This is a genomic window from Klebsiella sp. RIT-PI-d (assembly GCF_001187865.1).
Classification (GTDB): domain Bacteria; phylum Pseudomonadota; class Gammaproteobacteria; order Enterobacterales; family Enterobacteriaceae; genus Superficieibacter.
This window is the reverse complement of record NZ_LGIT01000009.1, coordinates 576,716-634,386: the sequence shown is the minus strand read 5'-3', so window position 1 is coordinate 634,386 and position 57,671 is coordinate 576,716. Positions and strand designations below refer to the sequence as shown.

Annotated in this window: 45 protein-coding genes and 1 pseudogene (2 of these 46 running past the window's edge); 20 read left to right on the top strand and 26 right to left on the bottom strand. The window is 53.0% G+C overall.

Annotation, left to right across the window (positions count from 1 at the left end):
- The 8 genes from msbA to AC791_RS09525 all read right to left on the bottom strand — a co-directional run.
- Positions 1-991: the 5' portion of a lipid A ABC transporter ATP-binding protein/permease MsbA gene (gene msbA / locus AC791_RS09560; RefSeq protein ID WP_049840222.1), read on the bottom strand. Its footprint begins 758 nt before the window's first position; only the first 991 of its 1,749 coding nucleotides appear in the window; the start codon lies at positions 989-991; its stop codon lies off the left edge, out of view.
- 36 nt (positions 992-1,027) lie between these two features.
- Positions 1,028-3,292: a ComEC family protein gene (locus tag AC791_RS09555; RefSeq protein ID WP_049840221.1), complete on the bottom strand. Its 2,265-nt coding sequence runs from the start codon at positions 3,290-3,292 to the stop codon at positions 1,028-1,030.
- A gap of 222 nt (positions 3,293-3,514) precedes the next feature.
- Entirely contained in the window at positions 3,515-3,805 is a 291-nt protein-coding gene (gene ihfB / locus AC791_RS09550) for an integration host factor subunit beta (RefSeq protein WP_049840220.1), read from the bottom strand.
- Between the two features lie 139 nt (positions 3,806-3,944).
- A complete protein-coding gene (gene rpsA, locus AC791_RS09545) occupies positions 3,945-5,618 on the bottom strand; it encodes a 30S ribosomal protein S1 (RefSeq protein ID WP_049840219.1) in 1,674 nt (557 codons plus the stop codon).
- Positions 5,619-5,730: 112 nt separating this feature from the next.
- Complete coding sequence (cmk, locus tag AC791_RS09540; protein ID WP_049840218.1) at positions 5,731-6,414, bottom strand: (d)CMP kinase; 684 nt, start codon at positions 6,412-6,414, stop codon at positions 5,731-5,733.
- Positions 6,415-6,650: 236 nt separating this feature from the next.
- Positions 6,651-7,934: a 3-phosphoshikimate 1-carboxyvinyltransferase gene (gene aroA, locus AC791_RS09535; RefSeq protein WP_049840217.1), complete on the bottom strand. Its 1,284-nt coding sequence runs from the start codon at positions 7,932-7,934 to the stop codon at positions 6,651-6,653.
- Between the two features lie 66 nt (positions 7,935-8,000).
- Positions 8,001-9,089 carry a 3-phosphoserine/phosphohydroxythreonine transaminase gene (gene serC, locus AC791_RS09530; RefSeq protein WP_049840216.1) on the bottom strand — a complete coding sequence of 363 codons (1,089 nt, stop codon included), beginning with the start codon at positions 9,087-9,089 and terminating at the stop codon, positions 8,001-8,003.
- A 182-nt stretch (positions 9,090-9,271) separates the two neighbouring features.
- On the bottom strand, positions 9,272-9,961 hold the full coding sequence (locus AC791_RS09525) for a DUF421 domain-containing protein (protein ID WP_049841581.1): 690 nt from the start codon (positions 9,959-9,961) through the stop codon (positions 9,272-9,274).
- A gap of 139 nt (positions 9,962-10,100) precedes the next feature.
- On the opposite strand from AC791_RS09525, the gene ycaO reads away from it, so the two are divergent.
- From ycaO to pflA, 4 genes are all read left to right on the top strand, one after another.
- Entirely contained in the window at positions 10,101-11,861 is a 1,761-nt protein-coding gene (gene ycaO / locus AC791_RS09520; protein WP_049840215.1) for a 30S ribosomal protein S12 methylthiotransferase accessory factor YcaO, read from the top strand.
- A gap of 405 nt (positions 11,862-12,266) precedes the next feature.
- Complete coding sequence (focA, locus tag AC791_RS09515; RefSeq protein WP_049840214.1) at positions 12,267-13,124, top strand: formate transporter FocA; 858 nt, start codon at positions 12,267-12,269, stop codon at positions 13,122-13,124.
- Positions 13,125-13,179: 55 nt separating this feature from the next.
- Positions 13,180-15,462 (top strand): formate C-acetyltransferase, encoded by a 2,283-nt coding sequence (gene pflB / locus AC791_RS09510; protein WP_049840213.1) that lies wholly within the window; start codon positions 13,180-13,182, stop codon positions 15,460-15,462.
- A gap of 191 nt (positions 15,463-15,653) precedes the next feature.
- Positions 15,654-16,394: a pyruvate formate lyase 1-activating protein gene (gene pflA / locus AC791_RS09505; protein ID WP_049840212.1), complete on the top strand. Its 741-nt coding sequence runs from the start codon at positions 15,654-15,656 to the stop codon at positions 16,392-16,394.
- Between the two features lie 37 nt (positions 16,395-16,431).
- On the opposite strand, the gene AC791_RS09500 is transcribed toward pflA, so the two are convergent.
- From AC791_RS09500 to lrp, 9 genes are all read right to left on the bottom strand, one after another.
- Positions 16,432-17,580: an MFS transporter gene (locus tag AC791_RS09500; protein ID WP_049840211.1), complete on the bottom strand. Its 1,149-nt coding sequence runs from the start codon at positions 17,578-17,580 to the stop codon at positions 16,432-16,434.
- A gap of 274 nt (positions 17,581-17,854) precedes the next feature.
- The gene (locus AC791_RS09495; RefSeq protein ID WP_049840210.1) at positions 17,855-18,718 is read right to left on the bottom strand and encodes a dimethyl sulfoxide reductase anchor subunit family protein; all 864 of its coding nucleotides are present in this window, start codon (positions 18,716-18,718) and stop codon (positions 17,855-17,857) included.
- 1 nt (position 18,719) lies between these two features.
- On the bottom strand, positions 18,720-19,337 hold the full coding sequence (locus AC791_RS09490) for a DMSO/selenate family reductase complex B subunit (protein ID WP_049840209.1): 618 nt from the start codon (positions 19,335-19,337) through the stop codon (positions 18,720-18,722).
- A gap of 10 nt (positions 19,338-19,347) precedes the next feature.
- Positions 19,348-21,792: a dimethylsulfoxide reductase subunit A gene (dmsA, locus tag AC791_RS09485; protein ID WP_049840208.1), complete on the bottom strand. Its 2,445-nt coding sequence runs from the start codon at positions 21,790-21,792 to the stop codon at positions 19,348-19,350.
- 203 nt (positions 21,793-21,995) lie between these two features.
- On the bottom strand, positions 21,996-23,288 hold the full coding sequence (gene serS, locus AC791_RS09480) for a serine--tRNA ligase (RefSeq protein WP_049840207.1): 1,293 nt from the start codon (positions 23,286-23,288) through the stop codon (positions 21,996-21,998).
- Between the two features lie 93 nt (positions 23,289-23,381).
- Positions 23,382-24,725, bottom strand: coding sequence for a replication-associated recombination protein A (locus AC791_RS09475; protein ID WP_049840206.1), 1,344 nt, complete (start codon positions 24,723-24,725; stop codon positions 23,382-23,384).
- A gap of 8 nt (positions 24,726-24,733) precedes the next feature.
- Positions 24,734-25,348, bottom strand: a complete 615-nt coding sequence (lolA, locus tag AC791_RS09470) for an outer membrane lipoprotein chaperone LolA (protein WP_049840205.1) — start codon at positions 25,346-25,348, stop codon at positions 24,734-24,736.
- A gap of 124 nt (positions 25,349-25,472) precedes the next feature.
- Positions 25,473-29,528: a DNA translocase FtsK gene (gene ftsK / locus AC791_RS09465; RefSeq protein ID WP_049840204.1), complete on the bottom strand. Its 4,056-nt coding sequence runs from the start codon at positions 29,526-29,528 to the stop codon at positions 25,473-25,475.
- 119 nt (positions 29,529-29,647) lie between these two features.
- Entirely contained in the window at positions 29,648-30,142 is a 495-nt protein-coding gene (lrp, locus tag AC791_RS09460) for a leucine-responsive transcriptional regulator Lrp (protein WP_000228473.1), read from the bottom strand.
- A gap of 547 nt (positions 30,143-30,689) precedes the next feature.
- On the opposite strand from lrp, the gene trxB reads away from it, so the two are divergent.
- The 5 genes from trxB (at position 30,690) to infA (ending at position 36,496) form a co-directional block, all read left to right on the top strand.
- Entirely contained in the window at positions 30,690-31,655 is a 966-nt protein-coding gene (gene trxB / locus AC791_RS09455; protein WP_049840203.1) for a thioredoxin-disulfide reductase, read from the top strand.
- A gap of 113 nt (positions 31,656-31,768) precedes the next feature.
- The gene (gene cydD, locus AC791_RS09450) at positions 31,769-33,535 is read left to right on the top strand and encodes a heme ABC transporter permease/ATP-binding protein CydD (RefSeq protein ID WP_049840202.1); all 1,767 of its coding nucleotides are present in this window, start codon (positions 31,769-31,771) and stop codon (positions 33,533-33,535) included.
- Positions 33,536-35,257, top strand: coding sequence for a heme ABC transporter ATP-binding protein/permease CydC (gene cydC, locus AC791_RS09445; protein WP_049840201.1), 1,722 nt, complete (start codon positions 33,536-33,538; stop codon positions 35,255-35,257).
- A 42-nt stretch (positions 35,258-35,299) separates the two neighbouring features.
- Positions 35,300-36,004 carry a leucyl/phenylalanyl-tRNA--protein transferase gene (gene aat, locus AC791_RS09440; RefSeq protein WP_049840200.1) on the top strand — a complete coding sequence of 235 codons (705 nt, stop codon included), beginning with the start codon at positions 35,300-35,302 and terminating at the stop codon, positions 36,002-36,004.
- Between the two features lie 273 nt (positions 36,005-36,277).
- Positions 36,278-36,496, top strand: a complete 219-nt coding sequence (gene infA / locus AC791_RS09435) for a translation initiation factor IF-1 (protein WP_001040187.1) — start codon at positions 36,278-36,280, stop codon at positions 36,494-36,496.
- A 211-nt stretch (positions 36,497-36,707) separates the two neighbouring features.
- Here the strand turns inward: infA and clpA are convergent, their stop codons facing one another.
- From clpA to AC791_RS20770, 3 genes and pseudogenes are all read right to left on the bottom strand, one after another.
- Positions 36,708-38,984, bottom strand: coding sequence for an ATP-dependent Clp protease ATP-binding subunit ClpA (gene clpA / locus AC791_RS09430; protein WP_049840199.1), 2,277 nt, complete (start codon positions 38,982-38,984; stop codon positions 36,708-36,710).
- A gap of 28 nt (positions 38,985-39,012) precedes the next feature.
- Complete coding sequence (clpS, locus tag AC791_RS09425; protein WP_049840198.1) at positions 39,013-39,333, bottom strand: ATP-dependent Clp protease adapter ClpS; 321 nt, start codon at positions 39,331-39,333, stop codon at positions 39,013-39,015.
- Between the two features lie 99 nt (positions 39,334-39,432).
- A pseudogene (locus tag AC791_RS20770) lies at positions 39,433-39,478 on the bottom strand (hypothetical protein).
- A gap of 179 nt (positions 39,479-39,657) precedes the next feature.
- Here AC791_RS20770 and cspD point away from each other — a divergent pair.
- Positions 39,658-39,879: a cold shock-like protein CspD gene (gene cspD, locus AC791_RS09420; RefSeq protein ID WP_049840197.1), complete on the top strand. Its 222-nt coding sequence runs from the start codon at positions 39,658-39,660 to the stop codon at positions 39,877-39,879.
- 68 nt (positions 39,880-39,947) lie between these two features.
- Here cspD and macB read toward each other — a convergent pair whose 3' ends face one another.
- The 3 genes from macB to AC791_RS09405 form a co-directional block, all read right to left on the bottom strand.
- On the bottom strand, positions 39,948-41,891 hold the full coding sequence (gene macB, locus AC791_RS09415) for a macrolide ABC transporter ATP-binding protein/permease MacB (protein ID WP_049840196.1): 1,944 nt from the start codon (positions 41,889-41,891) through the stop codon (positions 39,948-39,950).
- Positions 41,888-43,003: a macrolide transporter subunit MacA gene (macA, locus tag AC791_RS09410; RefSeq protein ID WP_049840195.1), complete on the bottom strand. Its 1,116-nt coding sequence runs from the start codon at positions 43,001-43,003 to the stop codon at positions 41,888-41,890. Before macA ends, macB begins: the two co-directional genes overlap by 4 nt.
- Positions 43,004-43,093: 90 nt before the next feature.
- Complete coding sequence (locus tag AC791_RS09405) at positions 43,094-44,752, bottom strand: ATP-dependent endonuclease (protein ID WP_049840194.1); 1,659 nt, start codon at positions 44,750-44,752, stop codon at positions 43,094-43,096.
- Between the two features lie 203 nt (positions 44,753-44,955).
- Between AC791_RS09405 and AC791_RS09400 the strand changes: the two genes are divergently transcribed.
- From AC791_RS09400 to hcr, 3 genes are all read left to right on the top strand, one after another.
- Positions 44,956-45,855: a lysine exporter LysO family protein gene (locus AC791_RS09400; RefSeq protein ID WP_049840193.1), complete on the top strand. Its 900-nt coding sequence runs from the start codon at positions 44,956-44,958 to the stop codon at positions 45,853-45,855.
- Between the two features lie 144 nt (positions 45,856-45,999).
- The gene (gene hcp, locus AC791_RS09395; protein ID WP_049840192.1) at positions 46,000-47,652 is read left to right on the top strand and encodes a hydroxylamine reductase; all 1,653 of its coding nucleotides are present in this window, start codon (positions 46,000-46,002) and stop codon (positions 47,650-47,652) included.
- Positions 47,653-47,662: 10 nt separating this feature from the next.
- Complete coding sequence (gene hcr / locus AC791_RS09390) at positions 47,663-48,631, top strand: NADH oxidoreductase (RefSeq protein WP_049840191.1); 969 nt, start codon at positions 47,663-47,665, stop codon at positions 48,629-48,631.
- 111 nt (positions 48,632-48,742) lie between these two features.
- Here the strand turns inward: hcr and AC791_RS09385 are convergent, their stop codons facing one another.
- Complete coding sequence (locus tag AC791_RS09385; protein ID WP_049840190.1) at positions 48,743-49,177, bottom strand: DoxX family protein; 435 nt, start codon at positions 49,175-49,177, stop codon at positions 48,743-48,745.
- Positions 49,178-49,326: 149 nt separating this feature from the next.
- Here AC791_RS09385 and poxB point away from each other — a divergent pair, with 149 nt between their 5' ends.
- The 4 genes from poxB (at position 49,327) to AC791_RS09365 (ending at position 54,674) form a co-directional block, all read left to right on the top strand.
- Positions 49,327-51,045 (top strand): ubiquinone-dependent pyruvate dehydrogenase, encoded by a 1,719-nt coding sequence (gene poxB, locus AC791_RS09380; RefSeq protein ID WP_049840189.1) that lies wholly within the window; start codon positions 49,327-49,329, stop codon positions 51,043-51,045.
- A 37-nt stretch (positions 51,046-51,082) separates the two neighbouring features.
- The gene (gene ltaE, locus AC791_RS09375; RefSeq protein ID WP_049840188.1) at positions 51,083-52,084 is read left to right on the top strand and encodes a low-specificity L-threonine aldolase; all 1,002 of its coding nucleotides are present in this window, start codon (positions 51,083-51,085) and stop codon (positions 52,082-52,084) included.
- A 10-nt stretch (positions 52,085-52,094) separates the two neighbouring features.
- Positions 52,095-53,534: an SDR family oxidoreductase gene (locus AC791_RS09370; RefSeq protein WP_049840187.1), complete on the top strand. Its 1,440-nt coding sequence runs from the start codon at positions 52,095-52,097 to the stop codon at positions 53,532-53,534.
- Between the two features lie 126 nt (positions 53,535-53,660).
- Positions 53,661-54,674: an NAD-dependent epimerase/dehydratase family protein gene (locus AC791_RS09365; protein WP_148677817.1), complete on the top strand. Its 1,014-nt coding sequence runs from the start codon at positions 53,661-53,663 to the stop codon at positions 54,672-54,674.
- A gap of 45 nt (positions 54,675-54,719) precedes the next feature.
- Here the strand turns inward: AC791_RS09365 and AC791_RS09360 are convergent, their stop codons facing one another.
- Together AC791_RS09360 and AC791_RS09355 are read right to left on the bottom strand one after the other, a co-directional pair.
- On the bottom strand, positions 54,720-55,550 hold the full coding sequence (locus tag AC791_RS09360; protein WP_049840185.1) for an N-acetylmuramoyl-L-alanine amidase: 831 nt from the start codon (positions 55,548-55,550) through the stop codon (positions 54,720-54,722).
- Complete coding sequence (locus AC791_RS09355) at positions 55,550-55,870, bottom strand: heavy metal-binding domain-containing protein (protein WP_049840184.1); 321 nt, start codon at positions 55,868-55,870, stop codon at positions 55,550-55,552. Before AC791_RS09355 ends, AC791_RS09360 begins: the two co-directional genes overlap by 1 nt.
- Before the next feature lie 123 nt (positions 55,871-55,993).
- Between AC791_RS09355 and AC791_RS09350 the strand changes: the two genes are divergently transcribed.
- From AC791_RS09350 to artI, 3 genes are all read left to right on the top strand, one after another.
- A complete protein-coding gene (locus tag AC791_RS09350) occupies positions 55,994-56,509 on the top strand; it encodes a lipoprotein (protein ID WP_049840183.1) in 516 nt (171 codons plus the stop codon).
- Between the two features lie 197 nt (positions 56,510-56,706).
- Positions 56,707-57,435 (top strand): arginine ABC transporter ATP-binding protein ArtP, encoded by a 729-nt coding sequence (gene artP / locus AC791_RS09345; protein WP_049840182.1) that lies wholly within the window; start codon positions 56,707-56,709, stop codon positions 57,433-57,435.
- A gap of 17 nt (positions 57,436-57,452) precedes the next feature.
- Positions 57,453-57,671: the beginning of an arginine ABC transporter substrate-binding protein ArtI gene (gene artI / locus AC791_RS09340; protein ID WP_049840181.1), read on the top strand. 513 nt of this gene lie beyond the right edge of the window; 219 of the gene's 732 nt are visible here — the first part of the coding sequence; the start codon lies at positions 57,453-57,455; the stop codon falls past the right edge of the window.

Below are 57,671 nucleotides of genomic sequence, written 5' to 3'. Positions count from 1 at the left end.
CCTGATCTTTTTCCTGTTCAGAATCAAGAATGGTAAACAGCGTCTGACAGGCCGCCATCCCACGCTGAAACTGGGCATTCACGTTGGTCAGTGACTTCAAAGGACGCATCAGCGCAATCATTGATGAGAAAACGACGGTAATCGTCCCTGCGGTTAACGTTTCCATTACGCTCGGGAAACTGGCAGCGTAAAGAACGAAGGCCAGTGCCAGTGAGGCAATCAGCTGAATGATGGGATCGGAAATAGACGAGGCAGACACCATCTTCATTCCCTGCAGGCGCATTTTATTGCTGACCTTATCAAAACGTTTTGTTTCGACGTCCTGTCCACCAAAAATCAGTACTTCTTTATGCCCTTTTAGCATCTGTTCAGCACTGGTTGTCACCTGCCCCATCGTGTTCTGCATATTCTTACTGATGCTGCGAAAACGCTTAGAGACCAGACGAATGGCAAAGGAGACAATAGGTGCAAGGACGATCAGGATGACGGACAATTGCCAGCTGTAATAAAACATCATAATAAACAGGCCGATAATCGATGCCCCTTCACGTACAACGGTGATTAACGCGTTAGATGAAGAGGAAGCAACCTGTTCTGAATCATAGGTAATACGTGACAGTAACGTTCCGGTGGACTGTTTGTCGAAAAAAGAGACCGGCATACCCATCATATGGCTAAAAAGACGACGACGCATGGTCATCACCACTTTTCCGGAAACCCAGGAGATACAATAGCTGGAGACGTAGCTGGTTATACCTCGCACAATCATCAGACCGATCACCACCAGCGGCATCCATATCAACACCGAGCGATCCGTTTTACCAAACCCATCATCCAGTAGTGGTTTAAGAAGCGATAGCATGAAGGTATCGCTGGCCGCGTTGAGGATTAACGCAATAGCCGCCACGATCAAACCCGGCTTGAAAGGCGCAATAATCGGCCAGAGTCGGCGGAAGGTCTGCCACGTAGAGAGATCTTTATCGTTATGCATTCAAAAAACCAGCATTTGTTGAAATAGCCGCATATTCTACCCGTTATCTGCTGACACGCCAAACCACTGATGATACCAGCGAGGGGAAATTTGTTTGCGCAGGCTTATGATTTGCCATCCCTCTCGCGTAAAAGCGACGCTAATTTGCCCTTCATGAGGCGTGTCTAACCATTGATATCCCTGTTTCTGATAACGTTTTACCACTTTTGCCGACGGAAAATGCCACGCATTATAGCGTGACGCCGACGCCAGGGCAGCCTGTCCATTCACCCGCTGTATAAAGGCCATTCCCGATGAAGTATTACTGCCATGATGCGGTACCTGAATGAGCGTGGAAGCCAGATGCTGCCAGTAATGGCTGAGCATGGCCAGCTCTGCCGACGCTTCAATATCACCCGTTAATAAAATACTGTGCTGACCATCGTCAATCCTGACGACACAAGAGCGGTTATTACCCTGATCAGGCGTATTTCTTAGCGGCCAGTGTGCGTTAAAGGTTAGTCCCTGCCACTGCCAACGTTCACCGCGAAAACAGGGCTGGTGGCCTTTCCAGGGGAGCGGGCTGCGGACCCAGGCGTTGGGCCAGGCATGCTGTACGGCGTTGAGTCCGCCGCGATGATCGAGATGCTCATGGCTGAGAATAATGCCTTCCGGCTGCAAATGGTGCCAGCGCAGCCAGGGAATGATCAACTGTTGTCCGGAGTCACCCCCCGGCCAGCCCAGACCGGTATCATATAAAATGGCTTTGCCGTGGCGTTCAATTATCATTCCCAGCCCCTGCCCGACATCAAGCATGTGCACGGCCCAGACATCCTGCCGGGTTTGCCGCCACAGAGGAAAGGTTAGTAACATAAATACGACCAGCGGGGTCGCTTTCATGACGCGCCACGCCTGAAAACGCCATAGCATCAGTGCTATCCACGGCATGACCATAACGCCCTGCCAGCGTTTATCAACATCGAGCCAGCCATCGGGCAGCTGGCGCAGAAGATAAAACAGCAGTGCCAGCAGGCGATCGGCCAGATACCACATCCCATGTTCTGCCACTATCGGACCGGTGAGATGCAGCAGCATGGCGGCCAGAATCAGCGGCACGACAATGAACGTCACCAGCGGCACAGCAAAAAGATTGGCGACCAATGATGTGGTACTGATGCCGTGAAATAACAGCACCTGAAGCGGCAATAGCAGTACCATTATTCCCAGTTGCAGATGAAATAATCCAGCAAGCTGCCGCAGCGGTACAGGCATCTTCCACGCCGGCAGCGGCAACCATTGATACCAGAAAATAAGGGCGGCAACGGCAAAGACCGAGAGCCACAAACTTTGTGACAGTATCGCCAGCGGATCGAAGAACAGGATTGCGCCGAGACAACAAAGCCAGATATCCCATGGCGACCACTGACGCCCGCTCAGGCGCAGCCCGTACCAGATACCCAGCGCGACGATAGTACGTAATGCGGGAGGTTGTAAGCCGGTCAGCCATGCGTAAAACGCCGCGCACAGAAATGCAAAGATGAGTGGAATGCGCCAGCTAATCAGGCGGCACGGCAGAAAAAATTGCAGGCCCCGGATCAACAGCCAGCCCAGCGATGCGCCGAGCGCAATATGCAGGCCGGATATTGCCATCAGATGCGAGGTGCCAGTCTGCTGCATAAGCGTTTTGACATCAGCAGCTACCGCCAGTCGCTCTCCCATACCCAGACCGATAATAACGCCTTGCCAGGGATACTGCATAAGTGTAGTCGTGAGCGAGTTAAGATAACGTGCACGCCAACTACAGTGAGCATCAAGCACCTGCGCCCGGATAAAACGCCCCGTAAGAGGCTTATGTTGTGCAAAAGCATTACGTTGAGTATCAAAACCGCCGTCGTTCAACTCACCGTACACCGCACGTGCGCGAATGGTCATTGCCCAGCGCTGACCCGCGCAACCCGACTGTGGTAAGTAGTTACCGTAAAGCACGATCCCCGGCGCGGGAAAAAGCCTTTCTCCTTTATAACGAGTGATCACGCCCTGATGCGTCATCGCGCCATCGGTCGCGGTAAGAGTAATTTCGACCTGCTGATTTTTGCCCGGGAGATGTTGAGCAGGCCACAAGAGATGATGTGCGGCCAGCACGCCCCAGCAGAAAAAAAGTGCGGTTAATCCCCCAACCTGAGCAGCCCGCGAGCCATAAAATGCCAGTCCGGCTGCAACGATAATTATCAGGCCGATCCATGCAACTCCCGGCAAAACGGGTAGCCAGATAAGCGGAGCAATACCCGCGATAGTACACAGTGCAAGCTGTGGTAAACGCATAAACACCTCCCTGTTACAGGCAGTGTGGCGCGAGATTATGGCATTGTCGGCTGGAAATGATCGGGTTTGCGGCGGGCTGCGTAAAAATTCGATAATGTTGCTGGGGTGGGCAAGCGATACTGCGAGGACGATTCCAGTTCTTCACGAGGGGCAGATGTGAAAAAAGCACCCTCAGGTGCTTTTTTCGTGCTCAAGTTTTATCGTCTGCTTGACGGTAATAACTCAATCACCTTCATAAATATTGGCGCGGTCGCGTAATTCTTTACCCGGTTTAAAGTGCGGAACATATTTCCCTTCCAGATCCACTTTATCACCTGTTTTTGGGTTACGCCCGGTGCGGGGTGCGCGATAGTGCAAAGAGAAGCTGCCGAAACCGCGAATTTCAATGCGCTCACCAACGGCAAGAGTAGAGGCCATATGTTCCAGCATCTCTTTCACGGCATCTTCAACCGCTTTTGCCGGGATATGCGATTGCTGGCTTGCAAGTCTTTCGATTAACTCTGACTTGGTCATAATTCCTCCGGTTTCCTTAATGGCTATATTCGCTAACAGCTTGAACAAGGGCGGCCGAGGCCGCCCTTTGTGCTTGATTACAGAACGAAAACTGTAATCTGTCAAGTTACTCCTCATCCTTCTTCAAGGATTGAGAGAATTACTCGCCTTTAGCTGCTTTGAATGCTTCAGCCATTGCGTTGGAGAAGTTGCTTTCTTCCTGTTTGTTGTTAACAGTAGCGATTGCATCTTTCTCGTCAGCTTCGTCTTTCGCACGGACAGACAGGCTAACAACACGGTTTTTGCGATCAACGCCGGTGAATTTAGCTTCAACGTCGTCGCCTACGCTCAGAACCAGAGTTGCATCTTCAACGCGGTCACGTGATGCTTCAGAAGCACGCAGGTAACCTTCAACGCCGTCAGCCAGTTCTACGGTTGCGCCTTTAGCGTCAACTGCAGTCACTTTACCGTTTACGATAGCGCCTTTCTTGTTCACAGCAACGTAGTTGTTGAACGGATCTTCTGCCAGCTGTTTAACACCCAGGGAGATACGTTCGCGCTCTGCGTCAACCTGCAGAACAACGGCAGCGATTTCGTCGCCTTTCTTGTATTCACGTACAGCTTCTTCGCCTGTAACGTTCCAGGAGATATCAGACAGGTGAACCAGACCGTCGATGCCACCGTCCAGGCCGATGAAGATACCGAAGTCAGTGATTGACTTGATTTTACCTTCAACACGATCGCCCTTGTTGTGGGTTTCAGCAAACAGCTGCCATGGGTTAGATTTGCACTGCTTCAGACCCAGGGAGATACGACGACGTTCTTCGTCGATATCCAGAACCATAACTTCCACAACGTCACCAACGTTAACAACTTTGGACGGGTGGATGTTTTTGTTGGTCCAATCCATTTCGGAAACGTGAACCAGGCCTTCAACGCCTTCTTCGATTTCCACGAAGCAGCCGTAGTCGGTCAGATTGGTTACGCGACCAGTCAGTTTGGTACCTTCCGGATAACGCTTCGCGATAGCAACCCACGGATCTTCGCCCAGCTGTTTCAGACCCAGAGATACACGAGTACGCTCACGGTCAAACTTCAGGACTTTAACGTTGATTTCATCACCAACGTTTACGATTTCGCTCGGATGCTTAACGCGTTTCCATGCCATATCGGTGATGTGCAGCAGGCCGTCAACGCCACCCAGATCAACGAATGCACCGTAGTCAGTGAGGTTCTTAACGATACCTTTAACTTCCATGCCTTCCTGCAGGTTTTCCAGCAGCTGATCGCGCTCTGCGCTGTTTTCGGATTCGATAACGGCACGACGTGATACCACCACGTTGTTACGTTTCTGGTCCAGCTTGATCACTTTAAATTCAAGCTCTTTGCCTTCCAGGTGCAGAGTGTCGCGAACCGGACGAACGTCTACCAGTGAACCTGGCAGGAACGCGCGAATACCGTTCAGCTCAACAGTGAAGCCGCCTTTGACTTTGCCGTTGATAACACCAGTGACAGTTTCAGCTTCTTCGTAAGCTTTTTCCAGCGTGATCCAGGCTTCGTGACGTTTAGCTTTCTCACGGGACAGCAGGGTTTCACCGAAGCCGTCTTCTACTGCATCCAGAGCAACGTCAACTTCGTCACCAACCTGGATTTCCAGTTCGCCCTGGGCGTTTTTGAACTGCTCAGCCGGAATGGCGGACTCAGATTTCAGACCGGCGTCAACCAGTACTACGTCTTTGTCGATAGCAACAACAACACCACGAACGATGGAACCCGGGCGGGTTTCGATTGTTTTCAGGGATTCTTCAAATAGTTGAGCAAAAGATTCAGTCATGTTTAATCTTCAGGTTTCATATTAACGTCCACCTGGCTCCGTGCCGGATGGGGTTGTTTCACATACCCGCTAACATTCCATTGCTGCGGGGGTACTACTAATTCGGACGCAATTAAGCGAGGGCCAACTTTTGGCGCGCATATTGTAACGCTTTTTCAATCACTTGCTCAATACTTAAACTGGTTGAATCCAGAACTAATGCATCGGCAGCGGGAACCAGCGGCGCTACAGCGCGATTACGATCGCGATCGTCGCGTTCTTTAATCTCGGCCAAAAGGCGTTCAAAGTTAACACTAAAGCCACTTTCCTGCAACTGTAGCATGCGACGGTGCGCACGCTCTTCGGAGGAAGCATCAAGGAAAATTTTTACCGGCGCGTCCGTAAAAACGACCGTGCCCATATCGCGGCCATCGGCAATAAGGCCAGGATTCTCACGGAATGCACGCTGGCGGCGTAAAAGCGCTTCGCGAACACGTGGAAAAGCCGCGACCTGGGAGGCGGCGCTGGCCACTTCCTGCGTGCGAATTTCGCTGCTGACGTCTTCTCCTTCAAGGATCACTTCCAGATGGCCATTCGTCGAAATAAAACGGACATCCAGATGCGTCGCCAGCGGGACCAGCGCATCTTCACAGGTTACATCAACATGGTGATGCAGCGCGGCCAGAGCCAGCACGCGATAAATGGCACCGGAATCCAGCAGATGCCACTGTAGCGCCTCTGCCATCGCCTTGCATAAGGTGCCTTTACCCGCGCCGCTTGGGCCATCAATGGTAATAACCGGGGCAATTGCCGTCATCTTTTTCTCCTTAAAACAGGCGCACTGTTAACGTAAACGCCGCGCATTATACGCGCCCGCGCCAACAATCGTTAACCTTGTGTGCAAAAACTTATTTGCCCTTGCATAAGATGAAGGATAATTGCGCAATTATAGCGGGCCTGGCGAAAACCAGCCCTGAATGCATTATTTTTTATAAGAAAAAGTATGGATTCGGACAATATTGCGCCGCTCGGTTGACCGGCGCAGAGTGGGAATCAGGCAGGTGTGCTGATGCGTGCTAACTGGTCGAAATAATCAGGAAACGTTTTAGCGGTACATTGCGGATCAAGGATAGTAACAGGGGTATCGGACAGCGCCACCAGCGAGAAACACATTGCCATACGATGATCGTTATAGGTGCCAATTTCGGCAAATTGCAGATCGGCTGGCGGTGTAATCTGAATAAAATCGTCTCCTTCCTCAACGTCGGCACCGACTTTACGCAGTTCCGTTGCCATCGCATACAGGCGGTCTGTCTCTTTAACACGCCAGTTATAAATATTTCGTAACGTGGTTGTGCCTTTGGCAAACAAGGCTGCCGTCGCGATAGTCATTGCTGCGTCAGGAATATGGTTCATATCCATATCCACAGCGTTAAGTTCACCGCGCGTACAGGCAATGAAGTCGTCGCCCCAGGTAATGGTTGCACCCATTTTTTCCAGTACATCGGCAAAACGAATATCGCCCTGCATACTGTTACGACCAATACCGGTCACTTTTACCGTACCGCCTTTAATTGCCCCGGCAGCCAGAAAATAGGAGGCGGATGAGGCATCTCCCTCTACCAGATAATGCCCTGGAGACTGATACTGCTGGCCACCTTTGACGATAAAGCGCTGGTAGCGCTGATTTTCAATCTCCACTCCAAAGGTGCGCATCAGATTCAGCGTAATGTCAATGTAGGGACGAGAAACCAGTTCACCTTTAATAGCAATAGCGGTATCCGTGGCGGCAAGCGGTGCGCTCATCAGTAGCGCGGTCAGAAACTGACTGGAAACGCTGCCATCAACCTCAACCTCTCCTCCTGAGAATCCACCGCGCAGACGCAGGGGTGGATAATTTTCCTGCTCGAGGTATTCAATGACTGCCCCGCCCTGGCGTAAGGCATCAACCAGATGCCCAATCGGACGCTCTTTCATGCGCGGCTCGCCGGTCAGAACAATATCACCGTGACCAAGACAAAGCGCAGCAGCCAGCGGGCGCATCGCCGTTCCTGCATTACCAAGAAATAGCTCCAGACTATTGTCGCCTCGTAAGGGTCCCGCATTGCCAGTGACTTCGCAGCGGGTACGATCGGCTGAAAGGGTATAATGAATGCCTAACGCGCTCAGGGCGTTCAGCATATGGCGGACGTCATCGCTGTCGAGTAAATTGGTTAATACGGTTGTGCCTTCAGCCAGCGCCGCCAGCAGCAGCGCCCGGTTAGAGACACTTTTTGATCCAGGCAGATTGATAACACCGTCTACGCGCGCGATGGGTTGTAACGTCAGGGAATCCATGAAACTTAACTCTCAAAAGCAAAAGAAAGCCCCGCAGCGGGCCGCGGGGAAGAATAATACGGGGGGTTAACCGCGACGACGTTCGAAGTCAGTCATAAACTCGGTCAGGGCCTGAACACCTGCCAGCGGCATAGCGTTGTAAATTGAGGCGCGCATTCCCCCGACGACACGGTGTCCTTTCAGGGCATGTAGTCCCGCCGACAGTGATTCTTCGAGGAATAATGTGTCCAGTGCGCTATCGGCTAACTGGAACGGAATGTTCATGCGGGAACGATTACGCTTTGCCACGTCGTTGCGATAGAAATCACTGTTATCAATCACGCTATACAGCAGATTGGCCTTTTGTTGGTTGATCTTATCCATTGCGGCGACACCGCCCTGCTCTTTCAGCCATTTGAAAACCAGACCGGATAAATACCAGGCAAAGGTGGGCGGCGTGTTGAACATTGAGTCATTCTCATTGAGCACGCTGTAATCCAGAATTGACGGGCAGGATTGATGTGCTTTACCGAGTAAATCCTCGCGGACGATCACCAGCGTTAACCCCGCCGGTCCGATATTTTTTTGTGCGCCCGCATAGATTACGCCGAAGCGGCTGACATCAAGCGGTCGGGAAAGAATGGTTGAGGAAAAATCAGCAGTGACAATAACGTCATCACCAAAATCTGGCACATCGTCAATGGCGATACCGTCAATGGTTTCATTAGGGCAGTAGTGTAAATAGGCAGCGTTGTCGGAAAGCTGCCAGTCGTGCATAGGCTTAACGCCCCGCAACCCGTCTACGGTGACTTTGGCATCAATGACATTGGGGGTACAGTATTTTTTCGCTTCTTTAACGGCGCTGGCTGCCCAGTAACCCGCATCAACATAATCAGCCGTGGTTTTATCGCCGAGAAGATTAAGCGGTATACCGGCAAACTGCCCGCGCCCGCCGCCGTGGCAAAACAGTACTTTATAGTTTGAGGGAATAGTCAGCAGATCGCGAAAATCCTGTTCAGCCTCTTCAGCAACCTGAATAAATTCTTTTCCACGGTGGCTGACTTCCATGATCGACGTACCCAACCCGTGCCAGTCGCACAGTTCCTGTTGCGCCAGCTTAAGTACCGCTTCCGGAAGCATTGCCGGACCTGAACTAAAATTAAAGACCTGAGCCATTTCCCCTCACCACGCTGCTAATGATATACCCACCGCGATGGGTATAAGTTATTCCTGTGGATAGTGGTTTTACCATTCAGTGACACACGTCGCAACGGCTAAAACACGGACGGGTAAAAATGTGCTCGTTATCACACAATATATTCTATCGCATTGACGAATAAAGGCCGACAAAACCGCTATCAGGTAATTCGCTTTGCCCGGCTGGCTCTGGACCATTCAGGATGTGCGCAACGTGAACACCGCTGGTGGTCGCCCGCTTTCATTTTCTGTACTGCACTGCATTTATTGCAGGCGTATTCGCCGTCGTGCGGAACGGTTGTATAGCGCTCAATGCCAACGGGCAGAATACAAAGTCCCGCTTTCACCTCATCATCAGGATAGTAATAGACGCTGATCTGACCATTGGTTTCCATAATCGCCAGTTTGATTTGGCCAAGTTGCTCTACGCTGCTGATGCGCAGCTCCATGAAGAACTCATATTCGGTAAGACTGGCAGCTTTGACTTTTTCCCAGGCTAATTGCCCTTCTTCGATAAAGACAACGGGCTTTCCTTCCAGCAAATCCTCCAGTCTTTCACTGTGTGACATCAGCCACATAACCAGTCGATACAGCAGCCCCAGAGTGATAAAAACCGTTAATACGGGCAGCATAGGCACATCATCATAGAATGCCACGTCCCCCGCAGCAGAGCCGAGAGTGAGGATGATTAAAACCTCAAATAACGACATTTGACGCACGCCGCGACGCCCGGTGATTTTAAGAAACAAGAAAACCAGAACGAAGGTATAGAGGCTGCGCAGCGCGACTTCACCCAGAAATTCAAGCGGCACCTTATCAAGCACCATGCGTTGAAGATCAAATGCTTTCATCTTTTTATTCTCAAACAGCGGGTTATAAACCATAAGCATAGCCAATACTTTTATTTCTATACCGCGCGCCGGGAAGATAGCGTCGGTGTGCTAAAACCCGTATCATTGCGCGCTTTCCGTACGATAAAAAGTGAACTTCATGACGCAAACCTTCATTCCCGGCAAAGATGCTGCGCTGGAAGACTCCATCGCTCGCTTCCAACAAAAATTGCAGGACTTCGGCTTCGATATCGAAGAAGCTTCCTGGCTGAATCCCGTTCCTCATGTCTGGTCGGTGCATATTCGTGATAAAGAGTGCGCACTGTGTTTTACCAACGGGAAGGGGGCAACTAAAAAAGCGGCGCTGGCCTCTGCGCTGGGAGAGTACTTCGAGCGTCTGTCTACGAACTATTTTTTCGCTGATTTTTGGCTGGGTAATACCATTGCCAACGGTCCATTTGTGCATTATCCGAATGAGAAATGGTTCCCACTGCCGGAAAATGATGAACTGCCGGAAGGCATTCTGGATGCTCGTCTGCGCGCGTTTTACGATCCGGAAAACGATCTGAGCGCGGGTATGCTTATCGACCTGCAATCCGGTAACGAGGAACGTGGCATCTGTGCCCTGCCGTTCACGCGTCAATCTGATAATCAAACTGTCTATATTCCGATGAATATTATCGGTAACCTGTATGTTTCCAACGGCATGTCTGCCGGTAATACGGCTAATGAAGCGCGCGTTCAGGGGCTGTCTGAGGTTTTCGAGCGCCACGTTAAAAACCGTATCATTGCTGAATCAATCAGCCTGCCGGAAATCCCGTCAGAGGTACTGGCGCGCTATCCTGGCGTGGTCGAATCGATTGCCACGCTTGAAGCAGAGGGTTTCCCGATTTTTGCCTATGACGGCTCGCTGGGCGGTCAGTATCCGGTGATCTGCGTAGTCCTGTTTAACCCGGCAAACGGCACCTGCTTTGCCTCCTTTGGCGCGCACCCTGATTTTGGCGTGGCGCTGGAGCGTACCGTTACCGAACTATTGCAGGGTCGTGGCCTGAAAGATTTAGATGTTTTCACCGCGCCGACTTTCGATGATGAGGAAGTGGCCGAACACACTAATCTGGAAACGCATTTTATTGACTCCAGCGGTCTTATCTCCTGGGATATGTTTAAACAGGACGCGGATTATCCGTTTGTCGACTGGAGTTTTGCCGGCACCACGGAAGAAGAATTCGCCACCCTGATGGCTATCTTTAACGCCGAAGATAAAGAAGTTTACATCGCTGATTACGAGCACCTCAGCGTCTACGCTTGCCGTATTATCGTTCCGGGCATGTCGGATATTTATCCGGCAGAAGATTTATGGCTGGCGAATAACAGTATGGGCAGCCATTTACGCGAGACGATTCTGGCGCTTCCGGGCAGCACCTGGGATAAAGAAGACTATCTCAGTCTGATCTCTCAGCTTGATGAAGAAGGCCACGACGATTTTACCCGTGTACGCGAGCTATTAGGGCTGGCAACAGGCAGTAATAACGGCTGGTATACCTTGCGTATTGGCGAGCTGAAAGCGATGCTGGCTCTGGCTGGAGGCGATACAGAACAAGCGTTAATCTGGACCGAATGGACGATGGAATTCAACGCTTCAGTGTTCAGTCCGGAACGCGCTAACTATTATCGTTGCCTGCAAACGCTGCTGTTGCTCACTCAAGAAGAAGGCCGTGAGCCGCTACAGTATCTGAATGCTTTTGTGCGCATGTACGGTGCTGAAGCAGTAGAAGCAGCTAGTGCGGCATTGAGTGGCGAAGCGCCTTTCTATGGCCTGCAGGCTGGTGATAGTGAGCTTGCGGCTTTCCCTGCGCATCAGTCGCTGTTAAAAGCGTACGAAAAACTGCAGCGTGCTAAAACGGCCTTCTGGTCAAAGTAGCCCCTGCTGTATACTTCGGCCGTAGGCATATCGTTACGGCTGCGTTATATTACGGAGCGGATTTACCGCTCCGTTTTTGTATATTTTGTGGTAATCACCCGCAAATGTAATGTTAAAGTTAAATATGAGTAAATGTTATTACACTTACCGTGTATTAATGTTACTTTATATTAGAAATACTCCATTTTAATTAACTGCCAATCGATGGGGCAGTAAAAAAATTCAACACAATTGATAATTTTTAAAATTTATTTTTATTTGTATAATCAAGACCTTAATCCTGAATAGTGGTAAAACCATACACTGTGAAGGCCTATAAGCCAGGCGAGATATGATCTACATCAATTTCTCTTCTATAATGCTTTGTTAGTATCTCGTCGCCGACTTAATAAAGAGAGAGTTAGTGTGAAAGCTGACAACCCTTTTGATCTAATACTTCCTGCAGCAATGGCCAAAGTGGCCGAAGAAGCGGGTGTCTATAAAGCAACGAAACAACCGTTGACCACGTTTTTCCTGGCAATCACCGCAGGCGTGTTCATCTCAATTGCTTTCGTTTTCTATATTACAGCGACCACAGGTACTGGCACCATGCCGTTTGGTATGGCGAAACTGGTAGGTGGCATCTGCTTTTCACTAGGCCTGATTCTGTGCGTTATCTGTGGGGCCGACCTGTTTACCTCCACGGTACTGATTGTGGTGGCGAAAGCCAGCGGTCGTATCACCTGGGGTCAATTGGGTCGCAACTGGCTAAACGTTTATGTCGGTAACCTGGTAGGTGCATTGCTGTTCGTGCTTTTGATGTGGCTTTCTGGCGAGTATATGACCGCCAATGGTGGCTGGGGGCTTAATGTCCTGCAGACTGCCGACCACAAAATGCATCACACGTTTGTTGAGGCTGTCTGCCTCGGTATTCTGGCAAATCTGATGGTCTGTCTGGCCGTCTGGATGAGTTACTCCGGTCGCAGCCTGACCGATAAAGCACTCATTATGGTTTTGCCGGTCGCTATGTTTGTTGCCAGCGGTTTTGAACATAGTATCGCGAATATGTTTATGATCCCGATGGGTATCGTAATTCGTCACTTCGCCAGCCCGGAATTCTGGACCGCCGTTGGTTCCTCTCCGGACAATTTTTCTCATCTGACTATCATGAATTTCATTACTGATAACCTGATCCCTGTAACTATCGGGAATATTATCGGCGGTGGTTTGCTAGTTGGGTTGACATACTGGGTCATTTACCTGCGTGGCAACGAACATCATTAATGATGTTCGTTTCAGGCAGGTAATAAAAAGTCCACTTAAGAAGGTAGGTGTTACAATGTCCGAGCTTAATGAAAAGTTAGCCACAGCCTGGGAAGGTTTTGCGAAAGGTGACTGGCAGAATGAAGTAAACGTCCGTGACTTCATCCAGAAAAACTACACTCCTTACGAGGGTGACGAGTCTTTCCTGGCTGGCGCAACTGATGCTACCACCAAGCTGTGGGACAGCGTAATGGAAGGCGTTAAACAGGAAAACCGCACTCACGCGCCTGTTGACTTCGACACTTCTGTTGCCTCCACCATCACCTCTCATGACGCTGGTTACATCAACAAGTCTCTTGAGAAAATTGTTGGTCTTCAGACTGAAGCTCCGCTGAAACGTGCGATCATTCCGTTCGGCGGCATCAAAATGGTTGAAGGTTCCTGCAAAGCGTATAACCGCGAGCTGGACCCGGCCCTGAAAAAAATCTTTACTGAATATCGTAAAACCCACAACCAGGGCGTTTTCGATGTTTACACTAAAGATATCCTGAACTGCCGTAAATCCGGTGTTCTGACCGGTCTGCCGGATGCGTATGGCCGTGGCCGTATCATCGGTGACTATCGTCGCGTTGCCCTGTACGGTATCGACTTCCTGTTGAAAGACAAATACGCACAGTTCCTGTCTCTGCAATCTGACATGGAAAATGGCGTAAACCTGGAAGCGACTATTCGTCTGCGCGAAGAAATCTCCGAGCAGCATCGTGCTCTGGGTCAGATCAAAGAAATGGCCGCAAAATACGGCTGCGATATCTCTGGTCCGGCAACTAACGCTCAGGAAGCCATCCAGTGGACCTACTTCGGCTACCTGGCTGCGGTTAAGTCCCAGAACGGTGCTGCAATGTCTTTCGGTCGTACCGCGACCTTCCTGGACGTGTTCATTGAACGCGACCTGAAAGCCGGCAAAATCACTGAGCAAGAAGCGCAGGAAATGGTTGACCACCTGGTCATGAAACTGCGTATGGTTCGCTTCCTGCGTACCCCTGAGTATGACGAACTGTTCTCTGGTGACCCGATTTGGGCAACCGAATCCATCGCCGGTATGGGCGTTGATGGCCGTACCCTGGTAACCAAAAACAGCTTCCGCTTCCTGAACACCCTGTACACCATGGGGCCGTCTCCGGAGCCGAACATCACTATTCTGTGGTCAGAAAAACTGCCGCTGAACTTCAAAAAATACGCTGCTAAAGTTTCCATCGATACCTCTTCTCTGCAATATGAGAATGACGATCTGATGCGTCCTGACTTTAACAACGATGACTACGCTATCGCGTGCTGCGTAAGCCCGATGATCGTAGGTAAGCAAATGCAGTTCTTCGGTGCGCGTGCTAACCTGGCGAAAACCATGTTGTATGCAATCAACGGCGGCGTTGATGAAAAACTGAAAATGCAGGTCGGTCCGAAATCTGAACCGATTAAAGGCGACGTTCTGAACTTCGATGAAGTTATGGAACGCATGGATCACTTCATGGACTGGCTGGCTAAGCAGTATGTCACCGCCCTGAACGTTATCCACTACATGCACGACAAATACAGCTACGAGGCCTCTCTGATGGCGTTGCACGACCGTGACGTTATCCGCACCATGGCGTGTGGTATCGCTGGTCTGTCCGTTGCTGCTGACTCCCTGTCTGCTATCAAATATGCAAAAGTTACCCCGATCCGTGACGAAGATGGCCTGGCTATCGACTTCAAAATCGAAGGTGAATACCCGCAGTTCGGTAACAACGACGGTCGCGTAGATGACATGGCGGTTGACCTGGTTGAACGTTTCATGAAGAAAATTCAGAAACTGAAAACTTACCGTGACGCTATCCCGACGCAGTCTGTTCTGACCATCACCTCTAACGTGGTATACGGTAAGAAAACGGGTAACACCCCGGACGGTCGTCGTGCTGGTGCGCCGTTTGGCCCAGGTGCTAACCCAATGCACGGTCGTGACCAGAAAGGTGCTGTTGCCTCTCTGACCTCCGTTGCGAAACTGCCGTTTGCTTACGCGAAAGATGGTATTTCTTATACCTTCTCTATCGTTCCGAACGCACTGGGTAAAGACGACGATGTGCGTAAAACGAACCTGGCAGGCCTGATGGATGGTTACTTCCATCACGAAGCGTCTATCGAAGGCGGCCAGCATCTGAACGTCAACGTTATGAACCGTGAAATGCTGCTCGACGCGATGGAAAACCCGGAAAAATATCCGCAGCTGACCATTCGTGTATCTGGCTACGCTGTACGTTTTAACTCCCTGACTAAAGAACAGCAGCAGGACGTTATTACTCGTACCTTCACTCAAACCATGTAATGTGTTTTGACTGAAATCGCGATTAAAAAAGCGTAAAATAAAGGCTCCACGTCAGTGGGGCCTTTTTAACACCCGCAGTCTGGTTTGCCCGTTATCTATACTTATGGACAACTGCCAAAACAGATTTGACACAACCTCAGCGAGTTGTGCACTCACAGGCCATGAAGGCCAAAGCTGGAGAAACCACCGCAATGTCAGTAATTGGTCGCATTCACTCCTTTGAATCCTGTGGCACCGTAGATGGCCCGGGCATTCGCTTTATTACCTTTTTTCAGGGCTGCCTGATGCGCTGCATGTATTGCCACAATCGTGATACATGGGATACGCACGGCGGCAAAGAAATCACCGTAGAAGAATTGATGAAAGAAGTGGTGACGTATCGCCACTTTATGAATGCTTCCGGCGGTGGCGTAACCGCTTCCGGTGGCGAAGCTATTTTGCAGGCTGAATTTGTGCGTGACTGGTTCCGCGCCTGCAAAAAAGAAGGTATTCATACTTGTCTTGATACTAACGGCTTTGTACGCCGCTACGATCCGGTGATTGATGAATTGCTGGAAGTGACAGATTTAGTGATGCTGGATCTTAAGCAAATGAACGATGAGATCCACCAGAATCTGGTCGGCGTTTCTAATCACCGTACGCTTGAGTTCGGCAAATATCTTGCTAACAAAGACATTAAAGTATGGATACGTTATGTCGTTGTACCCGGCTGGTCAGACGATGATGATTCTGCACACCGTTTAGGCGAGTTTACCCGCGATATGGGCAACGTAGAGAAAATTGAAATGTTGCCTTACCACGAGCTGGGCAAACATAAGTGGGTAGCAATGGGTGAAGAGTATAAGCTCGACGGCATACATCCGCCGAAAAAAGAGACCATGGAACGCATAAAAGGCATTCTGGAGCAGTACGGTCATAAAGTCATGTATTAAAAAAATGCCCTGCCGGATCTCCCGACAGGGCATTTTTCTAGACGTGGGCCACAGGCGTAGGATGATGACCTGCTTTGCGCAGCAGCATCAATAGATAGATAAACGATACGCTGGCAATCATGATAAACAGCAGGTTGTCGGTATAGTTTTGCATTAGCATCGCGGTTAACGACGGCCCGAGTAAACTCCCGATGGTGTAACTCAGCAGCAGCGCCTGGTTCATCGCTACCAGCTGATGCTGTCCGACTTTCTCACAGGCCCATGCCATCGCGACCGGATAGAGCGTAAAGCCTGCGGCACCCAGAACAAACAGTGCCGGTGCCATTGCCGCGTGACTGAGCATCGCCAGGCAGCCGAGGATCACCACAAAGACCTGCACTCTCAGGACCAGTAAGCGGCCGTAGCGATCGGCAAGACGGCCAATCGGCCACTGTCCCAGAATACCTGCGCTGACCAGCACCGCCATCCAGAAACCGATTCCGGAATCGCTTACGCCCTGGTGATTAAGATAAAGCGGCATCAGACCGTACAGCGACCCGAGCACGATCCCTGAAATAATGCAGCCGTTAACTCCCAGACGCGCCTGACGCAGACGCAGCATTGGCCAGATACGCGCATGTTCCTGCTGCTCGCTGTGCTGATTCACGATACGCGTAAATAGCACCGGCAGTACGCCAGCCAGGACGACCGCCGTTACCCACGGCAGAACACTCATCAGATCGGTTGGCAACTTGCTGACCAGCAGCTGTGCCAGCACGGTACCGACGTAATAAACCGTCATATAGGCCGCCAGCAGACGGCCACGATTACCCGAATTGCCGCTGCACATCAGTGCACTTTCCACCACTACCCAGATCATCGCACAGCCAATACCGGCAATAAAACGCCAGCTTAACCAGCTCCAGAACCCCACCATCATCCCGAGACCAATACAGCCCACGGCAAAAATTAACGATGCTATATAATAGCTGCGGTTAAACCCAAGACGTTTGATAACATGCCCGGCCAGCAACGTCCCGATAAGATTGCCGGTAAAATAAGACGAGCCAACCATTCCAACTTGCCAGGTAGGCAGGTTTTCATGGGCGAGCCAGAGCGGGACGAGCGTATTTAACACCGCGATCGCCAGGGTCAACAACAGTAAGCCACAGAGCAGTAACTGCACCGGACGGGTATAGGTGGACATGGATAATAACCGTGAGGAAGTTCAGATTTCGAGCGCATCATGCCACCGCTATAAACAAAGTCAATTAGCGTTTTTCAGCCATAGCACACATTGTTTTTGAACGATTGAAATTGCTTATCCAGAACGAAAGACGGAATGCAGGAATTATAAATAGTTTATTGATTTAAAAGGATAAAAACAAAATCACGGCTAGTAAGTCAGTTGAAAAATTTCATGATCAAAAATGGCGTAAAATCAGAGCCGATCTCTGACTGTACGCCGTTTGATAACCCGCTTACCCGGCGATAGCCATACCCGTTGTCATATGCAGGCCATAAAATATACCGCGGCCAATAAGTTCACCGGCCAGCACCAGCATAAAAGCGAGAGCCAGTAGTGATACCGCAGGCCGTTTTCCACGGAGCTGCGGCAGGATCCAGAAGAGCAGCGCCAGAACAATTACCAGCGCACGCCATGCCATTAGCGCGCTGTAATCCGGCACCAGCATTGATGCCTGCTGTACCGAACTGTGGATCGTCGCCAGTTCCGTCCCCTGCATTAAGCTTGTCACCAGGCTTACGATAAACGCCAGTAGTGAGATTGCGGGTAATATTCGTAAAGCACGTGCGCTGACGCCTGCAATGCTCAGCAGCAAATACCCGAGTAATGGTCCGCCGATAAACAGGGTCAGGAAGAAACTGAGTGGCGTCCATACGGTGTGCCAGGTGGGCACCGTATCAATACTGTTATAAACACGGACCATCATCCAGACAAAAATCACGCCCAGGACCATGGTAACGATAAGCCACAGCATACGCAGCGCTGAAGGCATTTTTTTCATGGCCGCGAGTAGCCAGCCAATACCACCAATCACAAAAAACAGTGAGCCGCTGGCGATTTCATTACTTAGTGCGGATGCGCCCACGCGATTTAAGGAATTAAACGCGCGCATCGGCGAGCCAAGATGGATTGTTGAGGCTATAAACGCTATCCCCATTAATACCCATAGCCCAAACATACTGTTGATAATGCGCTGCTGCGTATCCGGGCGCAGATCGCCTTTCATTAGCGCCAGTGCCAGAACAATAAAACCCCCTGCCACGCACTGTCCGAAGACGGTGAAGATCATTAACGGCCATTCATGCCATCCGTTTCCCATTTTACACCTCCTTCGGATTAGCCAGATAACCGGTGGTATCTCCACAGGGACGGCTATTAGCATTAGGTTTAATCACGAGACCAGGCTTCGTGAAATGCGCGGCCGGCAGCGGTGCAACGGCTGCCAGAGAGCCATGTTTTTGACGCAATTCGTCGACAGGACCGAAGTCCAGCGCACGTAGTGGACAGGACTCAACGCAAATAGGTTTTTTCCCTTCGGCCACGCGGTCATGGCAACCATCGCATTTGGTCATATGCCCTTTTGCCGCGTTATACTGCGGTGCGCCGTAAGGACACGCCATGTGGCAGTAGCGACAGCCGATACAGACGTCTTCATTGACCACGACAAAGCCATCATCACGTTTATGCATTGCACCACTTGGACATACTTTGGTGCAGGCCGGATCCGCGCAATGGTTACAGGAAATCGACAGATAATAGGCAAAGACATTTTGTTGCCAGACGCCATTGTCCTCCTGCCAGTCGCCACCGGCGTATTCGTAGACGCGACGAAAGCTAACATCCGGGGTTAAATCTTTAAAATCTTTGCAGGCCAGTTCGCAGGTTTTGCAGCCGGTACAGCGGCTGGAATCCACAAAAAATCCATACTGGGTCGTCATTGGCTACTCCTTATGCTTTTTCAACCTGGACGAGGTTGGTATGTGATGGATTGCCTTTAGCCAAAGGCGAAGGACGCTGGGTTGTCAGCACATTAATACAGCCGTTCTGATCCACGCGTTTCGCATCCGGGTTGTACCAGGCTCCCTCACCTAATGCCACCACGCCGGGCATCATGCGCGGGGTCACTTTCGCCTCAATGTGGGCTTCACCGCGATCGTTAAAGATGCGTATTCTGTCACCGTTAACAATGCCGCGTTTCTGCGCATCTAACGGGTTGATCCACATCTCCTGGCGACAGGCAGCTTTCAGGACATCCACGTTGCCATAGGTAGAATGGACGCGTGCTTTATAATGGAAGCCAGTCAGCTGCAGCGGATATTTATGGGTAAGCGGATCGTCGTAGTTCTCGAATCCCGGCGTGTAGACAGGCAGTGGATCGATGACATCGCCAGCGGGCAGTTCCCAACTGTCGGCAATGTCGGCAAGCGCCTGTGAATAAATCTCGATTTTGCCTGAAGGCGTGGTGAGTGGATTGGCCTGCGGATCCTGACGGAATTCGCGATAAGCGACATGATGGCCTGCGGGATCGCGCTGTTTAAATATTCCCTGCTGGCGGAATACCTCAAACGTTGGCAGCTCAGGCATGGCCTGACGCGATTTTTCGTACAAATGACGCATCCACTGCTCCTGAGTACGCCCCTCCGTAAACTGTTGCTCTACGCCCAGACGTTTCGCCAGATCGCTGGTCATCTGATAGATGGTTTTACATTCGAAACGCGGTTTGATTGCCTGGTCAGCAAAAATAACGTAAGACATGTTCCCGCAGGAGGCATCCAGCGCAAAATCCATCTGTTCAGAGGCCGTGCAGTCTGGCAGCAGGATATCGGCATACTTCGCAGAAGAGGTCATATGACAGTCAATGACGACAATCATTTCGCACTTTTTATCGTCCTGCAAAATCTCGTGAGTCCGGTTGATCTCTGAATGCTGGTTAATGAGGCAATTCCCGGCATAGTTCCAGATCATTTTAATCGGCACGTCCAGTTTGTCTTTACCACGAACACCATCGCGCAGGGCAGTCATCTCTGGGCCACGTTCAATTGCATCGGTCCACATAAACATGGAAATGCTGGTTTCAACCGGGTTTTCCAGGGTGGGCATACGCTCGAACGGTATAGAGTAAGACCCTTCGCGGGCGCCGCTGTTACCGCCGTTAATACCCACATTGCCGGTCAGGATTGCCAGCATAGAGATAGCGCGAGTGGTGATTTCACCGTTAGCATGACGCTGCGGGCCCCATCCCTGAGAAATATAGGCCGGTTTCGCGCTACCTATTTCCCGCGCCAGTTTAACGATGCGCCCGGCGGGAATGCCGGTGATCTGCGACGCCCATAGGGGTGTTTTGGCGATACCGTCGTTACCCTGACCGAGAATATAGGCTTTATAGTGGCCATTTTTTGGCGCGTCGGCTGGCAGGGTTTTTTCGTCGTAGCCTACGCAGTATTTATCGAGGAACGGTTGGTCGACCAGATCTTCTGTGATCATAACCCAGGCCAGCGCGCTTACCAGCGCGGCATCGGTCCCCGGACGGATCGGTATCCATTCATCTTCACGCCCTGCGCCCGTATCAGTATAACGAGGATCGATAATGATCATCCGCGCATTTGATTTCTGCCGGGCCTGCTCAAGATAATACGTCACCCCACCGCCGCTCATCCGCGTTTCGCCAGGGTTATTACCAAACAAAACCACCAGCTTACTGTTTTCAATGTCGGAGGGGCTATTACCATCTGCCCAACCGCCCCAGGTATAATTGAGTCCGGCAGCGATTTGCGCAGAAGAGTAGTCACCGTAATGGTTGAGGTAGCCGCCACAGCAGTTCATCAAACGTGCAATCAGCGTTTTGCCGGGCGGCCATGAGCGGGTGAGCGTACCGCCCAGCGTGCCGGTTCCGTAATTCAGATAGATAGACTCATTGCCATAATCTTTAATCAGACGCTGCATGTTTTTGGTAATGATATCGTAGGCTTCATCCCAGCTAATTTGCTCGAACTTTCCTTCTCCGCGTTTACCCACGCGTTTCATCGGATATTTCAGGCGGTCAGGGTTGTAGACGCGACGGCGCATAGAGCGTCCGCGCAGGCAAGCGCGGACCTGATGCAGTTCATCAAAATTATCGTTACCGGTATTATCCGTTTCGACGTACTTTATTTCACCGTCAACGACATGCATACGTAGTGGACAGCGGCTACCGCAGTTCACTGTACAGGCGCTCCAGATGATTTTTTCAGCCGGTCTGGACGCGGGGATGGTATCAGCTGCATGAGCGATACGGGTAAAGGGCAGCGTAAAGGCGCTACTGGCCATTGCCAGACCACCGATGGCTGTCGTTTTCATTAGCTTACGACGGCTCACTTCTGTCGATAGCATAACCTCAGGCAGGGTCGTTTTCATAATTGCTCACTTTGTTTACTCGTCATATCTAAAGCAAAAAACCGCTATATAGATACTTATATATCGATAATTCAAAATGGCAGCAGTTAATGCTACTTTCGAACGAAAGTCATATTAACCCTTATGAGGTAGAGGTTATTGTCCGGTATCAAAGCAGGCATAAAAAAAGCGCCCGCAGGCGCTTTATAAAGAAAACCAGGGTATTAACCGATGTACTCAAGACCTTTCATGTACGGGCGTAACACGTCAGGCACTTCAATACGGCCATCTGCCTGCTGGTAGTTTTCCAGCACGGCCACCAGAGTACGACCGACCGCCAGACCAGAACCATTCAGAGTATGAACCAGACGGGTTTTCTTGTCAGACTTGCTGCGGCAGCGCGCCTGCATACGGCGCGCCTGGAAATCCCACACGTTAGAGCACGATGAAATTTCACGATAGGTATTTTGTGCCGGAACCCAGACCTCGAGATCGTAGGTTTTGCAGGCACCAAAGCCCATATCACCGGTGCAAAGCAGGATTTTACGGTAAGGCAGCCCCAGCAACTGGAGCACTTTTTCCGCATGGCCGGTCATCTCTTCCAGCGCATCCATTGAATCTTCCGGGCGAACGATCTGGACCATTTCAACTTTATCGAACTGATGCATACGGATAAGACCGCGCGTGTCGCGACCATAGGAGCCGGCTTCAGAGCGGAAGCACGGTGTATGCGCAGTCATTTTAATCGGCAGGTCGTCTTCGTCGATAATCTCATCACGCACCAGATTGGTCAGCGGAACTTCTGCGGTGGGGATCAGCGCATAGTTGCTGCTGTCCGCTTCTTCTTCCAGCGGACGGGTGTGAAATAAATCGCCGGCAAATTTCGGCAGTTGCCCGGTACCATAAAGCGTATCGTGGTTAACCAGGTAAGGAACGTAGTTTTCGCTGTAGCCGTGCTGCTCAGTATGCAGATCCAGCATGAACTGCGCCAGTGCACGATGCATACGTGCGATCTGGCCTTTCATGACCACAAAACGCGAGCCGGTTAATTTAACCGCGGCGGCAAAATCCAGACCGCTGTGCATTTCACCAAGAGTCACGTGATCGCGAACCTCAAAGTCGAACTGACGCGGTGTACCCCAGCGGCTAATTTCAACGTTGTCGTTTTCATCCCGTCCCTGCGGAACACAATCATCCGGAACGTTCGGAATGGTCAGGGAGATGGTACGAATTTCGCTTTGCAGCGCATCAAGCTCGACTTTAGCAGCATCGAGTTCTTCACCGAGTTTATTAACTTCCAGGCGTAATGGCTCGATATCTTCCCCGCGCGCTTTCGCCTGGCCGATGGATTTCGATCGCGAGTTACGGTCAGCCTGCAGATTTTCAGTTTTTACCTGCAAAACTTTACGACGCTCCTCAAGAGCGCGCAACTTATCTACGTCCAGCTTAAAGCCCCGGCGTGCCAGTTTTTCTGCGACTGCGTCTGGCTCGTTACGCAGCAGATTGGGATCGAGCATGCTTATCCTGTGCTTATCGAATGAGTAAAAGGAGAATGCGACCGCAGCCTGCGATCGCAAAGATTCACCAGTAACCTTACCGCAACGCCTGCATTAGCGGTAGCGTTTTGTGGGGCTATTTTGATCCTGTTCAGCAAGCCAGGCGAGCTTTTCGCCGATCTTGCCCTCAAGCCCGCGGCTGGTTGGTTGATAATAGCGCGTTTGCGCCATTTCTTGCGGAAAGTACTGCTCGCCGGCAGCATAGGCGTTAGGCTCATTATGCGCATAACGATACTGCTCACCGTAGCCCATTTCTTTCATCAGCTTCGTCGGCGCATTACGCAAGTGGTCCGGCACATCGTAATCCGGGCGCTCACGGGCATCGGCCATCGCCGCTTTAAAGGCAGCATATACCGCGTTACTTTTCGGCGCGCAGGCCAGATAGACAATTGCCTGGGCAATCGCTCGTTCGCCCTCTGCGGGACCCACGCGGGTAAAACAATCCCATGCCGAAATCGCTACCTGCATTGCACGCGGATCGGCATTACCAATATCTTCAGACGCAATTGCCAGGCAGCGCCGGGCCACATACAGTGGATCGCCGCCGGCGGTAATAATGCGCGCATACCAGTACAGTGCTGCATCCGGCGCGCTGCCGCGTACCGATTTATGCAGGGCCGAGATAAGATCGTAAAAACGATCGCCTTTATTATCAAAACGGGCGCTGCGTTCACCGGCAATTTCAGTCAGCAGCGCAGGTAATAATACGCGCCTGCCGGTTTCGGCGGCTTCTGCCATATCGGCCATCATTTCAAGCGTGTTAAGCGCCCGGCGGGCATCACCATTAACCAGCTCAGCAATCGCCAGTCGGGTTTCATCCGGCAGTACGATATCTTTATCGCCATAGCCGCGAACGCTATCGCTCATGGCCTGATCAAGCACCTGCTCAATATCATCAGTGGTGAGCGATTTTAATAAGTAGACGCGCGCGCGGGAGAGCAGCGCGGAATTCAGTTCAAAAGAGGGATTCTCTGTTGTCGCACCAATAAAGGTGATGGTTCCATCTTCGATATGCGGTAAAAACGCATCCTGCTGGCTTTTATTAAAGCGGTGTACTTCATCAACAAACAGAATGGTACGGCGTCCTGCCTGACGATTTTGACGCGCACGCTCAATCGCCTCGCGGATCTCTTTAATACCGGAGGTAACCGCAGAGATGCGTTCAACATCAGCGCTGGCATAACGGGCAATGACTTCGGCCAGAGTGGTTTTTCCGGTGCCGGGCGGCCCCCAGAGGATCATTGAGTGCAGATGCCCCGCCTCAATGGCGCGCGGCAACGGTTTACCGGCGGCCAGCAAGTGCTGCTGGCCGATATACTGTGCTAAGTTTTCTGGCCGCATACGCGCGGCCAGAGGTTGAAATTCATTGTCAGAAAAGTCGAGCGACAAGTTGCTCACGCACGCCCCTACTTGCTACGTTGATCGTCTACCGTTACGCCCTGCGGCGGGGTAAAAGTAAATTTAGCCGGATCGACTGCACCGTTTTGCTGGGACTTCAACTGATAACTGCTGCGCTGATCGTCCTGTTCGACTGCACTAAACTGATGAATCGTGCCGTCACGACCGACGTTAATGGTAAATTGCTTCAAATTGCCGCTGCTGCCTTTCGGCGTCAGGATAAAGTCGTCGCCGTTTTGCTTGATATTATACTGCTGCCAGTCGCTGGTCTGGTTACGGGCAATTAGCATAAACGGCGTATTGCCTGTGGCATCTTTTAACAGATTAACGCTTACCTGTTCAACAAACGGATTGTAGAACCACAGGTTTTTACCGTCAGAAACCAGCGTGCTTTCATCTGGCTGCGTCATGTGCCAGTTAAAAAGATTAGGACGCTTAACCCACAAATCGCCCTGACCTTCCTGTACAGCGGCACCGCTACCATCCGTCACTTTTTGTGTGAAGCTGGCGTGAAAGCTGCTGACTTTGTCCAGACGTGTTTTAAGATCGCCCGCCGCATCAGCCCAAACGCTGCTAACCACGAAGCCTGAAAGTAATGCACAGGTGATAGCCATCTTTTTCATTGTTGTTATTCCTCAAATGCGTCTTCCCACTACGGGAGTCCTCTTTGTTATCTACTCTAGGCGTCATTTTTGCCAGGTAACAGAAGAAAATACTGAATTTTGACTTGCTTACCTGGCTTTACAATTAATCGAATGGCGGAGGAGCCAGCACCTCGCGGTTACCATTATGCCCCTGCTCACTGACGATCCCCTGCGCTTCCATTTGTTCAATGATACGTGCAGCGCGGTTGTAACCAATACGGAACTGCCGCTGAACGCCCGAGATCGACGCTTTACGCTTCTCGATAACAAAGTTTACCGCCTGGTCAAATAACGGATCCAGCTCTTCACCGCTCTCCAGACCGCTGCCGCTCCCTTCGCTTTCGCTGTCGGAAGTGATCCCATCGACATACTGTGGACGTCCCCGAGCTTTCCAGTCCTGAACGACGGCATGAACTTCTTCATCACGCACAAATGCGCCGTGCACACGTATCGGAATGGTTGAGTTTGGCCCGGAGTAGAGCATATCTCCCATACCGAGTAACGATTCCGCGCCACCCTGATCGAGGATGGTTCGGGAGTCAATTTTACTTGATACGGTAAAGGCCATGCGCGTCGGGATGTTTGCTTTGATAAGACCGGTAATGACATCCACGGAAGGGCGCTGCGTCGCCAGCACCAGGTGAATACCTGCGGCTCGCGCTTTCTGGGCAAGACGCGCGATCAGCTCTTCCACTTTTTTGCCCACCGTCATCATCAGGTCGGCGAATTCATCCACCAGCACAACGATATACGGCTCTTTTTTCAGCACCGGATGCGTCGCATCCATACTGTCTCCAGGCTTCCAGTAAGGATCCGGGATCGGCCGGCCCATTCGCGCAGCTTCAGCAATCTTCTCGTTATAACCTGCAAGGTTACGCACGCCCAGCGCCGACATAAGCTTATAACGACGCTCCATTTCATTAACGCTCCAGCGCAGAGCATTGGCGGCGTCTTTCATATCGGTAACGACTTCTGTTAACAGATGTGGAATGCCTTCATAAACCGACAACTCGAGCATTTTCGGGTCGATCATGATGAACTTCACATCCTCCGGCTGCGCTTTATACAGCATACTCAGGATCATGGCGTTGACCCCCACGGATTTGCCCGATCCGGTGGTCCCTGCTACCAGCAGATGGGGCATCCTGGCTAAATCGGCGGTTACCGGATCGCCGGCAATATCTTTACCCAGCACGACAGTGAGCGGAGAAGGATTACCGCGAAATTTAGCGCAGTCCAGAACCTCACGAAGATAAACCGTTTGCCGCTTTTTATTTGGCAGCTCAAGGCCAACGTACGGTTTGCCAGGGATCACTTCAACAACGCGGACAGCGGCACTGGACAGAGAACGTGCGAGGTCCCGGGACAGGTTGGAGATACGTGCAGCTTTTACGCCCGGCGCCAGGTTTAATTCAAAACGGGTAATGACCGGGCCTGGAGAATAATTCACAACATCCGCTTTAATGCGGAAATCGGCCAGACGTGCTTCAACCAGACGCGCCATCTGCTCGAGGGCGAAAGTGTCTACCGGTTCGACTTCAGACGGCGGCGGCGTCAGCAGATCCAGTGACGGCAACAGTGTGGTCGGCTTCTGAAGTGGACGACTGTCACCGTTACGCATTAACAAAGGATGAATAAGGCTTTCTTGCGGCGGCTGAACCGGTTGCTGCGGCTGCTGATAAACCGGCTGCGGTGCGGCAGGCTGCTGGACCGGCTGCGGCGGCTGATAAACAGGCTGCGATGCGGCAGGTTGCTGGACCGGCTGCGGCTGCTGATAAACCGGCTGAGGTGCGACAGGTTGCTGGACCGGCTGCGGCTGCTGATAAACAGGTTGCGATGCGGCAGGTTGCTGGACCGGCTGAGATACAGGCAGGGGATCATCCACAGGGCCTGGAGTAAACAGCGGCGCGCCCGGACCATCATCAACCAGTGCTTTGGTTGGCGAAAAGTCAAAATCGCTTAGTGAGAAAGGATTAGCACCTTCTGGCTGTTCACTGGCATAGCGCTGCTGCTGCGAGGCCACGAACTGACGAGCCAGTTCTTCTTCTGCCGCCTCTTCCTCATTCTGCACGGGATCGGAGCCATAACGCTGCTGCTGCGAATCGGCGAATTGACGTGCCAGTTCATCTTCGTGCTCAAATGCATCAGACTCGTCGTCAGAATGTTGTTCTGCCTGACGGGCACGTTCTTCAGCCATACGCTGCGAAGGTAATTTAATGCCATAGGAGGCCAGTTCGCGACGCGTCGGGACGCGAACCCGGTTTGGCCGCGGCAACTGCGGGCCAATTCCTTCTTTTACCTGAGTACGCACGCCGCTGGTGGCCAGATTAAATACGGGTGCAGCCACGGTCGCCGCCGTGGTGGCCTGATGCACGCTGGCAGCAACTGGAGCAACCACTGGCGCAGGATCGATAACCGCAGATGGCGTTACAGGCTGCTCAACAGGTTCGGGAACAGGCTGATACCAGGCGGCCAGTTGTTCACGCTCGCGGGCGCGTTTTTCTTCGACTTCTTCAAAGTAGTAGAGCGGTGGACGGCTTGTTTTAACCTCTTCCTGCGCAGGGGATTCAGGAACAACCGGCGGCTGTTCTGCGTCCGGCTGGTACTGCGGCTGAGGAACCGGCGGCTGTTCTGCGTGCGGCTGGTACTGCGGCTGCGCAACCGGCGGCTGTTCTGCGTGCGGCTGGTACTGCGGCTGAGTAACCGGCGGCTGTTCTGCGTACGGCTGGTACTGCGGCTGAGTAACCGGCGGCTGTTCTGCGTACGGATCGTAATGCGGCTCCGCAACCGGCGGCTGTTCTGCGTATGGCTGGTACTGCGACTGTGTAACCGGCGGCTGTTCCGCGTACGGCTGATACTGCGGCTGAGCAACCGGCGGCTGCTCTGCGTACGGATCGTAATGCGGCTGCGCTACCCCGGGCTGTGCCGGCGTTTCCCACGGCTGTGGTACTTCATAGCGCGGTGCTTCTGGCGCCGCAGATTGCCATTCATCGACAGGCGTGGTGGGCTGACCTGGCGCCCGGTTTTCCTGCGTAACACTGTTCGTATGCGGCGGTGGTACCGCCTGCCAGGTCGCATCAGGTTGGGAAATAACAGGCTCTGCGCCCTGAATCTGCGGCTGCGGTATAACGGGATCGGCAGGCGCGGCCCAGGCCTGAGTTGCCATTGTTGCGGCAGCGGCCGCCGCCACCGGTTCGCTGACGGAGGCCCCATTTAGTAGAGGATCGTATTCGTCAAACTCTTCCGCCTGCGTAGCCCGATGACCGGAAAATAAAACATCATCCGGGTCGGCGGTAACACCGCGAGCGCTGTAAGTAATCTCCTCCGGATCGTCCATCCGTTTGCCGGAAAAAAGCGCGGCATCCGTTTTACGCCCCAGAGGATTAGCAAATTTTTCGGCGACGCGCTTACGTCTTGCCAGCGCACCGCGCAGGATACGAGCCCGACGCGATTCACGCGGCGCATCTGGCTGCGCGTCTTCGCTCTCGTCCTCATATTCCTCATAATCCTCATATTCTTCTTCAACCCAGGTATCGTCGCGGCGGGTACGATTACTGGCGAACGTCAGAATATTAAGAATAACACTGCCTAATTTCTCAGCGATGCTGACCCACGACCAGCCGGTAAATAGCGTCAGACCAGCCGCCCAGATACAGAGCAGCGCAATTGTACCGCCGCTGCTGTGCAGCAGCGGTTGTAATGTCGTGCTGAGCAGGCTGCCAATAACCCCGCCCGAGGCAAAATACCAGATATCATCGGCGTTGATTGCGGCCAGGCCGCATGAGGTCAGGATAAGCGCCAGTACGCCAATAAGACGCAGAGAAACGGCGAAGTAATCGATGTAATCTTCATTGGCCCGGTGTCGGTATGCAAACCAGCATCCACCAATAATAATCACCGGTATGGTATAAGCCATGATGCCAAAGATGAAGAAAAGCGTGTCGGCAAGCCAGGCTCCCGGCACACCGCCTAAATTGTGGATAGGCTCATGCCACGCCGTTTGCGACCAGCTGGGATCGGAAGGATTGAAGCTCAGCATCGCCACCATCAACCAGATGGCAAAAAGTGAGCAAAGAATAAGCATGGCCTCCAGAAGTCGGCGACTGCTGCTTAACCGGGTAATTTTGACGTCTTTGTCTTCTGTATATTCCTGGCTCAAGAAAGGCACTCCAGGTCCTTGATGCTAAACGGAGAACCGTGCAGGGTTGCCCCGGCACGGTTGCTGTATGGATTAACAGGAGTGTAATCAAATTACACTGATTTTGCACCTGTTCCGTGTTAGCGCGTTTTAATTACCAGACGATTGCTCTGTTTAACCTCTTCCATCACCACATAGGTGCGGGTGTCGTTAACACCTGGCAGGCGCAGCAGGGTTTCACCCAGTAATTTACGATACGCTGACATATCCGGTACGCGGGTTTTCAACAAGTAGTCAAAATCACCTGAAACTAAATGACACTCTTGAATTTCTTCAAGTTTTTGCACGGCAGTGTTAAATTGCTCAAACACATCAGGCGCACCACGATTCAGAGTAATCTCAACAAAAACCAGAAGTGATGCGTCCAGATAATGCGGGTTTAGCAGCGCCGTATAGCCCTGAATAAAACCCTGCCGTTCCAGTCGACGAACGCGCTCAAGGCACGGTGTCGGAGAAAGTCCCACTCTTTTTGAGAGCTCAACGTTGGAAATACGCCCGTCCTTTTGCAATTCATTCAAAATATTGCGATCGATACGGTCGAGATCTTTGCCTGGGCGCTTCTTGCTATCTACCATTATTATTGTCTCTCTGTGTTCCTTCCCTACTCCTGTCTTAACCCTGGTACGTCACTGTTTAGGGTCTTCGCCCGTTGTTTACGTGCGCACGCTCCAGGCGTGCCGCAAATCGTACTCCAGGGTATGCGGTGAGAAGACCGGGGCCCGAAGGCTCCAATGACCTCACGTAATGTGTCTGTCCACACCTTACGTAAGCTCCATTGGCCCGGTAAAAAATGACCATTACGTGCTGTTAAATGACGCCACACGAAATACGGTTTTTTTTCTTCCTCGAATGTTTTCGCAAAAGCACAGGGCATTGTCAAAGCAAAACAGCTTTTTTTAGTACAACCTGCCATATATTCATCATTTACGGGGGGTGTTGCTCATCTGATCGCCTTATAACTGGCCTGTTTTCAGTCGAAATTGTTATGTTGAATGCACATTGGCTCCAGCCCATCGTTATTTTCTATTTCATATATCGTTAACAAAAAAGGCGCGCTCTTTTTTTAAGGCGACAAATTCCCTACAATCTCGGGCAATGACTGCCAACAATTATGGGGATCTCATGGGCACGGCGAAACACAGCAAACTATTAATTCTTGGCTCCGGCCCTGCGGGCTATACCGCGGCTGTCTATGCTGCACGCGCAAATTTACATCCGGTGTTAATCACTGGTATGGAAAAAGGCGGTCAATTGACCACCACTACAGAAGTGGAAAACTGGCCGGGCGATCCGAACGATCTTACCGGGCCACTGTTAATGGAGCGTATGCATGAGCATGCGGTCAAGTTTGAAACCGAAATTCTGTTTGATCATATTCATACTGTCGATCTGCAAAATCGCCCTTTCCGCCTGACCGGTGATAGTGCGCAATATACCTGCGATGCGCTGATTATCGCGACGGGTGCATCGGCTCGTTACCTCGGCCTGCCCTCTGAAGAAGCGTTTAAAGGCCGTGGCGTTTCCGCGTGCGCGACCTGCGACGGATTTTTCTATCGCAATCAGAAAGTCGCGGTGATCGGCGGCGGAAATACGGCGGTAGAAGAAGCGCTTTATCTGGCAAATATTGCCTCAGAAGTCCATTTGATCCACCGTCGTGACAGCTTCCGTGCGGAAAAAATCCTTATCAAGCGTCTGATGGATAAAGTGGAAAGCGGTAATATTGTCCTGCATACCCATCGTACGCTGGAAGAAGTCACTGGCGATCAAATGGGCGTCAGCGGTCTGCGTCTGCGGGATACTCAGCGCGACAATGTTGAAACGCTGGAGGTTGCCGGTTTGTTCGTTGCCATTGGTCACAGCCCGAATACCGCTATCTTTGACGGCCAGCTGGCGCTGGAAAACGGTTACATTAAAGTGCAGTCCGGCATTCACGGTAATGCCACCCAGACCAGCGTACCCGGCGTATTCGCCGCCGGCGATGTCATGGATCACATCTACCGTCAGGCCATTACCTCTGCCGGTACGGGCTGTATGGCAGCGCTGGATGCTGAACGTTATCTTGATGGTTTAGCAGAAAGTAGCAAATAATCTTTACAAGTCAGTAACAAAGGTAAATAAGGCGACTATAGGTCGCCTTTATTTTTGCGTCGTTGTAACATTGCCGTGCCTGATATTCTAATAACTCACCTGCTAAGCACGTAATGAATAAAACCCGTCAACAAGAGTTAACCCGCTGGTTAAAACAGCAAAGTGTGATCTCCCGCCGCTGGCTGATGATGTCTCGTCTGCTGGGACTGGTGAGCGGCCTGTTAATTGTGGCCCAGGCCTGGATGCTGGCGCAGATCCTACAGCATATGATCATGGATAATATTCCGCGTGAAGCGCTTTTACTGCCCTTTATTCAATTGATCCTGATTTTTATTGTGCGCGCCTGGGTTGTCTGGCTGCGTGAAAAAGTCGGTTTTCACGCCGGACAACACATTCGATTTGCCCTACGCCGTCAGGTTCTGGACCGCCTGCAACAGGCCGGGCCGGCCTGGATTCAGGGTAAACCGGCAGGAAGCTGGGCAACATTAATTATCGAGCAGATCGACGATATGCACGATTACTATGCCCGCTATTTGCCACAAATGGCTCTGGCGACCTTTGTGCCACTGCTTATTGTGATCGCTATTTTCCCCTCTAACTGGGCAGCGGCACTGATCTTACTCGGCACCGCGCCGTTGATCCCTTTGTTTATGGCGATGGTCGGGATGGGTGCCGCTGATGCTAATCGACGTAATTTCCAGGCGCTGGCGCGGCTGAGCGGCCATTTCCTTGACCGCCTGCGTGGGATGGAAACCCTGCGCACATTCGGACGTGGCGATGCTGAGATTGATAATATTCGCCGGGCTTCGCAGGATTTTCGCCAGCGGACAATGGAAGTGCTGCGTCTCGCTTTTCTGTCCTCCGGGGTACTGGAATTTTTCGCCTCACTCTCCATCGCGTTAGTGGCGGTTTATTTTGGCTTCTCTTATCTTGGCGAGTTAAATTTTGGTCATTATGGCACGGGCGTTACGCTTGCTGCCGGGTTCCTCGCGCTGATCCTCGCTCCCGAATTCTTCCAGCCGCTGCGCGATCTCGGCACGTATTATCATGCTAAAGCGCAGGCAGTCGGCGCGGCAGACAGTCTGAAAACGTTTATGGAGGCCCCATTAGCCTCTCCTGAACGGGGTGAAAAGCAGCTTAATGCCCAGCAGGCTGTTTCACTTCGCGCCCGCGATGTAATGATTAAATCGCCGGAGGGTAAGGTTCTCGCCGGTCCTCTTAATTTTGACCTTGCAGCCGGACAACGCGTGGTGTTGATCGGCCAGAGCGGCTCGGGAAAAAGCTCACTTCTGAGCATGCTCTCTGGTTTTCTGCCTTATGACGGTTCGCTACTCATCAACGAGGTTGAATTACGCGAGCTGGAGCCTGAGCTCTGGCGTCAGCAGTTAAGCTGGGTAGGACAAAACCCGCAGCTTCCGGCGGCAACGATTCGCGATAACGTCTTACTGGCAAAACCTGATGCCTCTGAAGCGGAGCTGCATTCAGCTCTGGCGCGAGCATGGGTAAGCGAATTTACGCAACAGCTGCCACACGGCATTGATACGCAGCTTGTCGATCAGGCTGGAGGTTTGTCGGTGGGTCAGGCCCAGCGCGTCGCTGTGGCGCGTGCGCTGCTGACCCCGAGTCATTTATTACTCCTGGATGAACCCTCAGCCAGTCTTGACGCGCATAGCGAACAGCGCGTTATGCAGGCCCTCAACGAGGCCTCGCGACAACAAACCACCCTGATGGTGACTCATCAGCTTGAGGATCTGGCCGCGTGGGATTCCATCTGGGTGATGCAGGACGGGCAGATTGTCGAGCAGGGTCATTTTAGCGAGCTGACTGAGGCTAATGGTGCGTTTGCCAGCCTGCTTGCTCACCGTCAGGAGGATATTTAAATGCGCGTATTACGTCCTTATCTTGCGCTTTATAAACGGCACAAAGGGTTGCTGACGCTGGGTATTATTCTCGCGATTGTTACTCTGCTCGCCAGTATCGGGCTGTTAACCCTCTCCGGCTGGTTTTTATCCGCTTCCGCCGTCGCCGGATTTGCCGGCGCCTACACCTTCAACTACATGCTGCCCGCGGCGGGCGTACGCGGTGCGGCTATTATCCGTACTGCCGGACGTTATTTTGAGCGGCTGGTCAGCCATGATGCGACCTTCCGGGTACTTCAGCATCTGCGGGTGTTTACCTTCAGCAAAATCCTTCCGCTCTCGCCTGCCGGACTGGCCCGCTTTCGTCAGGGAGAGTTACTGAATCGTCTGGTAGCAGACGTCGATACGCTTGACCATCTCTATCTACGGGTGATTTCGCCGCTTATTGGTGCCCTGGTGGTGATCGTGGTTGTCACTTGTGGACTCAGCCTGATGGATATAACTCTGGCCCTCACTCTGGGCAGCATTATGCTTCTGACGCTGTTGCTGCTTCCGCCGCTGTTTTATCGTGCCGGCAAACCCGTCGGCGAGAGTCTGACCAGTTTGCGCGGACAATACCGGCAGCAGCTGACCGCCTGGCTTCAGGGGCAAGCGGAACTGTCGCTGTTTAATGCCAGTCACCGCTACCGTCAGCAGATGGAGAATACCGAATTAAGCTGGCATGATGCGCAGCGCAGACAGTCAGAGCTGACTGCCCTTTCACAAGCGCTGATGTTGTTGATCGGTGGCGCTGCCGTTGTCGTGATGTTGTGGATGGCCTCTGGCGGTGTGGGTGATAACGGCCGTCCTGGCGCGCTGATCGCCCTTTTTGTTTTCTGTGCGCTTGCCGCGTTTGAAGCCCTCGCGCCGGTGACCGGCGCATTCCAGCATCTTGGTCAGGTTATGGCCTCGGCCATCCGTCTCACGCAAATCATTGAGCAGCCGCCAGAAGTCGTTTTCAACGCACAGCCTGCCGCACCCCTGACAGCCGTCAGCCTTCAACTGCACGAGGTGACGTTTTGTTACCCGCAGCACGAACAGCCAGCACTAAATAACATCAGCCTGAATGTTGCTGCAGGCGAGCATATTGCGATCCTCGGTCGTACCGGCTGCGGTAAATCAACCTTGCTACAGCTGCTGACCCGGGCATGGGACCCTCAGCATGGGGAGCTATTGATCAACGGCTCCCCCGCTGCGGATCTCGATGAAACCACGCTGCGCCGCGCCATGACAATGGTACCCCAGCGCGTTCATCTTTTTAGCGCCACATTGCGGGACAATCTGCTGCTGGCTGCCCCAGAGGCTAGTGATGAAAAACTGGCTGCCGCCCTGACCCGCACCGGTCTTGAGAAGCTGCTGGAAGACGGTGGTTTAAACAGCTGGCTGGGGGAAGGCGGGCGTCAGCTTTCGGGCGGTGAACTGCGCCGTCTGGCCATTGCGCGGGCGCTACTGCATGATGCGCCGCTGCTGCTGCTTGATGAGCCGACGGAAGGACTGGATGCCACCACCGAAAGTCAAATTCTCGATCTTCTGGCAACCGTCGCTAAAGAAAAAACGCTGCTGATGGTGACGCATCGTCTGCGAGGGCTGGCGCGTTTTGATCGCATAATAGTGATGGACAACGGGCGCATTATTGAGCATGGTAATCACGCAGAATTGCTGGCGAACAAGGGGCGTTATTACCAGTTTAAACAGCGCCTGTAGACTATTATTGAGCGGTTCGTCTTGCGGTGGAGTAGCACTAACATGCGCCTGGTCCAGTTGTCCCGACATTCAATTGCGTTTCCCTCCCCCGAGGGTGCGCTGCGTGAACCTAATGGTTTACTGGCATTGGGCGGCGATCTTAGCCCTGCACGGCTATTAATGGCCTATCAGCACGGTATTTTTCCGTGGTTTTCGCCGGGCGATCCTATCTTATGGTGGTCGCCCGATCCGCGTGCCGTGCTATGGCCACAGCATTTTCATATTAGCCGCAGCATGAAGCGATTCCATAAAACGTCGCCTTATCGCGTGACGCTTAATCACGCTTTTGATCGGGTCATTGAAGCATGCGCACTCGACCGCGATGAAGGAACATGGATAACCCAGGAGATCATTCGCGCTTATCAGCGTTTGCATCAGCTGGGCCATGCGCATTCTATTGAGGTCTGGCGGGAGGATACGCTGGTGGGCGGAATGTATGGCGTCTGTCAGGGCGCACTATTTTGTGGCGAATCCATGTTCAGCCGGGCGGAAAATGCCTCTAAAACAGCGCTGCTAACCTTTTGCGCAGATTTCTGCCTTCATGGCGGGCAGCTGATCGACTGTCAGGTATTAAATAGCCATACCGCCTCCCTCGGCGCAGTCGAAATCCCTCGCCGCCACTATCTGGACTATCTTGAAAAGCTTCTGCCGTTGGCGCTGACCGCTGATTTCTGGCAGCCGCGTACGTTATTTATGCCTGAAGGGTAAATGTTTTCGGCACAATCTTTGTCAGGATGCTATAATCTTCGCGCAAAGTTGCTTTTGCCCATTGCCCCGCCACCGTTTGGGATCAGTTCGAACCAGGTTTTACCCTCGTCTCCCCTTTACGTTTGCGCTTGTCGTACGCCAAAGCCGTGTGCAGCAGAGCAATGCGCCAAAATTACTTTTTGCGTTTTATGCGCTGAAAACTTTACTTAATTGATGAACTTCGGCATTATCTTGCCGGTTCAAAACAATGGTAGTGATACCCCAGAGGACTAGATGGCCAAAGAAGACAATATCGAAATGCAGGGTACCGTTCTTGAAACGCTGCCTAATACTATGTTCCGCGTAGAACTGGAAAACGGTCACGTGGTTACTGCGCACATCTCCGGTAAAATGCGTAAAAACTACATCCGCATTCTGACGGGCGACAAAGTGACCGTCGAGCTGACCCCGTACGACCTGAGCAAAGGCCGCATTGTCTTCCGTAGTCGCTGATTGTTTTCACGCCCTGTAGCGGCGTACAGATACCGAAAGGCCGGGAATTTTCCCGGCCTTTTTTGTTTATTTTCCCGGATTAAGTCAGTCTATAAGCGGTCTGTTTTGACCTGGTTCTAATCCAGCCGGGCCTGAGAGTTTCATGCATTTTGACCATTAATAATAAAAAAGCGGACTGTCACCAGTCCGCTTTTATTACTTTAAACGTCACTTAATGCGCGGTTTCCGCTTTGCGCTTTTGCGCACTCTGGAAATCGTAGGTCAGCGCATTTTTCTCTTTATCCAGCGCCACAGTCACCTGCCCGCCGTCCACCAGCGAACCAAACAGCAGTTCGTTGGCCAGCGGTTTTTTCAGGTTATCCTGCACAATACGCGTCATTGGACGCGCGCCCATTGCCCGGTCGTAGCCTTTTTCTGCCAGCCAGTCGCGCGCTTCCTGGCTGACTTCCAGGGATACGCCTTTCTGGTCAAGCTGCACCTGAAGTTCGACAATGAACTTATCGACCACCTGGTGAATAACCTCGGTTGAGAGGTGATCAAACCAGATAATGTTGTCCAGACGGTTGCGGAACTCCGGCGTAAAGATCTTCTTGATCTCTTCCATCGCGTCAGTGCTGTTATCCTGGTGGATAAGCCCCATCGATTTACGTTCGGTTTCCCGTACTCCGGCGTTGGTGGTCATCACCAGTACCACATTACGGAAGTCCGCTTTACGACCGTTGTTGTCGGTCAGCGTCCCGTTGTCCATCACCTGCAACAGCAGATTAAAGACGTCAGGATGCGCTTTTTCAATTTCGTCCAGCAGCAGTACCGCGTGCGGATGTTTGATTACGGCATCCGTTAACAGCCCGCCCTGATCAAATCCCACGTATCCCGGAGGCGCACCAATCAGCCGGCTAACGGTATGACGCTCCATATACTCGGACATATCAAAGCGCAACAGTTCAATACCCAGCGCTTTTGACAACTGTACTGTGACTTCGGTTTTACCGACGCCTGTCGGTCCGGCAAACAGGAAGGACCCTACCGGTTTGTGGTCATGACCCAGTCCGGCGCGCGCCATCTTGATAGCTTCAGTCAGCGCTTCAATCGCTTTATCCTGCCCAAAGACCAGCATTTTCAGACGGTCGCCGAGGTTTTTCAGGGTATCGCGATCGCTTTGCGAGACGCTCTTCTCAGGAATACGCGCAATACGCGCGACGACAGATTCAATGTCGGCGACGTTAACGGTTTTCTTGCGTTTGCTCACTGGCATCAGGCGTGCGCGTGCACCCGCTTCATCAATAACGTCAATTGCCTTATCCGGCAGATGACGATCGTTGATGTATTTCACCGCCAGCTCTACCGCTGCGCGCACCGCTTTCGCGGTATAGCGTACATCGTGATGCGCTTCGTACTTCGGTTTCAAACCGTTGATGATCTGTACCGTTTCTTCCACCGAAGGCTCGGTTACATCGATTTTCTGGAAACGACGCGCCAGAGCCCGATCCTTTTCAAAGATGTTACTGAATTCCTGATAGGTAGTAGAGCCCATCACGCGGATTTTGCCGCTGGAAAGCAGGGGTTTGATAAGGTTAGCGGCATCGACCTGACCGCCGGATGCAGCACCTGCACCGATGATAGTGTGGATCTCGTCGATAAACAGAATACTGTTTTCATCCTGCTCAAGCTGTTTGAGCAACGCTTTGAAGCGCTTCTCAAAGTCACCACGGTATTTGGTGCCCGCCAGCAATGAGCCAATATCCAGCGAGTAGATGGTGCAATCAGCCATGATTTCCGGCACGTCGCCGCGCACAATACGCCAGGCCAGACCTTCCGCGATAGCCGTTTTACCGACGCCGGATTCACCGACCAGAAGCGGGTTGTTTTTACGACGACGGCACAATACCTGGATCGCGCGTTCAAGTTCTTTATCGCGACCAATCAGCGGATCAATACCGCCTACGCGAGCAAGCTGGTTGAGGTTGGTTGTGAAATTTTCCATCCGATCCTCCCCGCCTGCTTGTTCTTCTGCGCCGGGCTGGCTTCCCTGATCTGAAGACTGGCTCGGCTCGTCTTTACGGGTGCCGTGAGAGATGAAATTCACCACATCAAGGCGGCTGACTTCATGTTTACGTAACAGGTAGGCGGCCTGCGATTCTTGTTCGCTAAAGATGGCCACGAGGACGTTCGCCCCGGTCACTTCACTGCGACCAGAAGACTGAACGTGGAAAACCGCGCGCTGCAGGACCCGCTGGAAGCTGAGCGTCGGCTGCGTGTCGCGCTCCTCTTCGCTGACGGGCAGCACCGGAGTAGTTTGTTCGATGAAGGCCTCAAGTTCCTGACGCAGTGCCACCAGGTCTACGGTGCACGCTTCAAGTGCCTCGCGGGCAGATGGGTTACTGAGCAACGCGAGCAGCAAGTGCTCTACGGTCATAAACTCGTGTCGGTGCTCGCGCGCTCTGGCGAAAGCCATGTTTAAACTGAGTTCCAGTTCCTGGTTGAGCATTGGGCACCCCCCTCAATAGTTTGCCTTATCAGGCTTTTTCCAGCGTACACAGCAACGGATGCTCGTTCTCCTTTGCATAGTTGTTCACCATCACCACTTTCGTCTCCGCGACCTCGGCGGTAAAGACCCCACAAATGGCTTTACCCTGATAGTGAACGGTAAGCATCAGTTGCGTTGCACGTTCTACATCATAAGAAAAGAACTTTTGCAGCACGTCAATAACAAATTCCATCGGCGTGTAATCATCGTTCATTAATATAACTTTATACATAGATGGCGGTTTTAGCGCGTCGCGTAGCTCATCTTCTGTAATTTGATCAAAATCCAGCCAGTCTCTTGCTTTACTCATTGTCAGTCGTCATCTTCAGTTACGGTTACCGTTTCGCTTTTACCACCGCTGACATGAGTCTATGCATGCTATGAATCTACAACAGATATTAGATAACTATCATCTATCGTTATCATCCGCGACTTCTGTCACATTCCTGGTCAATAGCGTTAACTGCTTCAAATTTTAACGCATTTTACCCGGTTCTACTTCGTGAATCGCTTGACGCGATGCCTGATTTCTCTAAATTGTACAGGCCGGAGTTGATGAGGTTTTGAACAACTCCCATTCCAGCACCGGTTCGTTCCATCTTACTTGCAAAAGATCTATGAAGGATGTCGAAGCATGGAAACGGGTATAGTTAAGTGGTTTAACAATGCCAAAGGGTTTGGCTTTATCTGCCCCGAGGGCGGCGGCGAGGATATTTTCGCCCATTATTCAACCATTCAAATGGATGGCTACAGAACGCTTAAAGCCGGGCAATCCGTCCGGTTTGATGTTCACGAGGGACCAAAAGGCAATCATGCCAGCCTGATCGTCCCCTTCGAAGCTGAAGCCGCTGCATAGCTTATCAACTTCATTGTGTACATCCCACCGTCAAAATGCCAGCCTTTATCACTGGCATTTTTTTATGCTTACTCGCGGGCGAGCGCGTCGACAGGATCGAGCCGGGCCGCATTACGCGCCGGCAGCCAGCCAAACAGCACGCCGGTAAGGGTAGAACACAGAAACGCGGTCAATAGCGCGACGGGAGAAAAACCAATTTCCCAGCCCGGCAAAAAGAGCTGTAGCGTAAAAGCAATTAGCATCGACAGGCTCACACCCAGTGCACCGCCAACCAGACAGACCAGCACCGCCTCAATTAAAAACTGCTGCAATACGTCGCTGGCCCTCGCCCCAACTGCCATACGAATGCCGATTTCCCGCGTCCGCTCGGTAACCGACACCAGCATAATATTCATCACGCCGATCCCGCCGACCAGCAGCGAAATAACCGCCACCAGCGTCAGGAACATCTGAAGAGTACGTGTGGTCTTTTCCGCCGTTTTCAAGACGCTATCCATATTCCAGGTGAAGAAATCCTTTCTGCCATGACGTAAGGTCAGCAAACGCGTCAGCTGCTGCTCTGCCTGAGCACTCTCGTAACCGTCGTTAACCCGCACCGTAATGGAGTTAAGCCAGGACTGGCCCATAATTCTTCCGGCCATGGTGGTGTACGGCAGCCAGACGCGGAGGATTTTGCTGCTGCCAAACATCGACTGTTTCTCCTCCGCCACGCCGATAACCGTGGCTGGCATATTACCGACCAGGATAATTTCGCCGACCACGTGAGTTTTATTGGGGAAAAGCTGACGTCGGGTATTGCTGTCGAGGACTGCCACCTGCGCACGCCCTTTCAACTGTTCGTCGTTAAACGTGGTACCTTCGCTGAAGGTCATCCCGTAAACATTAAAATACTGCCCGCTCACGCCGTTGGCGCTGGCCGCCATATCCAGATTGTTGTAGCGCAGCCGCAGACTTTGTGAAACCGCAGGCGTCGCCGACTTTACCCACGGCTGTTTCTGAATAGCGGCCAGATCGTCATATTTGAGTGACTGCTGATACTGCGGATCGTCATCGCCATAATCTTTTCCGGGATAGACATCAATAGTATTGGTGCCTATTGCGCGGATATCCGCCAGTACCAACTCTTTAGCGGCATCACCGACAACCACAATCGACACCACAGAGGCAATGCCAATAATGATCCCCAGCATGGTGAGCAACGTGCGCATTTTATTCGCCGCCATCGCCAGCCATGCCATCGTAAGGGCTTCACGAAAGCTGCTGCAAAACTGCCGCCAGCCGGAAACCGGCCCCTGGTGGATCTGGTTTAGCGGCGCGGAGGCGGTTGTTTTCGCCGGCGGATTACTGATAATTTCGCCATCGCGGATTTCAATGATCCGTTCCGCCTGCGCAGCCACATCAGGATCGTGGGTGACGATGATTACCGTATGCCCGCGATCGCGTAGCTGATGGAGGATCGCCATGACTTCTTCACCGGAACGGCTGTCCAGCGCGCCGGTGGGTTCATCGGCCAGGATCACCTGACCGCCGTTCATCAGGGCGCGGGCGATACTAACGCGCTGCTGCTGGCCGCCTGAAAGCTGGGAGGGCTGGTAATCCGCCCGTTCCGCAAGCCCCAGCCGCTCAAGAAGCGCCCGCGCCCGTTTTAAACGCACGGCGCGCTCTGTCCCGGCGTACACCGCCGGAACCTCTACGTTTTGCGCAGCGCTAAGATGAGACAACAAATGATAGCGCTGGAAGATAAAGCCAAAATGTTCGCGGCGCAGGCGTGCCAGCGCGTCGCCGTCAAGAGTAGCAATATCGGTTCCGGCCACCCGGTAAGTCCCGCCGGTTGGCTTATCCAGGCAGCCAATAATATTCATCAGGGTCGACTTGCCGGAGCCTGAAGCGCCCACAATCGCCACCATTTCTCCGGCTTCAATGCGCAGCGAAACGCCTTTCAGCACGTCAACGCTGCCCTCCCCTGATGAATAGCTGCGGCGAATGCCCGTCAGTTCAAGCAGTGCCGTCACGGTTTATCTCCCGGCTGCTTTTCACCCACAATTACTTCATCGCCTTCTTCCAGTCCTTTCACCACTTCAACGCTGGTGTCATTGCGTGCACCGAGGATCACTTCACGATCGTGGGCTTCACCGTTGCGCAGCAAACGTACGTTATAACGATTATCACCGGTCGCATCGCCAAGCGCCGAAAGGGGAATGGTCAGCACATTACGCACGCCGGAAAGCTGAATATGAACCTGAGCGGTCATCTCCAGACGGAGTATGCCTTTCGGGTTTGGCACTTCAAAACGGGCGTAGTAGAAAATGGCATCGTTGACCTTTTCCGGCGTCGGGAGAACGTCTTTTAGCGTCCCTTCGTAGCGGGTGAGCGGATCACCCAGCACCGTAAACCACGCCTTAAGGCCAGGCTTCAGGTGGATAACATCGGCTTCGGACACCTGAGCTTTCACCAGCATGGTGCTGAGATCGGCAAGCGTCAGGATATTCGGGGCCTGCTGGGCGGCAATCACCGTTTGCCCCTGCTTGGTGGTGATCTCCGTTACCTCGCCGGCCATGGGCGCGACGATCCGGGTATAGTCGAGGTTGGTTTTCGCCGTACTGAGCGTTGCCTGATTACGCTGTATTTGCGCGTCGAGGGTGCCTATTTGCGCCTGCTTAACTTCAAGCTCGGTGGCCGCGGTGTCCAGATCCTGGCGTGAAATCGCCTGAGTACGCGCCAGTTGCTGTTGACGACCAAGCGTGACCTTCGCCAGCTGCATTTCAGCCACCGCCTGACGACGCTGCGCGCGCAGTTCCATTAACGTGGCTTCGACTTCCTTAATCTGGTTTTCGGCCTGCTCGGGATCGATAACCCCTAATAGCCGATCTTTTTCTACCTTGTCGCCAATATTGACCGACAGGGTTTTCAGCTGCCCACTAACCTGTGCGCCGACATCGACTTTACGCAGGGCGTCCAGTTTTCCGGTAGCCAGCACCGCCTGCTCAAGATTGCCCTTACGTACAATCAGGGTCTGGTACTGCGGTTGCGGCGCATTAAGCTTATGCCACAGCCAGGCAGCGGCTATCACCATGATAACCACCAGCAGTAACCAGCGTTTTTTGCCTTTTCCCTTTAAATTCATAAAAATTCCAGATACCTGAGCTTTTAATGCGAGGCGCTAATTCTATCGCAATCCGCTATCAACGAAAGGTTAATGATACGCAATAAACTGTTAATCAGCGCGTCCACGAGCCAGCCACAGCACCCGCGAGAACATTTTTCGCAGTAAGACCGGAATAGACTCCGTGCCGCGCCGTCCCGCCTCCATGGCCACTTCGATCGCCAGATCCGGCTTTGATGAGCGGTGAATCGCTTTAGTAATGATACGCCGCGGGTTTATCGACGCCGTTTCCGGGATCTGCGCTACCCGGTAGTAAACGTCAGCAAATCCCTGGCGATACATAAAATGCTCCATATCCAGCGCAGGCAGCGCGGTTAAATGGTCGCGCTCCTGCTGATGGTCGTTATTGAGTAATCCGCGCACGGTCGAGGCGTATTTTTTCCCGGCCTCATCACCGTCCACCAGTACGTGCCATTCAATTCCCATGCGGCGGGCGAACTTGATTAGCGGTTTTAACCCGGATTGGGCAAACTCAATCACCTTCACCCCTTCCGCATCAAAGTGGTGACCGCACTGGCGCGCCAGTTCATTGATGACCCAGGTTTCCGTCTCACCCTCGACCAGCAGCCAGCAGCGGGCAAACAGCGATGACGGACGATTAAAACGAATATGAAAGGCAATTCGTCGGCCGTCTTCAGCGCTCAGTCCTCCCGGCCCCAGCCGCCAGGCTGCTACCCGCGATGACTCGCGCACCAGTCGGCAGACATGCTCGACCGGCGTCAGCGATAACAGTTCGCCAGAGTTGGTGGTCGTCACCTGCTGGAGCGGCAACAGGTTCAGTAAACGCCAGGCGACAGAGAGCATAATTGGATGTAGCCGGGTTTCCGGATCTTCAATCAGCAATAACGGACGAGCATCCCTGTCCAGCCTGACCGTGCCTTTTGCCTGTAACAGCGTAGAAAACAGCCTAAGCAGGATCACCCGATGGCTACGTCCGCCGGGGCTGTCGATCATCCGGTTAATAATATCCAGATAGCGCCAGCTCTGCTGTTCATTACGCGAACGGCGGCGGTTCACGCGATGCCGGGTTTCTCCTGCGCTGTGCTCGGCAAAATAATGCTCCAGCAACTGGGCCATGGCCGACAATCCCTGACGGAGCTGTGCGTCAGACAGGTTTTGTGGCCTGTCGACCAGTTCGCGGGTCAGGAAGTCCAGCTGGCGGGCAGTCGCCTCTATCGGCGGGAAATCCGCGACGGTACCCTGACGAATTCGTCGCATAAAACGGGCGTCACGCAGGCGCAGGACGGGCATCAGGCGTATCAGATGACGCGCCATGTCGTCGATCCCGACGAGCGATAGCGGATGACCGTCAGCATTGAGAAAACCGCGCAACGTCATTACCGCGTCATCGTCCGCCAGCTCCCCTTCCAGCCGGTAAAAAATTCGCTGATACCCATCGTCACCCGGTACCCAGCAGGGGGAAAGCGCGTGGAAACGGTGGGCATGGTGGCGGCCAGGAAAGGCCTCACGAAAGGTCAGAATGATGTGCAGATGATGCTCACGCCCCGCCACGTCGCCCGCAGGAAACCAGAAGTCATCAGGCACAAAATGATAGAGTTCACTACCCGGTGCAAGGATCAGCGTCAGCGCGTCCAGCAGGCTGGATTTACCCCACGCGTTTTCACCGATCAGAACATTGTTCTCTTCGAGCATCAATGATAAACGATTGATCCCGCGAAAACCGACGATATCCACACGTTCAAGAAGCATAAATTCTCCTTAACTTTGGTTATATCCCTGTAGTTGATTGTATATCACCCATTTTCTTTTCCGGCACTGTTTTGCCGCGTTCGCCTGGCGCAGCACGCCAGGCGTTTTGCATAATTTTTCTTTTTTATTGCACCTTTACTCACCTGGCGCTTTTGGGTAGTGTCAACAAGCACTATTATTTATTAAGAAGGGACTGGGGTTTCATGTTGTCGGGTCTGTTAATTATTCTTTTGCCGTTGATTTTGGGCTATTTAATTCCTCTGCGCTACACCGCCGCGCTTAAAATTATTAATCGCTTATTAAGCTGGATTGTCTACGTTATTCTTTTTTTCATGGGCATAAGTCTGGCGTTTCTCGATAATTTGACGAGTAATCTGCTGGCTATTTTTTACTATTCTGCGGTCAGTGTGGCCGTTATTTTACTGTGTAATATTGCTGCCCTGGTCTGGCTCGAACGCATGTTGCCGTGGCGGCATCGTCATCAGCAGGAAAAGTTACCCTCGCGTATCGCGATGGCGCTGGAGTCATTAAAACTGTGCGGCGTAGTGATCCTTGGCTTTGCCCTCGGTCTGACTCATCTCCCGGTTTTACAACATGCCACCGAGGCCAGCGAATATACGCTAATCTTTTTGCTGTTTTTAATTGGCGTCCAGCTGCGTAATAACGGTATGACGCTAAGGCAAATTGTGCTTAACCGCCGCGGCATGATTGTCGGGGTGATGGTGGTGGCAAGCTCTATGGTCGGCGGCGCGCTTAACGCGTTTTTACTCGACCTGCCGCTGCGAACCAGTCTGGCAATGGCCTCCGGCTTCGGCTGGTATTCACTCTCCGGGATATTGCTTACCGAAGCCTTCGGTCCGGTGATTGGCAGCGCCGCCTTTTTTAACGATCTGGCGCGCGAACTTATTGCCATTATGCTCATTCCGGGGCTGGTACGCCGCAGCCGGTCAACCGCGCTGGGGTTATGCGGCGCGACGTCAATGGACTTCACCCTGCCCGTTCTGCAACGCTCAGGCGGACTGGAAATTGTCCCTGCCGCCATTGTTCACGGCTTTCTGCTGAGTTTACTGGTCCCTCTGCTAATGGCGTTCTTCACCGCCTGATACTCCTTTGGCGGTAGACACCTGCCGCCAAAATTGCGCTAAATCAATCTCGCTGTAATTTGCATGACAAACTCCTTTTCAGCCGCCGTTCAGCGGCATAACCTTAAACATGTATTTTAAATATAACTTTAAAAAGGTGTGACCATGTTTTGTGTGCAATGTGAACAAACCATCCGTACTCCGGCAGGGAACGGCTGCTCCTATGCGCAGGGTATGTGCGGAAAAACAGCCGAAACCTCAGACTTACAGGATTTGCTGATTGCCGCGTTACAGGGGCTCTCTGCCTGGGCCAGTAAAGCGCGTGAATACGGCATTATCGATCACTATATTGATAACTTTGCCCCGCGCGCGTTCTTCTCCACGCTGACTAACGTTAACTTCGATTCACCCCGTATCGTTGGCTACGCGCGCGAAGCGATTGCGTTGCGCGAGGCGCTGAAAGCCCAATGTCTGAATAAAGATGCCCACGCCCGGGTAGACAATCCGATGGCGGATTTGCAGCTGTTCAGCGACGATTTAGGCGACCTGCAACGCCAGGCGGCAGAATTTACGCCAAATAAAGATAAACCCGAAATCGGCGAGAATATTCTGGGCCTGCGTCTGCTGTGCCTGTACGGCCTGAAAGGGGCAGCGGCTTATATGGAGCACGCGCACGTTCTCGGCCAGTATGACAATGATATTTACGCGCAGTACCACAACATCATGGCGTGGCTGGGCACCTGGCCTTCTGAAATGAACGCTCTGCTTGAGTGCTCAATGGAAATTGGCCAGATGAATTTCAAGGTAATGAGCATTCTGGACGCCGGGGAAACCACCAAATATGGTCATCCGACGCCGACGCAGGTCAACGTGAAGGCCACTGCGGGAAAATGCATTCTGATTTCCGGTCACGATTTAAAAGACTTGTACACTCTGCTGGAGCAGACCGAAGGTACCGGCGTTAACGTTTATACCCACGGCGAAATGCTGCCTGCGCACGGTTACCCGGAATTGCGCAAATTTAAACACCTGATCGGTAATTACGGCAGCGGCTGGCAGAACCAGCAGGTGGAATTTGCCCGCTTCCCTGGCCCTGTCGTAATGACCTCGAACTGTATTATCGACCCGACCGTGGGTGCCTATGACGATCGTATCTGGACCCGCAGCATCGTCGGCTGGCCAGGCGTCAGCCATCTTGAAGGAGATGACTTTGCTCCTGTTATTACTCAGGCTCAGCAAATGGCGGGCTTCCCGTACAGCGAAATCCCGCACCTGATCACCGTAGGTTTTGGTCGCCAGACCCTGCTGGGCGCAGCGGATACGCTGATTGATCTGGTGAGCCGTGAAAAACTGCGCCACATTTTCCTGGTGGGCGGCTGTGACGGCGCGCGCGGAGAGCGTAACTATTTTACCGATTTCGCCACCAGCGTACCGGACGACTGTCTGATCCTGACTCTGGCCTGCGGCAAATACCGTTTTAACAAGCTGGAGTTCGGCGATATCGAAGGCCTGCCGCGTCTGGTCGACGCCGGCCAGTGTAACGATGCTTACTCTGCAATTATTCTTGCCGTCACGCTGGCAGAAAAACTGGGCTGTGGCGTCAACGATCTGCCGCTGTCTCTGGTACTCTCCTGGTTCGAGCAAAAAGCGATTGTGATCCTGCTGACTCTGCTTTCTCTGGGCGTGAAAAACATCGTCACCGGCCCGACAGCGCCGGGCTTCTTCACCCCGGATCTACTGGCGATCCTAAATGAGAAATTTGGCCTGCGTTCCGTGACGACGGTTGAAGAAGATATGAAGCAACTGCTGAGCGCGTAAGGAGGAAAATATGACAATGCCAACCCAGCAATGCCCGTGGCGGATGCAGGTTCATCATATTCAGCAGGAAACGCCGGATGTCTGGACCATTTCGTTGCTGTGCCACGACTATTATCCGTATCGTGCCGGACAGTATGCGCTGGTCAGCGTGCGTCATTCTGCGGATACGCTGCGTGCCTATACCCTTTCCTCGACGCCAGGCGTCAGCGAATATATCACGCTGACCGTACGCCGAATTGATGAAGGTGCTGGTTCACAGTGGCTCACCCGGGAGATAAAACGCGGCGACTATCTTTGGCTATCCGATGCAATGGGTGATTTCACCTGCGAAGATAAAGCCGATGATAAGTTCCTGATGCTGGCTGCCGGATGCGGCGTAACACCCATAATGTCAATGCGGCGCTGGCTGGCAAAATACCGTCCGCAGGCCGATGTGCAGGTGATTTTTAACGTACGTTCACCGCAGGATGTTATTTTTGCCGATGAGTGGCGGCAGTATGCGGTCACGCTGGTGGCAGAAAACAACGCGACTCACGGCTTTGTGTCCGGTCGTCTGACGGCGGACCTGCTAAAAAGCGTGCCGGATCTGGCTTCCCGCACCGTAATGACCTGCGGCCCGGCCCCGTATATGGAGAAGGTCGAACAGGAGATCGGGGCGCTTGGCGTGACGCGCTTTTTCAAAGAAAAGTTCTTCACCCCGGTGGCCAGCGCGACCACTGAAGGTCTGAAGTTCACCAAATTGCAGCCGGCAAAAACGTTTTACGCTCCAGTCGGCAGCACGCTTCTGGACGCGCTGGAAAGCAACGCGGTCCCGGTGACGGTTGCCTGTCGGGCCGGCGTGTGCGGATGCTGCAAAACCAAAGTGGTTTCCGGAGAGTATACCGTCAGCAGTACCATGACGCTGAGCGATGCGGAAGTTGCCGACGGCTATGTGCTGGCCTGTTCCTGCCATCCGCAGGGCGATCTGGTTCTGGCCTGACTCCCCTTACTGCCGGATGGCGCGGCGCTTATCCGGCATGGGCATCAACTGGCGCCCTTCTCGCGCCAGGCCCGGTACGCGCTACCGGGCAACACGCACAAAGGTGAGCGTTTATCGCCACGCCGGATCGCGCGCCACCGAATACCGCCCGGCCCCCATAAAAGCAATCGCCAGCCCGCCAATAAAGAAATAAACGATATTTTCAATGGCCCACGCTCCGGTTTTATCCAGCATCCAGGTGTGGTGTATGCCGACCATCAGCCAGGCCACCAGCATGGTGAATGACAGCACCAGCGCAGCCGGTCGCGTCAACAGGCCAACGATAATCAGGCACGGGACCAGCACTTCACCAATCAGTACACCCCAGGCAACAATCCCCGGCAGCCCCTGGGCGATGACCATCGCACGAATACCCTCAATGCCATCGAGCAGCTTGTGTACGCCATGAAACAGCATCAATCCCCCGACGGCCAGGCGTAACAGAAGCTTACCAAAATCTTCATGTGAAAGCGTGCGATTGACGGCTATTAACACTTTCTTAACCATTTGAAATGCCTCTTGTTTTAAATGCGATCGTGTCACATTACGCCTTCCTGAAAACGAAAGATAGCACCTCTGCACCAGGCGGTTTACACGCGAAGCAGTAAATCTGACCTAAGCTTGTAAGCGGTATCATATAGAGGAGATGGAAACCCATGAAACAAACCGTTGCCGCTTATCTGGCTAAAACACTGGAGCAGGCGGGTGTTAAACGTATCTGGGGGGTGACAGGCGATTCCCTGAATGGCCTGAGTGACAGCCTGAATAAAATGGGCACCATAGACTGGATGTCTACCCGTCATGAAGAGGTTGCGGCGTTTGCCGCTGGCGCGGAAGCGCAACTCACCGGCGAACTGGCCGTATGCGCGGGTTCATGCGGGCCGGGAAACCTGCACTTAATTAACGGTCTGTTTGACTGTCATCGCAACCACGTTCCGGTTCTGGCCATCGCGGCGCATATTCCTTCCAGTGAGATCGGCAGCGGTTACTTTCAGGAAACTCATCCACAGGAGCTGTTTCGCGAATGCAGCCACTACTGCGAAATGGTGACCTCTCCTGAGCAGATCCCTCAGGTCCTTGCCATTGCATTGCGTAAAGCGGTGCTTAATCGCGGCGTATCGGTGATTGTATTGCCCGGCGATGTTGCGCTTCAGGCCGCACCGGAAAATGCCAGTAGCCACTGGTACCCTGCTCCGCAGCCGGTGGTCACCCCCGCTGAGGAAGAACTCAAAAAACTGGCCCAGCTTCTGCGCTACTCCAGCAAAATTGCGCTACTGTGCGGCAGCGGCTGCGCCGGGGCACATGCTGAACTGGTAGAATTCGCCGGGAAAATAAAAGCGCCCATTGTTCACGCCCTGCGCGGCAAAGAGCACGTGGAATACGATAACCCGTATGACGTGGGGATGACCGGTTTGATTGGCTTCACGTCGGGCTTCCATACCATGATGAATGCTGACACCCTGGTGCTGCTCGGGACCCAGTTCCCCTATCGCGCCTTTTACCCAACCGATGCCAAAATCATCCAGATTGATATCAATCCGGGCAGCATCGGGGCGCACAGTAAGGTCGATATGGCGCTGATTGGCGATATTAAAGCGACCCTGACTGCCCTGCTGCCGCTGCTGGAAGCGAAAAGCGATACGCGTTTTCTGGATAAAGCACTGGAGGACTATCGCGAGGCGCGTAAAGATCTGGATAAACTTGCCGAGCCCAGCGAAAAAGCCATTCACCCGCAGTACCTGGCGCAGCAAATCAGCCGCTATGCTGACGACGACGCCATCTTCACCTGCGATGTCGGGACGCCAACGGTATGGGCCGCTCGCTACCTGAAAATGAACGGTCAGCGGCGACTACTCGGTTCGTTCAATCATGGTTCAATGGCTAATGCCATGCCGCAGGCCATTGGTGCGCAGGCGTCTGCACCTAATCGTCAGGTAGTTGCCCTGTGCGGCGACGGTGGATTTAGCATGTTAATGGGCGACTTCTTGTCGGTCATACAGTTAAAACTGCCGATCAAAATCGTCGTCTTTAATAACAGCTCGCTCGGTTTTGTGGCTATGGAGATGAAAGCCGGAGGCTATCTGACGGACGGCACCGATTTCCATGACACTAACTTTGCGCGCATTGCAGATGCCTGTGGGATGACCGGTATTCGCGTTGAAAACGCCGCAGACATTGACGACGCCCTGCAACGCGCCTTTACCACTGACGGTCCGGTACTGGTCGATGTGGTGGTTGCCAAAGATGAGCTGGCTATGCCTCCGCAAATTAAGCTTGAGCAGGCGAAGGGGTTCAGCCTCTATATGTTGCGCGCGATCATTAACGGACGCGGTGACGAGATACTGGAACTGGCAAAAACCAACTGGCTGAGGTAAAAAAGAAGGCATCATCCTGAATCAGAAAGGAAATGCCGTGATTGATTTACGCAGTGATACCGTAACCCGACCGGGGCGCGCCATGCTTGACGCCATGATGTCCGCTCCGGTCGGTGACGACGTGTACGGTGACGATCCGACCGTCAATGAACTTCAGCGCTACGCCGCTGCGCTTGCAGGTAAAGAGGCGGCGCTGTTTCTGCCCACCGGCACCCAGGCAAATCTGGTCGCTCTGCTGAGCCACTGTGAACGAGGCGAAGAGTATATCGTCGGCCAGGGCGCACATAATTATCTCTATGAAGCAGGCGGAGCCGCCGTACTCGGTAGCATCCAGCCGCAGCCTATTGATGCGGCCTCCGACGGCACGCTGCCACTGGATAACGTTGCCGCCAAAATTAAGGCCGACGACATCCACTTCGCCCGCACCAAATTACTGAGTCTGGAAAACACTCACAATGGCAAAGTGCTGCCACGTGAGTATCTTAAGGCCGCGTGGGAATTTACCCGCCAGCGAGGACTGGGGCTTCACGTCGATGGCGCGCGCATCTTTAATGCCGTGGTCGAGTACGATTGCCAGCTGAAAGAGATAGCCCAGTACTGCGACTCTTTTACTATTTGTTTATCGAAAGGACTCGGTGCGCCGGTAGGCTCGCTGCTGGTAGGCAGCCATGATTACATCAAGCGCGCAAACCGCTGGCGTAAAATGACCGGCGGCGGAATGCGTCAATCCGGCATTCTGGCGGCGGCCGGGCTGTATGCTCTGCACCATAATGTTGAGCGCCTGCGCGACGACCATGACAATGCAGCCTGGCTTGCTGCGCAATTACGTGAAATAGGTGCCGGGGTGATGCGCCACGACACTAACATGTTGTTTGTACGCGTAGGTGAAGAAAATGCAGCAGCGCTGGGCGAGCATCTGCGTGCGCAGGGTATTGCGATCAATGCCGCGCCGGTGGTGCGTCTGGTCACGCATATTGATGTTAATCGCGACCAGCTGGCTCAGGTTGTCAGCCACTGGCAGACCTTTCTGAACCGCTAAGGAGCATACCGTGCCGCAACGTATCCTGGTGCTGGGGGCCAGTGGTTATATTGGTCAACACCTGATTCGGATGTTAAGCCAGCAGGGGCATCAGGTGCTGGCGGCGGCGCGCCGGATTGACCGGCTGGAGAAACTTGCCCTGCCCGGCGTCAGCTGTCATCGCGTTGATCTCTGTTGGCCAGACGCATTACCCGCGCTGCTAAAAAATGTCGATACGGTATATTACCTGGTTCACGGCATGGGGGAAGGCGGTGACTTTGTTGCCCACGAACGACAGGTCGCGCTTAACGTCCGTGATGCCCTGAGTGAGACACCTGTTCGCCAGCTTATCTTTCTCAGTTCGCTCCAGGCTCCGGAACAGCAGCAGTCGGATCATTTGCGCGCCCGCCAGCTTACTGCGGATACGCTGCGCGGATCGGGTGTGCCGGTCACGGAACTGCGCGCCGGGATCATCATCGGCGCAGGTTCTGCCGCGTTCGAAGTGATGCGCGATATGGTTTATAACCTGCCAGTGCTGACGCCGCCGCGCTGGGTTCGCTCACGCACAACGCCTGTTGCGCTGGAAAATCTGCTCTATTATCTGGTGAAGTTGCTTGATCACCCTGCCGATCATCACCGCGTATTTGAAGCCGCCGGACCGCAGGTGTTGAGCTATCAACAGCAGTTTGAGCATTTTATGGCCGTCAGTGGACGGCACCGTCCTCTGCTGCCTGTTCCCTTTCCCACACGCTGGATTTCAGTATGGTTTTTAACGGTAATAACCTCTGTGCCGCCGACCATCGCAAAGGCATTGATTCAGGGGCTAAAACATGACCTGCTGGCCGATGACGGCCCCCTTCGCACGCTGATCCCGCAAACGCTCATCCCTTTTGACGAGGCAGTTCGCCGCACGCTGCAAGAGGAAAACAAGCTGGTAAACTCCAGCGACTGGGGCTATGACGCTCAGGCATTTGCCCGCTGGCGACCCGATTATGGCTACTTTGCTAAGCAGGCGGGCTATACTCTGAAAACGTCAGCCAGTCTTAGTGCCCTGTGGCAGGTGGTGAATCAGCTCGGCGGTCAGGAGCGTTATTTTTTTGGCAATCCGCTATGGCAAATCCGCGCGTGGATCGACCGGTTGATGGGTCATCGCCTGGCGAAAGGGCGACCGACGCGGCCATGGTTGCAGGTCGGAGATACCGTCGACAGCTGGAAAGTGATTATCGTGGAGCCGGAAAAAGAACTGGCGCTGCTGTTTGGCATGAAAGCGCCGGGGCTGGGCCGCCTGTGCTTTACTCTGGTGGACAATGGCGATCATCGTCAGCTTGACGTCCGTGCCTGGTGGCATCCGCACGGAATGCCGGGGCTTTTCTACTGGCTATTAATGATCCCGGCGCATGTGTTTATCTTTCGCGGTATGGCAAAACGCATCGTCGCTCTGGCAGAAAGCATCTCATTGCGCAATTCGTAGTCCTGCGCAGGCCGTCAATGGCAACATGTTTCTCATTAACCGTAGATTCTTTCATTTTTCCCATTGCATAGCGCCGGAAATACCGGAAGAATGCGCACGAAATTCTTTAAAACACAGTGGATTGATATGAAGGTTCTGGTAACCGGCGCAACCAGTGGTTTAGGCCGAAACGCGGTCGAGTTTTTGCGGCAGAAAGGCATTAGTGTCAGAGCAACCGGTCGCAATGAAGCGATGGGTAAGCTGCTGCAAAAAATGGGTGCGGAATTTGTGCAGGCCGATCTTACCGAGCTGGTCTCCTCACAGGCTAAAGTGATGCTCGCCGGTATCGATACGCTGTGGCACTGCTCCAGTTTCACCTCGCCGTGGGGAACGCAGGAGGCTTTTGACCTGGCCAACGTGCGTGCCACTCGCCGACTGGGCGAATGGTCTGTCGCCTGGGGCGTGCGCAACTTCGTGCACATTTCGTCCCCGTCGCTCTATTTCGACTACCATCATCATCGCGATATAAAAGAAGAGTTTCGCCCTCAACGCTTTGCCAATGAGTTCGCCCGCAGTAAAGCGGCCGGCGAAGAGGTGATCCAGCTACTGGCACGCGCTAATCCGCAAACGCGGTTTACCATTTTGCGCCCGCAAAGCCTGTTTGGCCCTCATGATAAAGTGTTTATTCCCCGGCTTGCCCAGATGATGCACCATTACGGCAGTGTTCTTCTGCCCCGCGGCGGCGATGCCATTGTCGACATGACCTATTTTGAAAATGCCATTCACGCCATGTGGCTTGCCAGCCAGCCGGCATGTGACGGACTGCCTTCGGGACGAGCGTTTAATATCACCAACGGTAAACCGCAAAAGCTGCGCAATTTTGTGCAAAAACTCATTGATGAACTGAATATCCATTGCCGCATCCGCTCGGTGCCTTATCCGATGCTGGATATTATTGCCCGCAGCATGGAGCGATTTGGTGATAAAACGGCTAAAGAGCCGACGTTCACCCACTACGGGGTGTCTAAGCTTAACTTTGATTTCACGCTGGATATTACCCGCGCGGAGGATGAACTGGGCTATCAGCCGGTCATTACTCACGATGAAGGTATACAGCGCACGGCGGCCTGGCTGCGCGATCATGGCAGGTTACACCGCTGAGGCATGATTTCCCTCTCCCCCTCTCTCCGGGAGAGGGGGCCCGCGTCAACCCTGGCCATATTTCTCAAGCAGCGCCTCGGCAATGGCCTGCGTCTGCGCGTCTGCGACGCCATCCCAGCGCGCCGGGCGAAAGTGCATCTGAAATGCCATAATCACCCGTTTTTGTTGCGCCGGCGTCATCTCAGACGTGACCTCATACCCGTAGCGGGCAAGCAGATCCAGCAACCCAGCCGTGTCTACAAGATCGCCAGGCGAACGTCCGTTCAGGTAAAATGCAACGCGCTGGGCGTCAGGCCATGCGCCAATGCCCAGCCCGGCCAGTGCCTGCCACGGAAATAATGGCCCCGGATCGTCCTTGCGCTGGGGAGCGACATCCGCATGGGCAACCACGTTCTGCGGTGCAATCTGATAACGGGCAATAATCTCTTTCGCCAGCGGAACCAGGGCGGCTATCTGCGCCGGGGTAAAGGGGGCGAAATATTTCACGCCGTTGCGCTTTTGCCAGCCGCGGTTTTCCAGCTCGATACCAATAGACGTATCGTTAAGCCGCGTGGCACCACGCCAGAAACTGGCCCCGGCGTGCCAGGCAAGATCCTGTTCCGGCACCAGCTGCCAGATGCGCGGGATGCCATTGTGCCGGGGCGGCACGTCGGGAATGAGATAGTGCGCGCTGACGTGTTTGTCGGTTAACGTCGCCAGCGAGACATCAAAATCATCCGCGGTATAGTGAATAACCAACACTTTTACCCTTGGATACGCCGCCTGCGCCGGATGGTTAACATCCAGCTGATAACCCTGTTTATCAATAATCCCCTTTTCGCCTGCGCAGCCGGTTAACAGCAGCGCCAGCGCAAGTATCCATCCAGAGGTTCTCATCAGCGTAGCTTCACGGCGGTACCGGAAACGCTGACCATCAGCATACTGCCGTCTTTTCCCACGGTTTCGTAGTCGATATCAATCCCGACCACCGCATCGGCTCCCAGCGCTTTTGCCTGCTCGCCCAGCTCCTGAAACGCGATTTCCCGCGCCCGGCGTAACTCTTTTTCATAGGCGCCAGAACGTCCGCCGACGATATCGCGGATGCCGGCAAAAAAGTCACGGAAGATATTCGCGCCGAGGATAGCCTCGCCGGTCACTACGCCCCGGTATTCCGCTATTGCCTGCCCTTCGAGAGTGGGGGTGGTTGAGTATTGCATCGCCTGTCTCCTGGTTTAACGTTCAATGTCTTAGCTCTGGATGCCAAACGCATTATCGAACTGATACGCTATGCTTGAAAAGAATGATCATTATTATCGTAGATTGCTTATAAGGAAATCAGAATGCGCTACTCTGCTCTCGCTCTTCTTATACCGTGCGCGTTACTATTGAGTGCCTGCACCACCGTAACGCCCGCATTTAACGATATCGGCACCCGCAGTGGTCCCTGTGTTGAAGGGGGACCGGACACGGTGGCCCAGAAATTTTATGACGCACGTATCCAGAATCGTAATAGCGATATTCTCGCGCTGCGTCCCTACCTGAGTGACGATCTGGCTAAGATGCTAAACGATGCCAGCCATGACAAACAGCACGATGCGGTGCTGAAATCAGATCTTTTCTCCAGCCGCACGACGCCGCCTGATAGCGCACGCGTTGCCAGCGTGTCAACCATACCGAATACGGACGCGCGTAATATTCCCTTGCGTGTAGAACTGACTCAGGGTAGCGACAGATGGCAGGATGAAGTGCTGATGATCCGCGAAGGACAGTGCTGGGCAGTGGACGATGTACGCTATCTCGGCGGCAGCGTACATGCACCGGCAGGCACGCTGCGCCAGTCGCTGGAAAAACGCTAATCTTTCTGGTCGGTTAAATTTAATGTCGGTCCTGCATCCTCTGGACCGACATTTACACCGCTTGCCCACCCCCGGCGCTATTTTGTGCTAACTTTAAGATATCTCGCGGCTTATAGTTAACTTTTAACGCAGAAATATTGCATAACTATTCTGTCAAAGGTACTATTTGCGGCCTCAATTGCTACAAGACTGCCCCGATGAGTATTCAATTAAACGGCATAAATTGCTTCTACGGCGCACACCAGGCGCTGTTCGATATCACGCTTAATTGCCCGCAGGGTGAAACGCTGGTGCTGCTTGGCCCAAGCGGCGCGGGTAAAAGCTCGCTGCTGCGCGTGCTGAACCTGCTTGAGATGCCGCGCTCCGGTACGCTGAGCATTGCTGGCAACCAATTCGATTTTGCGAAGGCACCGTCGGACAAGGCGATTCGTGAACTGCGCCAGAACGTGGGTATGGTCTTCCAGCAGTACAATTTGTGGCCACACCTGACCGTGGTGCAGAATCTCATTGAAGCGCCCTGCCGCGTTCTGGGTTTGAGCAAAAGTCAGGCCATGGCCCGCGCAGATAAACTGCTTGAACGCCTGCGCCTTAAACCGTACAGCGATCGCTATCCGCTGCATCTTTCCGGTGGTCAGCAGCAGCGCGTGGCCATTGCCCGCGCCCTGATGATGGAGCCGCAAATCCTGCTATTTGACGAGCCGACCGCCGCGCTCGATCCGGAAATTACCGCGCAAATTGTGAGCATTATTCGCGAGCTGGCAGAAACCAATATCACCCAGGTCATTGTGACCCATGAGGTCGAAGTGGCGCGTAAAACAGCCAGCCGCGTGGTGTATATGGAAAATGGTCACATCGTAGAGCAAGGGGATGCAAGCTGCTTCACCTCGCCACAAACCGACGCCTTTAAACACTATCTATCTCACTGAAGATCGGGAAAATGACAATGAAAAAAATGTTGATCGCCGCGCTAATCGCCAGTGCCAGTCTGTCTGCAACAGCGGCTCAGACCATCCGCTTTGCTACCGAAGCCTCCTATCCTCCGTTTGAATCCGTCGATGCTAACAACAAGATTGTTGGCTTTGATGTCGATCTGGCTAACGCGCTGTGTAAAGAGATGGATGCCACCTGTACCTTCACTAATCAGGCATTTGACAGTCTGATC

Excerpts from the sequence above, each read along its gene's own strand:
- AC791_RS09555 (WP_049840221.1), bottom strand. The coding sequence starts at position 3,292 with ATGCGTTTACCACAGCTTGCACTGTGTACTATCGCGGGTATTGCTCCG.
- ihfB (WP_049840220.1), bottom strand. The coding sequence starts at position 3,805 with ATGACCAAGTCAGAGTTAATCGAAAGACTTGCAAGCCAGCAATCGCAT.
- rpsA (WP_049840219.1), bottom strand. The coding sequence starts at position 5,618 with ATGACTGAATCTTTTGCTCAACTATTTGAAGAATCCCTGAAAACAATC.
- cmk (WP_049840218.1), bottom strand. The coding sequence starts at position 6,414 with ATGACGGCAATTGCCCCGGTTATTACCATTGATGGCCCAAGCGGCGCG.
- aroA (WP_049840217.1), bottom strand. The coding sequence starts at position 7,934 with ATGGATTCCCTGACGTTACAACCCATCGCGCGCGTAGACGGTGTTATC.
- serC (WP_049840216.1), bottom strand. The coding sequence starts at position 9,089 with ATGGCTCAGGTCTTTAATTTTAGTTCAGGTCCGGCAATGCTTCCGGAA.
- AC791_RS09525 (WP_049841581.1), bottom strand. The coding sequence starts at position 9,961 with ATGAAAGCATTTGATCTTCAACGCATGGTGCTTGATAAGGTGCCGCTT.
- ycaO (WP_049840215.1), top strand. The coding sequence starts at position 10,101 with ATGACGCAAACCTTCATTCCCGGCAAAGATGCTGCGCTGGAAGACTCC.
- pflB (WP_049840213.1), top strand. The coding sequence starts at position 13,180 with ATGTCCGAGCTTAATGAAAAGTTAGCCACAGCCTGGGAAGGTTTTGCG.
- pflA (WP_049840212.1), top strand. The coding sequence starts at position 15,654 with ATGTCAGTAATTGGTCGCATTCACTCCTTTGAATCCTGTGGCACCGTA.
- AC791_RS09500 (WP_049840211.1), bottom strand. The coding sequence starts at position 17,580 with ATGTCCACCTATACCCGTCCGGTGCAGTTACTGCTCTGTGGCTTACTG.
- AC791_RS09495 (WP_049840210.1), bottom strand. The coding sequence starts at position 18,718 with ATGGGAAACGGATGGCATGAATGGCCGTTAATGATCTTCACCGTCTTC.
- AC791_RS09490 (WP_049840209.1), bottom strand. The coding sequence starts at position 19,337 with ATGACGACCCAGTATGGATTTTTTGTGGATTCCAGCCGCTGTACCGGC.
- dmsA (WP_049840208.1), bottom strand. The coding sequence starts at position 21,792 with ATGAAAACGACCCTGCCTGAGGTTATGCTATCGACAGAAGTGAGCCGT.
- serS (WP_049840207.1), bottom strand. The coding sequence starts at position 23,288 with ATGCTCGATCCCAATCTGCTGCGTAACGAGCCAGACGCAGTCGCAGAA.
- lolA (WP_049840205.1), bottom strand. The coding sequence starts at position 25,348 with ATGAAAAAGATGGCTATCACCTGTGCATTACTTTCAGGCTTCGTGGTT.
- lrp (WP_000228473.1), bottom strand. The coding sequence starts at position 30,142 with ATGGTAGATAGCAAGAAGCGCCCAGGCAAAGATCTCGACCGTATCGAT.
- trxB (WP_049840203.1), top strand. The coding sequence starts at position 30,690 with ATGGGCACGGCGAAACACAGCAAACTATTAATTCTTGGCTCCGGCCCT.
- cydD (WP_049840202.1), top strand. The coding sequence starts at position 31,769 with ATGAATAAAACCCGTCAACAAGAGTTAACCCGCTGGTTAAAACAGCAA.
- cydC (WP_049840201.1), top strand. The coding sequence starts at position 33,536 with ATGCGCGTATTACGTCCTTATCTTGCGCTTTATAAACGGCACAAAGGG.
- aat (WP_049840200.1), top strand. The coding sequence starts at position 35,300 with ATGCGCCTGGTCCAGTTGTCCCGACATTCAATTGCGTTTCCCTCCCCC.
- infA (WP_001040187.1), top strand. The coding sequence starts at position 36,278 with ATGGCCAAAGAAGACAATATCGAAATGCAGGGTACCGTTCTTGAAACG.
- clpA (WP_049840199.1), bottom strand. The coding sequence starts at position 38,984 with ATGCTCAACCAGGAACTGGAACTCAGTTTAAACATGGCTTTCGCCAGA.
- clpS (WP_049840198.1), bottom strand. The coding sequence starts at position 39,333 with ATGAGTAAAGCAAGAGACTGGCTGGATTTTGATCAAATTACAGAAGAT.
- cspD (WP_049840197.1), top strand. The coding sequence starts at position 39,658 with ATGGAAACGGGTATAGTTAAGTGGTTTAACAATGCCAAAGGGTTTGGC.
- macA (WP_049840195.1), bottom strand. The coding sequence starts at position 43,003 with ATGAATTTAAAGGGAAAAGGCAAAAAACGCTGGTTACTGCTGGTGGTT.
- AC791_RS09405 (WP_049840194.1), bottom strand. The coding sequence starts at position 44,752 with ATGCTTCTTGAACGTGTGGATATCGTCGGTTTTCGCGGGATCAATCGT.
- AC791_RS09400 (WP_049840193.1), top strand. The coding sequence starts at position 44,956 with ATGTTGTCGGGTCTGTTAATTATTCTTTTGCCGTTGATTTTGGGCTAT.
- hcp (WP_049840192.1), top strand. The coding sequence starts at position 46,000 with ATGTTTTGTGTGCAATGTGAACAAACCATCCGTACTCCGGCAGGGAAC.
- hcr (WP_049840191.1), top strand. The coding sequence starts at position 47,663 with ATGACAATGCCAACCCAGCAATGCCCGTGGCGGATGCAGGTTCATCAT.
- AC791_RS09385 (WP_049840190.1), bottom strand. The coding sequence starts at position 49,177 with ATGGTTAAGAAAGTGTTAATAGCCGTCAATCGCACGCTTTCACATGAA.
- poxB (WP_049840189.1), top strand. The coding sequence starts at position 49,327 with ATGAAACAAACCGTTGCCGCTTATCTGGCTAAAACACTGGAGCAGGCG.
- AC791_RS09365 (WP_148677817.1), top strand. The coding sequence starts at position 53,661 with ATGAAGGTTCTGGTAACCGGCGCAACCAGTGGTTTAGGCCGAAACGCG.
- AC791_RS09360 (WP_049840185.1), bottom strand. The coding sequence starts at position 55,550 with ATGAGAACCTCTGGATGGATACTTGCGCTGGCGCTGCTGTTAACCGGC.
- AC791_RS09355 (WP_049840184.1), bottom strand. The coding sequence starts at position 55,870 with ATGCAATACTCAACCACCCCCACTCTCGAAGGGCAGGCAATAGCGGAA.
- AC791_RS09350 (WP_049840183.1), top strand. The coding sequence starts at position 55,994 with ATGCGCTACTCTGCTCTCGCTCTTCTTATACCGTGCGCGTTACTATTG.
- artP (WP_049840182.1), top strand. The coding sequence starts at position 56,707 with ATGAGTATTCAATTAAACGGCATAAATTGCTTCTACGGCGCACACCAG.